At 41.6% G+C, this 44,882-nt stretch carries 38 protein-coding genes and 1 tRNA gene; 23 read left to right on the forward strand and 16 right to left on the reverse strand.

The annotated features are described in order from the left end of the window. Positions 1-61: 61 nt before the first annotated feature. The 4 genes from K1F36_RS17575 to K1F36_RS17590 form a co-directional block, all read right to left on the reverse strand. On the reverse strand, positions 62-367 hold the full coding sequence (locus tag K1F36_RS17575; RefSeq protein WP_220114943.1) for a hypothetical protein: 306 nt from the start codon (positions 365-367) through the stop codon (positions 62-64). Positions 368-386: 19 nt separating this feature from the next. Continuing rightward, entirely contained in the window at positions 387-869 is a 483-nt protein-coding gene (locus K1F36_RS17580; protein ID WP_220114944.1) for a hypothetical protein, read from the reverse strand. Between the two features lie 45 nt (positions 870-914). Continuing rightward, a complete protein-coding gene (locus K1F36_RS17585) occupies positions 915-1,487 on the reverse strand; it encodes a DUF3885 domain-containing protein (RefSeq protein ID WP_220114945.1) in 573 nt (190 codons plus the stop codon). A gap of 354 nt (positions 1,488-1,841) precedes the next feature. Continuing rightward, a complete protein-coding gene (locus K1F36_RS17590) occupies positions 1,842-2,228 on the reverse strand; it encodes a helix-turn-helix domain-containing protein (protein ID WP_220114946.1) in 387 nt (128 codons plus the stop codon). Positions 2,229-2,372: 144 nt separating this feature from the next. Here K1F36_RS17590 and K1F36_RS17595 point away from each other — a divergent pair, with 144 nt between their 5' ends. The 10 genes from K1F36_RS17595 to K1F36_RS17640 all read left to right on the forward strand — a co-directional run bounded on the left by K1F36_RS17595 (position 2,373) and on the right by K1F36_RS17640 (position 11,706). After that, on the forward strand, positions 2,373-3,584 hold the full coding sequence (locus tag K1F36_RS17595; protein WP_220114947.1) for a HEPN domain-containing protein: 1,212 nt from the start codon (positions 2,373-2,375) through the stop codon (positions 3,582-3,584). Between the two features lie 10 nt (positions 3,585-3,594). Next, the gene (locus tag K1F36_RS17600; RefSeq protein WP_220114948.1) at positions 3,595-3,942 is read left to right on the forward strand and encodes a hypothetical protein; all 348 of its coding nucleotides are present in this window, start codon (positions 3,595-3,597) and stop codon (positions 3,940-3,942) included. Between the two features lie 30 nt (positions 3,943-3,972). Next, positions 3,973-4,320 (forward strand): hypothetical protein, encoded by a 348-nt coding sequence (locus K1F36_RS17605; protein ID WP_220114949.1) that lies wholly within the window; start codon positions 3,973-3,975, stop codon positions 4,318-4,320. Positions 4,321-4,958: 638 nt separating this feature from the next. Next, entirely contained in the window at positions 4,959-5,963 is a 1,005-nt protein-coding gene (locus K1F36_RS17610) for a type IV toxin-antitoxin system AbiEi family antitoxin (protein ID WP_220114950.1), read from the forward strand. Continuing rightward, positions 5,938-6,789 (forward strand): hypothetical protein, encoded by an 852-nt coding sequence (locus K1F36_RS17615; protein WP_220114951.1) that lies wholly within the window; start codon positions 5,938-5,940, stop codon positions 6,787-6,789. Before K1F36_RS17610 ends, K1F36_RS17615 begins: the two co-directional genes overlap by 26 nt. Positions 6,790-7,377: 588 nt before the next feature. Then, positions 7,378-8,256 (forward strand): HEPN domain-containing protein, encoded by an 879-nt coding sequence (locus K1F36_RS20335; RefSeq protein ID WP_220114952.1) that lies wholly within the window; start codon positions 7,378-7,380, stop codon positions 8,254-8,256. A 100-nt stretch (positions 8,257-8,356) separates the two neighbouring features. Beyond that, a complete protein-coding gene (locus K1F36_RS17625; protein WP_220114953.1) occupies positions 8,357-10,051 on the forward strand; it encodes an AIPR family protein in 1,695 nt (564 codons plus the stop codon). Between the two features lie 70 nt (positions 10,052-10,121). Next, on the forward strand, positions 10,122-10,325 hold the full coding sequence (locus K1F36_RS17630; protein ID WP_220114954.1) for a hypothetical protein: 204 nt from the start codon (positions 10,122-10,124) through the stop codon (positions 10,323-10,325). A gap of 120 nt (positions 10,326-10,445) precedes the next feature. After that, positions 10,446-11,051: a hypothetical protein gene (locus tag K1F36_RS17635; protein WP_220114955.1), complete on the forward strand. Its 606-nt coding sequence runs from the start codon at positions 10,446-10,448 to the stop codon at positions 11,049-11,051. A 145-nt stretch (positions 11,052-11,196) separates the two neighbouring features. Continuing rightward, positions 11,197-11,706, forward strand: a complete 510-nt coding sequence (locus K1F36_RS17640) for a hypothetical protein (RefSeq protein WP_220114956.1) — start codon at positions 11,197-11,199, stop codon at positions 11,704-11,706. A 182-nt stretch (positions 11,707-11,888) separates the two neighbouring features. On the opposite strand, the gene K1F36_RS17645 is transcribed toward K1F36_RS17640, so the two are convergent. Next, positions 11,889-11,961, reverse strand: a tRNA-Met gene (locus tag K1F36_RS17645). Positions 11,962-12,075: 114 nt separating this feature from the next. Between K1F36_RS17645 and K1F36_RS17650 the strand changes: the two genes are divergently transcribed. Then, positions 12,076-13,440: an alanine/glycine:cation symporter family protein gene (locus tag K1F36_RS17650; protein WP_220114957.1), complete on the forward strand. Its 1,365-nt coding sequence runs from the start codon at positions 12,076-12,078 to the stop codon at positions 13,438-13,440. Beyond that, positions 13,430-14,311, forward strand: coding sequence for a GTPase Era (era, locus tag K1F36_RS17655; RefSeq protein WP_220114976.1), 882 nt, complete (start codon positions 13,430-13,432; stop codon positions 14,309-14,311). Before K1F36_RS17650 ends, era begins: the two co-directional genes overlap by 11 nt. Here era and K1F36_RS17660 read toward each other — a convergent pair. Continuing rightward, positions 14,308-14,823, reverse strand: coding sequence for a GTP-binding protein (locus K1F36_RS17660; RefSeq protein WP_220114958.1), 516 nt, complete (start codon positions 14,821-14,823; stop codon positions 14,308-14,310). The genes era and K1F36_RS17660 overlap by 4 nt on opposite strands. 76 nt (positions 14,824-14,899) lie before the next feature. Between K1F36_RS17660 and der the strand changes: the two genes are divergently transcribed. Next, a complete protein-coding gene (gene der, locus K1F36_RS17665; RefSeq protein WP_220114959.1) occupies positions 14,900-16,201 on the forward strand; it encodes a ribosome biogenesis GTPase Der in 1,302 nt (433 codons plus the stop codon). On the opposite strand, the gene pbpC is transcribed toward der, so the two are convergent. Together pbpC and K1F36_RS17675 are read right to left on the reverse strand one after the other, a co-directional pair. Further along, positions 16,202-18,574: a penicillin-binding protein 1C gene (gene pbpC, locus K1F36_RS17670; RefSeq protein ID WP_220114960.1), complete on the reverse strand. Its 2,373-nt coding sequence runs from the start codon at positions 18,572-18,574 to the stop codon at positions 16,202-16,204. A 9-nt stretch (positions 18,575-18,583) separates the two neighbouring features. Next, positions 18,584-24,142 carry an alpha-2-macroglobulin family protein gene (locus K1F36_RS17675; protein WP_220114961.1) on the reverse strand — a complete coding sequence of 1,853 codons (5,559 nt, stop codon included), beginning with the start codon at positions 24,140-24,142 and terminating at the stop codon, positions 18,584-18,586. Between the two features lie 293 nt (positions 24,143-24,435). Here K1F36_RS17675 and K1F36_RS17680 point away from each other — a divergent pair, with 293 nt between their 5' ends. After that, positions 24,436-27,147, forward strand: coding sequence for an outer membrane beta-barrel protein (locus tag K1F36_RS17680; RefSeq protein WP_258539132.1), 2,712 nt, complete (start codon positions 24,436-24,438; stop codon positions 27,145-27,147). A gap of 16 nt (positions 27,148-27,163) precedes the next feature. Here the strand turns inward: K1F36_RS17680 and K1F36_RS17685 are convergent, their stop codons facing one another. From K1F36_RS17685 to K1F36_RS17705, 5 genes are read right to left on the reverse strand one after another with little or no spacing between them, the layout of a single operon-like run. Beyond that, complete coding sequence (locus K1F36_RS17685; RefSeq protein ID WP_417944528.1) at positions 27,164-27,964, reverse strand: TPM domain-containing protein; 801 nt, start codon at positions 27,962-27,964, stop codon at positions 27,164-27,166. Continuing rightward, a complete protein-coding gene (locus K1F36_RS17690; RefSeq protein ID WP_220114962.1) occupies positions 27,933-28,370 on the reverse strand; it encodes a TPM domain-containing protein in 438 nt (145 codons plus the stop codon). Before K1F36_RS17690 ends, K1F36_RS17685 begins: the two co-directional genes overlap by 32 nt. Positions 28,371-28,373: 3 nt before the next feature. Beyond that, positions 28,374-28,973 (reverse strand): LemA family protein, encoded by a 600-nt coding sequence (locus tag K1F36_RS17695; RefSeq protein ID WP_220114963.1) that lies wholly within the window; start codon positions 28,971-28,973, stop codon positions 28,374-28,376. Between the two features lie 19 nt (positions 28,974-28,992). After that, a complete protein-coding gene (locus K1F36_RS17700; RefSeq protein WP_014032144.1) occupies positions 28,993-29,322 on the reverse strand; it encodes a MerR family transcriptional regulator in 330 nt (109 codons plus the stop codon). Next, positions 29,322-30,299 carry a M23 family metallopeptidase gene (locus K1F36_RS17705; protein ID WP_220114964.1) on the reverse strand — a complete coding sequence of 326 codons (978 nt, stop codon included), beginning with the start codon at positions 30,297-30,299 and terminating at the stop codon, positions 29,322-29,324. Before K1F36_RS17705 ends, K1F36_RS17700 begins: the two co-directional genes overlap by 1 nt. Positions 30,300-30,403: 104 nt before the next feature. Here K1F36_RS17705 and alaS point away from each other — a divergent pair, with 104 nt between their 5' ends. The 4 genes from alaS to K1F36_RS17725 all read left to right on the forward strand — a co-directional run bounded on the left by alaS (position 30,404) and on the right by K1F36_RS17725 (position 36,424). After that, a complete protein-coding gene (alaS, locus tag K1F36_RS17710; RefSeq protein ID WP_220114965.1) occupies positions 30,404-33,016 on the forward strand; it encodes an alanine--tRNA ligase in 2,613 nt (870 codons plus the stop codon). A gap of 95 nt (positions 33,017-33,111) precedes the next feature. Continuing rightward, the gene (locus K1F36_RS17715) at positions 33,112-34,071 is read left to right on the forward strand and encodes a GSCFA domain-containing protein (RefSeq protein ID WP_220114966.1); all 960 of its coding nucleotides are present in this window, start codon (positions 33,112-33,114) and stop codon (positions 34,069-34,071) included. Then, on the forward strand, positions 34,072-34,686 hold the full coding sequence (locus K1F36_RS17720; RefSeq protein WP_220114967.1) for a DUF4230 domain-containing protein: 615 nt from the start codon (positions 34,072-34,074) through the stop codon (positions 34,684-34,686). Positions 34,687-34,741: 55 nt separating this feature from the next. Beyond that, complete coding sequence (locus K1F36_RS17725) at positions 34,742-36,424, forward strand: M1 family aminopeptidase (RefSeq protein WP_220114968.1); 1,683 nt, start codon at positions 34,742-34,744, stop codon at positions 36,422-36,424. On the opposite strand, the gene K1F36_RS17730 is transcribed toward K1F36_RS17725, so the two are convergent. The 3 genes from K1F36_RS17730 to K1F36_RS17740 all read right to left on the reverse strand — a co-directional run bounded on the left by K1F36_RS17730 (position 36,421) and on the right by K1F36_RS17740 (position 39,069). Continuing rightward, complete coding sequence (locus tag K1F36_RS17730) at positions 36,421-38,172, reverse strand: aromatic amino acid hydroxylase (RefSeq protein ID WP_220114969.1); 1,752 nt, start codon at positions 38,170-38,172, stop codon at positions 36,421-36,423. The genes K1F36_RS17725 and K1F36_RS17730 overlap by 4 nt on opposite strands. A 103-nt stretch (positions 38,173-38,275) precedes the next feature. Next, complete coding sequence (locus K1F36_RS17735; protein WP_220114970.1) at positions 38,276-38,845, reverse strand: DUF4136 domain-containing protein; 570 nt, start codon at positions 38,843-38,845, stop codon at positions 38,276-38,278. Positions 38,846-38,907: 62 nt separating this feature from the next. After that, a complete protein-coding gene (locus K1F36_RS17740; protein ID WP_220114971.1) occupies positions 38,908-39,069 on the reverse strand; it encodes a DUF5522 domain-containing protein in 162 nt (53 codons plus the stop codon). Positions 39,070-39,244: 175 nt separating this feature from the next. Between K1F36_RS17740 and K1F36_RS17745 the strand changes: the two genes are divergently transcribed. From K1F36_RS17745 to K1F36_RS17765, 5 genes are all read left to right on the forward strand, one after another. Continuing rightward, positions 39,245-39,574: a hypothetical protein gene (locus K1F36_RS17745; protein ID WP_220114972.1), complete on the forward strand. Its 330-nt coding sequence runs from the start codon at positions 39,245-39,247 to the stop codon at positions 39,572-39,574. Positions 39,575-39,610: 36 nt separating this feature from the next. Continuing rightward, complete coding sequence (locus tag K1F36_RS17750) at positions 39,611-40,489, forward strand: 1-aminocyclopropane-1-carboxylate deaminase/D-cysteine desulfhydrase (RefSeq protein WP_220114979.1); 879 nt, start codon at positions 39,611-39,613, stop codon at positions 40,487-40,489. After that, positions 40,486-41,334: a glucosaminidase domain-containing protein gene (locus tag K1F36_RS17755; RefSeq protein ID WP_220114973.1), complete on the forward strand. Its 849-nt coding sequence runs from the start codon at positions 40,486-40,488 to the stop codon at positions 41,332-41,334. The genes K1F36_RS17750 and K1F36_RS17755 overlap by 4 nt, the downstream gene beginning before the upstream one ends. Before the next feature lie 314 nt (positions 41,335-41,648). Then, positions 41,649-42,926, forward strand: a complete 1,278-nt coding sequence (hemL, locus tag K1F36_RS17760; RefSeq protein ID WP_220114974.1) for a glutamate-1-semialdehyde 2,1-aminomutase — start codon at positions 41,649-41,651, stop codon at positions 42,924-42,926. Between the two features lie 536 nt (positions 42,927-43,462). Further along, a complete protein-coding gene (locus K1F36_RS17765; RefSeq protein WP_220114975.1) occupies positions 43,463-43,762 on the forward strand; it encodes a GIY-YIG nuclease family protein in 300 nt (99 codons plus the stop codon). The last annotated feature ends 1,120 nt before the right edge of the window (positions 43,763-44,882 follow it).

A 44,882-nucleotide genomic window follows, 5' to 3' on the forward strand; every position in this document is an offset into this window, starting at 1 on the left:
TTTCATCCGGCGCGGGTGGCTCAGTTTACCCGGCTCATCCATATTTGAACTTTTAAGGTGATTAATTCAATTGACATTTATCGAATGTCTTATTGAAATTACGAATCCGTTTAGCCTTAAATTCTTTGTCTTTCTCTTCATATTCTGCCAAAAACATTACATCTCTTGTATCAATTATTGCAGTTCTAAGGTATTTTTCAAGCTTGTTTAAATCACCCTTAGCTAAAAATACTATACATCGAATTACCCTATCATTTTTTAGATAATCTGTCTCTGAAATGGCTTTGCTAAGTAGTTCATTTGCATTACTAGCCAAATCTTTGAAATCAAGTTTTATTCTTTGTTGAATATCCTCTTTGAAGGTCATCGTTTATTTGAACTTTTGTTTAAACATTTCTTCCAAAATCGAAATTGTCATAAATATATTTTTCCATTAATTCTTTATCTGTCCTGTTTTTCAACACTAACAGCTCATTATTTTTATGTGTTCTATAATTCATTAAGAACTTCGATTTCCCACTTCTTGATAATTCAGAAAATTCAAATCGGTTAGGGTCAAACTTGTCTGTTATCAATTCCTCCTTTTGAACTCTGTCAAGAAATTTCATCTTCCGAGTCATTTTTCCACTTTGCTCATCTATTTCCAACACAGAGTAATATATACTAGCTGCGAATCGATAAAATGTATAACCCATTAAGGTCAGAATGGCCACCCAAATTCCAACCAATAATCCTAAAAAATAAATCAAAATAAAGAACGAAGCCGAAGTCCAAATTATCAGTTCTTTCCATCTGAATGGGATTCGGTCACTCAGGGTATGAACGCTTCCATTTTTGGAAATCCTAAAGTAATCTTCGTTTTCGTTCATTGGAGTTTAACTGAATCGTTTATTTGAACTTTAGTTTGGTTTCATTTACAATCCATCTTCCCTCTCTGAAAGCCAATCTTTGTATTTGTCCCTTAGGCTATCTCTTTTCTCCATCGAATCAACAATCAAATCAACCCCACCATCATAGGGTGCAATGACACATTTCTTTGACGGACTGACAAACATTGCTCTTATCTCATCATCTGCAATTGCCGTAAGAATTTCATCTCTGTTTCCATTTTCCCATTTTACGTAAATGTCAAAATACATTTCGTCTTCATATTCTTCTGGTCTTTCCTTATGTAAGTCAATAGTCCAAACTTTAAGAAATCCTCCAAATTCAGTCAGTTCTTCGTTGTTGTCCTTAGGTTGGTCGCTCGTGTAGAGTCCGAATGAAATAAAAACATCTGATTTTTCTCCAATCAGGTCGTTAATCAATTGATTTTGTCGGTCCAGTAGAATTTTATATTCCTCCATAGAGTCTGCATACCTTTTTGATTCAGGAAGGCTATGAACTCTTAACCACCTGTCAGGATAGTTCCATTTTAATTCGTGGTTGATTGGTAACGATTCTGGATACTCCTTATTCCAATAGTGTATGAATTCGTTTTCTGTCATCTATAAAGGGTAGCTCTTCTGGATTAATCGCTTATTTGAACTTTCTTTAAATGTAGGAAATTCCCATTAATAAAAAATCGAGTTTTCGGTGAAAGGGGAGTAAAACAGTCAATCGGGCCATATAAATTTAACTTCAAAATAGGGGTAATAAAGGGTCTAATTGGGAAACCAATTAAGTGTACCGAAAAAGTAAACTATTTAGAATAAGTGAACTTGTTTTAGAGTGAAATTTCAATAAAGCGGTACCTTAAAAACACTGGTCTTGAAATGGAAGTCGGAATAAGAGCGAACGAAGCAAAGCGAAGTGCTGCAAGCCCCAAATCTTGCCAAACTAATTTACTGAGCGAGGCAATATCAGTCTTTATTTAACTGTTTCTCCAAGGAGGCTACCTTTTCCTTTTCAGCTTGGACAAGACGCTCATAAAGTTCGATTATTTTCTCAATTGGATTGATAGTGCAGAGATAATTGTTGTTATTGGAACTGTTGTCCTTAAAAGTATTGTTGATTATATTAAATACAGCTTCTTCAGAGAAATTCTCAATACCTTCTTTTGTTACTCCTAGAATAGAAGCAATCTCCTCCAACTTGATGTCATCCACCTTTTCACTATTTTCAATGTTCGAAATGGCCTGTTGACTTATACCCAATTGATCAGCAAGTGTTTCCTGCTTCATACCACGAAGTTCCCTGATCCTACTGATCTTTCTGCCTATATGATTGTTCTTGGTCTTTGTCTCCATATCTCAAATATAGGGTGTTTCCCACAATAATCCGATTGTAAAATACAAAACTGGTTCAATAAAATACAAGTGCCCATAGTGGGGTACTTGGGAATGTGGCCTTAATATGGTCAATGATTCTCGAACCTTTTAAAACACAATCCTATGACACATGGCACAAACATACCGGAAAACTTTGAAAGAGCCGAAGAGCTGTCCGAATTGCTCGACAGCATTCTTAACATCATAACCATCGACAGGGCCTTTCTATCTAAGAAACAAATCGAGGGAAACACCGAATATTTTTTCCTTACCCTTTTTGTGGATGTCAACAATGACCCCTTGCCCAATGAGATCCGATCACTGGTTGCAAAGAAAGGAAAGAAGTATCCTTACTTCAGGATTAGGGTCTACACTGAAAACCAATCCGAAACAGGTCTTGAAAGAGGATCACTCTATTTTTTGGAACATTGTTGTCTTGGGAAGACCGTCTTCGCCCATCCGGAGGGGGAGAACATCATGGACTATTCAACAATGGCATACGAGACCTTAATGAAGAGGGCCACTCGGTATCATAAATCGGAATTGGCAAAAGTAAATACCTTTGCCAATACTGCGAACATTTTGATTAAGGAAGGGGACTACTCCATTGCCGCTTTCAACATGCACCAGGCCTTTGAACTTTCGTTCCGGTTCATCGAACAGATGTGCATAGGGAGAAGTATGGTTACACACAGTATCATCAGCCATATCAACTATTGCAAACAGTTCTTTCCCACCCTGCAACCTTTTTTGGAATCTTCCGATATCAAGAACAATGAACTGTTGCTCCTTTTGGAACATGCCTACAGTGTAGCCCGTTATGGCAATGAGTTTGAGATTACAAAGGTAGAGACCAAGACCATCCAATCACAGATGAAGGAATTCATCCAAGAGGTTGAAAGCATTTTCAATAGGCACCTTGACCAGTGTAAAGAGCATATCGAAGGAATCGAAAAGGATTTTGAGAAAGCATTCCCGAAAGTAGCCGAGGAAGTAGGGAACAATAATGAGGCATCATTAGTTGACCAATTGAAGGAACTGGAAAAGGAACACTTCTTTGCGCTGAAGCCCTATATTCCTGAAAAGGGCCTGTACAGCATCGACCTAATAACCGAGGGATATGGAGAAACTTCATTTATAATCTCCGACCTTATTAAGGTCTGTATCACTGCTTTGGAAAACGAAAATTTCTCGACACGTTCCGTTCCCCAACCTCACAGCAATATTAGCGGGGTTCTCGGATATATACTTGATCTGATACCCCATGATGAAATGGCTTTCTTGGACAAAGTCAGAAAACTGCTTTCGGAACAAAATACAACCACAACCCAATAAATCCATACACATGAAATCAAAGCAACAAAGGTTAAAGACCTTGGAAGAGATACAACAGCTCAGGAACAATCTTTCTGGACTATTGGGAAACAAAAAGGCCATCGACCCCAATGGAAATTATGTGACTTTCGAGGTCAGGGACAACAACCACCTTTTGACACAGATCATTAGTCTTTTGGAGGTTTGTGTGTTTGCGCTTGATGGGGATGGGATGATGTTGTTTCCGGCCAACCAAAATGCATCAAAAGCGGACAGTGTAATCCATGTGTTGGAACTGGTATTGAGAATCCTTCCCGATAGCCAAATGTATTATTTGGACAAACTGGATGAAATACTATCGAAACTAGAAAAAAGGTAACCCTATCAATCAAGTCAAATAAAATACATCATGAATACAAACGAAGAAAAGCTCCTAAAGGATTTGAGACACCACTCGAACGACCATTCCCCTACCTTGGTTCCCCATCCTTGGTTCAAGGACAAGTTCCAACCCACATTTTTCTATGTTGACGGCCATGCTGATCTATTGTTGACCGTTCGTGCACTGTTATACCTTTCTATGAGGACAATAAATCCCGAGGTTGGCTCTTACGATGTAATGGACAGGAACGAAGAGGAATTCATTCATCAAGCATTGACCATAGCCAACCGCTTGATGCCTGTCGGGGAAGAGGCATTGATGGACTATTTGAACCTATTTTATCGGGAAGAAAAGAAAGCTAAAGGGGAGGAATGATTAAGGAGTGGTAAAAAGGTTTTTTCTTGAAATAAGCAGAGGGCTTTATGATTTTTACACTAAAAATGACATCTACACAGAAAGCTCAGGCAGTCAAAAGAATTGCTTCATAATAACATTAGATCAAAGCCTTAAACAAACATTTTTTCATAAAAAATTCATTGATTTTATTGGGTTGAGAGCATTTTTTCATCAAAAACGAAAATCAATTTATAAAATTGATTATTCAAATAATGGTCTACTTTTTCAATTCAACGAGATTTCAAAAAATCGTTTTTTAGTCAAAAATCCATTGGTTTTACAGGGCTGAAGGCCTTTTTTAGTCAAAAATGCTTTAAATGCCATTGTTCAGTATTTTTGAAAAACACCCTAAAAATGGTCTTTTCCGAAGGAAAATGAATCAATAGCACCGCGCTAGCGTGCTATCCTCTTGCTTTACATTTTTCGGCCCGCTCGCGGGACAAAATGAAAGCCTCCATTTAACCGAAAATGGTGATAGGTGTGTACTGGCCTTTCAGTATAAATATGGGATGATTGGTAATATAAACAGCTATTATTTTTCTTTCACGGATGAATGTTTTAATTTTGTTCATTATATTTGAGTGTTCATGTTTCATGAACAAATAAAAAAAGTGAACATGTCATTTGATTTTATAACATTCATGAAGTTTTTGGAGGCCCTTGATATTGAAATCGAGGCCAAATTTTTGAATGCTCAACAGACTTCAGAATTACCGGTTTATTCAATTGACGGGCATAAAGTTTCGGTGTATTTTAGAAATGAAATTCGTCAGCATAATATTCCCGCCATACTGAGAGAAAAAAAAGAACTTCCGATTCTCGTTGTGGCCAACTATTTAACACCAAAGGCCAAGGAAATGTTACGTGAATATAAGTTCAATTATTTAGACAGTTATGGTAATGCCTATTTGAACCTATCTCCGCTAAAGGTGTATTTGGAAAACAATAATGCATCGCCCTATGTGAAACCTTCTTCCAAGATATTTACCCAAGCAGGGGGACAATTAATATTTCAATTTCTACAAGACCCACAACTGGTCAATGAAACACAACGGTATTTGGCGGATAATAGCATGATATCCTTGGGTAGCGTCAGTAAGATTATACAGGGGCTCTCTGAGTATGGGTATCTAGTTTCCCAAGATGGCAAAGATAAATACCAACTTTTGGAGTATGAAGAACTTTTAGATCGATGGATTCCGTTGGTCAACGAAAAGATATTGCCCAAATACTACCTCGGCACATTTTCTTTTTCGGTGGGTATGAAAGATGAGTGGAAAAAAAAATATTTACGTCCCCAGATATTTTGGAGTGGAGAACCAGCTGCGGCTCTGCTTACGAATAATTTTTTTCCAGAAAAATTCAGCATGTTCACCACCTTTGAAAGTAATAAGGACATAATGCAAACCTTAAAGCTTGTTCCAAATCAAAATGGGAATATCAAATTATACAAACCCTTTTGGTTACAAACCAACCAAATGGATAACGTGGCAAACTATTTAAATGATATAAATGTTGTACCCCCAGTTTTGGTTTATGCCGAATTAATTTATTCCGGTGAACCAAGGAATTTGGAAATAGCACAAAAGATATTTAATGAGCATATCAAACCAAAGCTTTAAAGAATATTCCTTTGCCCACCATGGTGAGGTATACAAAATACTAGACACCGTATTTAGGGCAAATGGAATAGACTATTACCTTATTGGAGCAAACGCACGCGATGTTGCCTTTTATAAGGTAGGGGAAAAGCCGAAGCGGGCTACTGCGGATATTGATTTTGCTGTTATGGTACCCAACCATGAACAATTTGATGCCGTCAAGGAAGAATTGAAAAAGCATGGTTTTGAAAAATCCCAAGGAAATATGCCTTATAGTTTGTTCCATGCTGAATCCAAAACTACAATTGATCTATTGCCTTTTGGTGGTATTGAAGAGGAAAGAATGGTCCGATTTGCAGAAGGGAACCTTGAGCTTTCAGCTGTTGGATTGACGCAAGTATCTAAGGAGATTGAAAGTTTTGATCATCCTTATGGTATTGCATTGCCTGTTACCCCGGCCCATGGTCTGGTTATTCTAAAACTGATTGCTTGGTCCGAAAAACCAGGGGATAGGGAAAAAGACTTGGGGGATACCGCTAATATTTTACGCATTGCTTGGGCACTGTATGAACCAGAAATATTTAGGGAGAATGCGGAACATTCCGATTTGTTCGAAATGGAAAATTTCGACACCCGACTTGTTGGAGCAAGAATAATGGGGCGAAAAATGAAACGTATTTTGGTTCTTGATGCAGCATTGGAAGTGAAAATAAATAACTTATTGAATCAAGAGATACAGAATCCATCAAGTCCGCTTTCCATAGCTTTGGTCAAGGCCTTGGATTGTAGTATGAATCATGCAAAGGATATAATAAGGTCTCTGAAATTAGGTGTCACTGAAAATTAATGTCTTGAAAGTATCATTATGCCTGACACTTCTTTATTAATAAGGGAATTGACCTCTACAATATGGAGTATATCTTATTAGGGCTTTTCTTTCCCCGATTTTGAGTACTTATCAAATCCTTTTTAAAGAATTAAGTTCATTTTATGGATTTGCCGCAAATCTGCGCCTGTTTATAGGGTTTGTAATAGCATTTGCCGCAAATTTCAATCGCTAGGAGCACTTTTTCAAAAACCTTTTGAATAATAAACCTCTGTTTTACAGCAGGTTGTTTGAAAATCATTCTGCGCAACACCGGCCTGCCGTGTTGCCCTCTTGCTTTACCATACCCACTTAGCCCTGCTAATGAAAATACAATGTTATTCAAATCTGGAATCTAAGTGTATTTTTTGTCATGATCCTTAAAATGATGAAATTATTTTAACTCTTTACGGAATTTCAGATTTCTTAATCTATTGAAAATTCTTACATTTAGCTTACCTCCCCCAAAACCTAAAGAGAACTTGTAGAAAACTATACTGAACCAAAAATTACAAAACTTGGGTATAGCCAGCTATATACCTTTAAAAGTAGGGGGTATAATCAAGTTAGGTGCAATTAAGAAATACATTGGAATTCATTACAAAAGGAACATATTATATCTTAGGTAACGGAATTACGTTCGAAGATGATGAAATTGAAATACTACCATATTTAAAAGTTAGGAAAGTAAAAGAATTGTCCGTTTTTGAATTAGCAGGTTTAGGGGCCAAAGGTTTTAGCCAGTGGTCTTTGATAGAGCCGTTTTGTTATATGAAAAACAACTTTGAAATTATAAGTTCTGAAAACAAATCTACATTTGGATATGATATTCTAAACAGAGCTTGGCTCTTAAACACACTACTTGTTCTTAGAAAGAAAACAAACATTAATTCCATTGCATTGTTGAATCAATCGTGGAATGATTTAAAGAATGTAAATGACGTAAAAGCTAATCTTTGTGATTATCATATAAAAATGCTCAGAATTGGAGCCTTGAGTGAATTAAAAGTTGAAAGTGTCGATATCAAATGGATAAAAGACTATTATGAAAATGCTAATACATTGGCTTTTGAAAATGAAAAATTCAGATACTCTTTGGAAGTAATCAACTCATGGAGATATTGTGTTGATGTTAAGAGTGCAATTGCAATTTTATGGGCAGCAATTGAAAGTATAGTGGACGTTTCAATTGAAATCAGTTATAGATTATCATTAAGTATTGCATCTCTTTTATGCGAAAGAGGAGACGAACGAATTAAAAAATTTAAGGACATAAAAAAACTATATGGATTACGCTCTAAAGTGATTCATGGTTCGAATTTAAAGGAATCTGAAATTGATAAATCATTGGTTGAATCTTTCAAGTTACTTTCTGAGTTAGTAATGTATATGATTGAAAACAATAAAATGATAAAATCTTCGGATTTTGAAAATGCAATATTTAAATAAAAGAACCTAACAAGGTGTCCTATAATGGATACCCTGCGGGATACCCACCATACACAGACCGTTGGCGGTAAATGGCGAAAAGACAAAATAGGAAGACTAAATGGCAACAAATCACCAGATAATAGTCCAAACATTAGTTGAACAAAAGAAAGAAGAACTATACCCTCAAATTAGTATTAATGACTTCTTTCATATATATGCAACCGAGCAGATATTAAAGGATTACGATTTGAATTATGAAGAAATTGAGAAGGGAATTACGGAAGGTGGTGGAGATGGAGGAATTGATGGAATATATACTTTTCTCAACGGGGAATTGATTCAAAGCGTGGATGATATTGTTGATGCAAAAAAGAATGCTCTGTTAGAATTAATAGTAGTTCAATCCAAATTCACTAATAGTTTTACAGAGACAGCAATAGAAAAATGTACTTCGTCTGCTAACGATTTGTTCGACCTTTCAAAAGACATAGATGCCTTGAGGTCAGTCTACAACGAGCAACTTATTCGAAATGTAAAAATATTTAGAGAACAGTATAAAAAAATCATAAGTAAATTTCCTGACTTGAGCATACAATACAACTATTGCTCAAAAGGAATTGAGATTCACCCTAACACTACGAGGAAAGTCGATTTTTTAGAAAATACCTTTAAAGAATTGTATTCCGATTCTAAGTTTAGTTTCGAATTCATTACTGCTCAGAAACTATTGGAGATTTCAAGAAAGGAACAAACCAGAGTTAAACAACTTTCTTTGAATGACAATCCAATTTCTACGACGGATGAAGGATATATTGCAATTGCATCAATCAAATCATATTTTGATTTCATCACAAGTGAAGATAAGCGAATTTTAAAGTATTTTTTTGATGCTAATGTGAGAGATTATCAGGGAACTGTTGAGGTAAATAAGGGTATCAAAGAAACCTTAGAGAACCCAGGAGATGAAGACTTTTGGTGGCTCAATAATGGAATAACAATAACTGTAAGTAAAGCCTCTCTATCTGGAAAAACTTTAACAATTGAAGACCCACAAATAGTTAATGGACTCCAAACCTCTTTCGAAATCTTTAATTTTTTTCGAACACATCCGGAATCAGAGGATTCAAGAAATGTGCTCATTAGAGTAATCACAACTAAATCTGAAAGAAGCAGATTGAAAGTCATCCGAGCTACAAATAGCCAGACAAAAGTTCCCTTGGCATCACTTAGAGCTACTGAATCTATTCATCGCGATTTGGAAGATTATCTATTAACAGAAGGTTTTTTCTACGACAGAAGGAAGAACTACTACAAGAACAATGGAAAACCTATCAACAGCATAGTAAGTATCTCTTATTTGGGCCAAGCAATAATGGCCATTGTTTTACAGGAGCCCGATTATGCTCGAGCAAGACCTTCCTCACTTCTTAAGAATGACAACGACTATAAGCGCGTATTCACTGATGCATACCCTATCAAGCTTTATGCAAATTGCATTAAAATCCAAAAGGAAACTGAAACAAGATTGAAAACTCATCCAAACTCATTCTCAACGTCTCAATTGGGGGATATGAAATACCATGTCGCCCTATACATTACTTGTTTAGCTCTTAATAATGAATCCCCTACTCCAAAGGAAATAGAAGAACTTGATTTGTCAGCTCTTACTGACCAAGATTGGATAAATGCTATTGATGAAGTCAATGTTCTTTATGACTCACTCGGTGGTACAAATGCAGTAGCTAAAGGGAAAGAGCTGATAACTGAACTAAAGGAACTAATGAAAGAAAAAATAACTGCCGCCAATAACTAAAAAATCATAACAGCCCTTCAGGACAGAATCACTTTTTGGCCTGGCCGTTATGCCCAATTAAATACTTATAATGAAAAATCTAGAAGCTTTAAAAAAATGGACTGACACAATAATTAAGATTGGACCTTATGTTATTGTTTTTGAAGTAATTATTGGTGCAGTTATGGCTATAGCTTCAAGTCAAGTAAAGGCGGTTGATTCGTTGTGGTTCGGAATTTTAATTTTTTCTATAGTAGTTTTTGCAGCACTTAATATCCTCAAATATGTTAATTAGAAAAACTTTCCAAAACTTTTAATTGAGAATTTAGAGAATGAGATTAACAAAGAAAATATTTCGAAAAGTTTTGCTCGAAAATCATTAATAAATGATGCTATTGCTTCTACCCTAGTTGGATTGAATGACCAAACTTGTAAATTAACCAATCAGGCTGACCCATATTACGCATCGGAAGAGGTGATTACAAATCGAATGTGTGAAAAGGATATTGAAGATGGAATTTTTAATTTGTTGAGTCCATTGATAAACAATCTTCATCTTGTTTTAGAAAGCTTTGATTCAAAATATACAATTGCGACCTACTTAAAAGATATTGCTAGTGAAACTCCCGAACAAGATGAAATTGAGTATAATACTGGCATCTTTGTTTTAAAAGATGACCTAAATATCCGGGAAAGTCTGGATCAAGACCTTTTAGAAAGAAATGATTTAAAATCTGAAAAACAGGAAATACAGAATATTCTTAGGCTTTCCTTAAACAATAATCGCTTTGAAAAAGGAAAATTTCAAATAGAAGAAGAGGATTTTCATTTACTATCTTCAACAATACCGATTGTATGTGATGATGAACATCCAGATGGATTATTTATAGTAATTGGAAGAGACTTAAAAAGCATTCCAAATGATACTGAAGAAATTTTCAGAATTTTCAATAGGGTACTAGCTAATTGGATTTCTAAATATAATGAATGTGTTTATAGTCGAATTAGTAACAAAGAATAATAGGGCGAAACAATGCTAAAAAATAGGCGAATTAGTATTAAAATCAAAGAGGTTGGATCATCTCAAACTTTGTGCTTAACTGAGAGTTTAGTACTTCAAAATCGCTTACTTTTCAAATAATAAACGTTAGCAAACATTTAAACTCATGAAATATTCCTTAATAATTACCTTGTTATTTGCCTTTTTTCAATCATTCTCACAACAAGATTATTTAAACAATGACGGGACAATTTCAAATTATGCAAAAAGACAACTATTTGTGAATGCCTTAAACAATAATTCCGCAAAAAATATACGCTATGAAATCGAACAGAATGATTTATTTATTATTACGGCAAAGGATTGTGGTGAAGAAAAGTATGCTCCTGAGAAAATGCAGAAATTTGCCATGCTATCTTCATTTGATCAATTAAAAGAGATGATTTCAATTTTAGAAAACAATGGAGGATATGATATCTATAGCGAATTAGGCATTGAAAATATAGTATTCAAAACCAACACTATATGCATGCAAACCACAAGAAGATATCATTTTAAATTTAGTTTAGGAGAATTGCGAGCATTTCCAGAATATATGGACATCAAAGAGCTTTTTGAATATATTACAGTTACCAAGAAAAACGAGAATATCATTTTGGTGAAAAATGAATTATAACACTTTAAAACGTTTGCTAACAACCAGGGTTTGTATTTAATTTCTTCCTTAGAAATGCATATTGCACCAAAAAAACGTTAAATTTTTTGTGCCAAAATAAAAAAGTTTGGATTCTGTACCTATTCTGTACCCATGGCAAAAAAGAAAGGCCCCCGATTTCTCGGAGGCCTTTCCTGCTCTAGTAGCGGGGACTGGACTCGAACCAGCGACCTTCGGGTTATGAGCCCGACGAGCTACCTACTGCTCTACCCCGCGATGTGGACGGCAAATATACAACCCTTTTTTTATCATTTCCAAACTTAAACCTAATATTCCTTTTTACTTAACGTCTATCCCGCTCAAAATCCATAAATTGGCCGTTTTTACCTTATGGACGCAATCAACGATTTTATATCTTCACTTTTGCCATATACCGAGTGGCCTATGTTCATTCTGCTTATTGGTGGCGGGCTCTTTCTGGCTTTTTACTCCAAATTTGCACCCTTCCGCCATTTTGGTCATGCCATTGCCGTGGTCTCGGGAAAGTACGATGACAAGAATGCAAAAGGAGATGTAAGTTCGTTTCAAGCATTATCGGCAGCAGTAGCGGCAACGGTAGGATTGGGAAACATATCAGGAGTGGCCATTGCCATTCATGATGGTGGACCGGGCGTTGTCTTCTGGATTTGGATGACCGCACTCTTGGGCATGGGCATCAAATTTTATTCAGGGAGCTTGGCCATTATGTACCGTGGAACAGATTCTGATGGACATATGCAAGGAGGGCCCATGTTTTATATTACACAAGGAATGGGGAAATGGGCAAAACCCATGGCCATATTTTTTAGTATTTGTGGATTGTTTGGTTTTTTGGGGGTGTTTACAGCCAATCAATTTACCGAGGCCTTTATGGGGGTAGTGCAACCGCACGAGACCCTTTTGGCCACTAGTGAATACAATTGGAAATTGGGAATAGGCTTTTTTCTGGCTATCATCACATCTATCGTAATTTTTGGCGGACTGAACAAAATTGCCAAAGTAGCTTCTGCCATTGTGCCTTTTATGGTGGGAATTTATCTGTTGGCGGTCATTTTTGTGATGGCTAGCCATGCAGGGGAAGTTTGGCCTGCCCTTAAAATGATTTTGGTCGAAGCATGGAACTTCGATACCGCCGTTACCGGCGGATTCTGGGGCCTCGTAATCGTGGGAGTCCGTAGGGCCATGTTCTCCAACGAAGCTGGTCTTGGTAGTGCACCCATGTACCACGGGCAGTCCCGAAACGACGAACCCGCAAAAGAAGGCCTCGTTGCCATGTTGGGTCCATTTATAGATACCATTTTAGTATGTACCTTTACCGCGGTGGTCATTATTTTGAGTGGAGCTTATCTTGAGGATGGCAGTGGGATAACCATGACGATGTCCGCCTTTGAAACTACGTTGTACGGAATCGGGGATGTGCTCTTGATGGTTATCGTAGCAGCTTTTGCATTGTCGACCCTATTTACGTATTCGTATTATGGTGTGAAAAGTTTGTCATTTTTGACGAATGCCAAAATCGGAAAGTGGTACAATGTATTTTTTATAGTGATGATTGTTTTTGCCGCAGTGGCATCATTGAAATTGGTAAAAAACTTGATTGACCTATCATATGCATTGATGGTCATTCCAAATATGATCGCTGTGTTGTACCTTTCACCAAAGGTGAACACAGCATCCAAACAATATTTTGAAAAAAGAAAGAACGGTGACGCATAAAGCAGGATTTGTAAATATTATAGGGAATCCCAATGTGGGCAAGTCTACATTGATGAATGCCTTTGTTGGGGAGAAACTGTCCATTATCACCTCCAAGGCTCAGACCACGCGTCATCGTATTTTGGGGATTGTCAACGGAGATGATTTCCAAGTGATTTTGTCCGATACCCCAGGCATCATCAAACCGGCCTATGAGCTGCAAACCTCTATGATGGATTTCGTTAAATCCGCCTTCGAGGATGCTGATGTGCTGCTCTATATGGTTGAAATAGGAGAGAAAGCGCTCAAAGACGAAAATTTCTTCAAAAAATTGCAGAACAGCAAAATCCCAGTCTTGCTCCTTCTCAACAAAATTGATAAATCCGACCAACAAATATTGGAAGAGCAGATGCAGTATTGGCAGGAACAATTGCCCAGCGCAGAAATTCATCCCATATCCGCTTTGGAAAACTTTAATGTTACCGAAGTATTCAATCGTATTTTGGAACTTTTGCCCGAAGCACCGCCGTATTATCCCAAGGATCAAATGACGGACAAACCAGAGCGTTTTTTCGTGAACGAGACCATCCGTGAGAAAATCTTACTTCACTATAAAAAGGAGATTCCCTATTCAGTAGAGGTGGAGACCGAGGAGTTTTTGGAAGATGAAGATATTATCCGAATCCGTTCAGTAATTATGGTGGAACGCGATACCCAAAAAGGAATTATTATTGGGCATAAGGGTGCCGCCATTAAAAAAGTAGGGGTGGAAGCCAGAAAAGACCTCGAAAAGTTTTTTGCCAAACAAGTTCATATCGAACTATATGTAAAAGTGAACAAGAACTGGCGAAGCAGCTCCCAGCAGCTTAGGAGATTTGGGTACAATGGCTAGGCATCGCTATTGATTCGTTCAAAAGGGGCGATGGTATTCCGGACAAATTGTTTCAACTGCTCCATTTGGTCTTTTCCTTTCGATTTTCCCAAACGGCCGAAGGCATAGAGGGCAAACCAAATCACTACTAATAAGAACATGCCCACCAACCAGAAGGTAACATCCTTGCCCAAAGAATAATTGGAATAGGCAAAAATTCCCATGATGATAAAAATGGTGCCTACACCAAAATGCAGGAACATAAAAAAGGTCCAAAGCGTGGGATTGGGGCCAAAAACGCCACGAATATTGCTGACACCTTCCTCGAACGACGACAGTTCCAAATGAAGTTGGGGTGTCCAAAAGGTAGTTTCCGCCTTTCTGAACTTGACAAAAATATGTTCATCCAGTCTTTTGATTAATAAGGAATCAGCCGAAGCCGCATCAAAAATGGATTCCAATTGTTCTAAATTTACTCTTAGGGACACGCCAAAACGGGGCCGTAAAACTATCTCGTTGGTCAAGTCGCTCATAATCATTTGAAAATGATGAAAAAAGGTATCATTTTTTATTCATAATAAATGGTATTTTTGCCAAAAATTAAACCTAATGGGAGCTATTGTAGCCATTGTAGGAAGGCCCAATGTTGGGAAGTCCACTTTTTTCAACCGACTTATTCAGCGCCGTGAGGCGATAGTCGATGCCGTAAGCGGTGTTACGCGAGACCGTCATTACGGCAAAAGTGACTGGAACGGCAAGGAGTTTTCCTTGATCGATACCGGTGGTTACGTTTTGGGTAGCGACGATGTTTTCGAAAAAGAAATCGATAAACAAGTGGAATTGGCCATTGATGAGGCCGATGCCATCATTTTTATGGTGGATGTGGAATCCGGTGTCACAGGAATGGACGAAGATGTCGCCAAGCTTTTGCGTAGGGTCGATAAACCCACTTTTTTGGCTGTGAACAAAGTGGACAATGCCAAACGTATGGCCGATGCCGTGGAATTCTATTCCTTGGGGTTGGGCGAATATTACACCCTTTCAAGTATCAATGGCAGTGGTACTGGAGAATTGTTGGATGCCCTTGTGAAAGTGCTCCCAGAGGAAGTGGAAGAAGAAAGCGAATTGCCCCGTTTTGCCGTGGTGGGAAGGCCCAACGCGGGAAAATCGTCCTTTATCAATGCATTGATAGGAGAGGATAGATACATTGTTACCGATATCGCGGGAACTACACGCGATAGCATCGATACCAAGTATAATCGGTTTGGATTTGAATTCAATTTGGTGGACACGGCAGGAATCCGCAGAAAAGCCAAAGTGAAGGAAGATTTGGAATTTTACTCTGTAATGCGTTCGGTTCGTGCCATTGAGTATTGCGATGTATGTATCGTGATGTTGGACGCCACAAGAGGTTTTGATGGACAGGTGCAGAACATTTTTTGGCTGGCCCAGCGCAACAATAAAGGCATCGTGATTCTAGTGAACAAATGGGATTTGGTAGAGAAGGAGACCAATTCGGTAAAGGAATACACCGTAAAAATAAAAGAAGTGATTTCTCCTTTTGAAGATGTGCCGATACTTTTCATATCCGTTATGAACAAACAAAGGATTTATAAGGCCATCGAAACCGCTGTGGATGTTTATAAAAACCGTTCTAAACGTATCCCGACACGAAAGCTGAACGATATTTTGCTTCCCATCATTGAAAAAACACCGCCACCATCAACCAAAGGGAAATACGTAAAGATCAAGTTTTGCACCCAATTGCCCACGCCATACCCGCAATTTGCCTTTTTCTGCAATTTGCCACAGTATGTAAAGGATCCTTACAAACGATTCTTGGAGAACAAAATCAGGCAAAACTTTGATTTTACCGGTGTTCCGATGACCATTTTTATGCGGAAGAAATAATTATTCGCCCGAAGCTGAGCGTACTTTCACCAATTGCTGAATTCGATTGCCCTGATTGTCCACGACTGTGAGCATATACTCACCGGCTTCGATGGGTAGAATCAGCTCATGGAAATTCTCTGTCTTGCCAATAAATAATTCATCCAAATACCAATAAATGATAGCGTTGGATTGTTGGTGTGCCAGTTTTAGAATGATTTCCATACTTTTTTCGCCCAAATCCTTTGGGAGTAGCACGGTTTCATTTCTTTTAGGGTAGATGAATTCCATTAAATTATTTTCCAATGCAGAACAACCTTCCAAATAAGGCGGTAGAGGTTTGTAATTTGGATTCGAAGAAGCGTAATAATATTCCAAAATAGGAGGGAGCACCAACCAATTCTTGGCGACCATATTTTCCAGAGGGTAACATTCGGAGTTTACTCTATACTGTTCCGAAGCATCTAAAAAAACCTGCTGATGATAGGGGCACGGACCACTTCGTGTTCCGTGTGTAGGCACCCATTCTTTTTTAACATCATCACAATAAACGGACGCACGATATCCACTTTGAACACAAATCTCCAACTCCACAAGGTCATCAAATGGTTCTTTAAACCATCCGCTTTGGGGAAGTGCATCCAAGACATCAAAAAGAAGTGGGGCTGCTGCTGTGATTCCTGTAAGTCCGGGCCTGCCTTCACCATCGGCATTTCCCGCCCAAACTCCAATGGCATATTTTGGCGTGACCCCAACGGCCCAAGCATCCTTAAAACCAAAACTGGTACCAGTTTTCCATGCAATGGGCTGCGAGGAATCAAAAAACTGCCAATTTTCGTCACCTTCAGGTCTGTTGACCTCGTACATGGACTGAAATGTGCTGTAAATGGAACCTGCTCCAAAAACCAAAGGGTCAAATTGTTCGTTGCCGAAGTTCTTCGTCTCGTTTTGTAAATACGTAGCTTCTGTAAATTCTTTATTGCGGTACGTGCTGGAATGGGTCAAAAAATAATTCAGACTGGAAGCTGTAGAGGCATAGGTCGAAGTCACTTCCCAAAGGGAACTTTCCGCACCACCGAGAATCAAGGATAGCCCATAATAGGAAGCAGGCTTGTCCAACGATTCCATCTTCATTTTGTGGAGTTTGTTATAGAACTTTTGAAGTCCATATTCCCGTAGCAAGCGGACAGCAGGGACATTCAACGAGCGGGATAATGCTTTGCTGGCAGGCACGGAGCCTACGTATTTCAAATTAAAATTTTGAGGGTTGTATCCGTTGATTACCGTTGGAACATCCTCCACTAAGCTATGGGGCAGCAATTGACCTTCATCCAACAAAGAAGCGAACAGAAAGGGCTTCAAGGTGCTTCCAGTGCTTCTTTTTTTGGTAATGATGTCCACATAATTGGCGTGTGTTTCATCCGAAGGAGAATTTCCTACATATCCCAAAACTTTTCGTGTTTCCACATCAAGCACTAAAATGGCCAAGTTGTGTATTTCGTTGCTCTGCAATTGCCGATAATGTCGTTCTGCCAAAAGATTCAATCGTTGCTGTAAGGGTCTTTGAATCGAAGTGGTCACACGTTCGCCCGGATGCTCATTTCGGATACGCTCGGTAAGATGAGGTGCCACATCGGGCAGGGGAAAAGGTTTTTGCGGAAGCGGTTCTGCTATGGCCAATTCGTAGGTGGTTTCATCAATGACTCCTTTCTCCCATAATTTTTTCAATAACCGGTTTCGCTTGTCCAAAAAGGCCTGTTCGTTTCGTCCCGGGAAAATAAGTGCCGGGGCATTGGGCAAAACGGCCAAGGCAGCAGATTGCCCCCAGCTCAGTTCGTGGGCAGGAATTCCAAAGTAACGCCAAGCTGCCGTTTCCAATCCCACTACATTGCCCCCGTAAGGTGTGTGGGAGGCATAAAGTTTCAAAATTTCTTCTTTGGAGTAACGTAGCTCCAATCGAGTGGCCATAAATATTTCGATGATTTTTTCCCAATATGTTCTGCTTTGATTTTTACGGCTGAGGCGGATAACCTGTTGTGTGATGGTACTGCCGCCTCTTCGCGTTTCTTTGGTTAGATTGTGTCCGATGGCTTTAATAATGGAAATGGGGTTGAAGCCGGGGTGCTGATAAAAATACTCATCTTCAAAAAGTAAAATACTCTGTCTGAAGCGTTCGGGAACAGAATCAATCTGAGGAAACCGCCATTGGCCATCATCGGCAATACGTGCCCCGATGAGCGAACCCTCCGAACTGTCAACAACGGTTGATGTTGGGACTTCGAACAGATTTTTGGGCAGGCAAAACAACCATAAAATCAGAGTGATGAAAAATACACCAAACGTGATTTTATGGTTGGCAATATATTTTTTTACAGGCGAAAAAAACTCAAACATTCATTAACATTACTGAACTATTTTTACCCATTGGCCTTTGTTTCGGGCTAGGTAGTTGTTGTCATACATCGCTTCGACTTGGGCCCCGGGCAAATAATAATCGCCCAAGAACGATGCATTCAATTTGATGGTAAAGACTTTTGATTTTTTGGCGTCCAAATCAAAATATAGGTGCGTTCGGTCGTCCCGTGTATCCACATAATCCGCTTTGGACGCATTTTCATTGTCCCCGCTTACAAAAGAGGTGTCCACGATTTCCCATCCGCTGGGTACGATATGGGTCAGTGCCACATTGTCGATATAATCATCGGAACTGTTGAAGATGGTCACTTTTGCTTCAAATTCTGTTCCTTGTCTCAGTTCATTTATATTGACGGAATTGCCCAATGGATCTTGATAGTTCACGGACAACCTTAGGTTTTGCTGCTGTGTCAATTCCTCGCCGACCGGCAACTTTCCAGTTTGGGTAAGGGTCGCGTAAATGATGTTTCCTTGATTATTTTTCACTTCGATGTCTTCTTTGAACGAAGTGACGGAAAGTTCCCGCTGCGCTATGGCCCTGTCGGTTTTAACATTAATGTTTTTTCTATTATTGGTAAAAGTAAGGTCGATGGACCTTCCTCCATTCTTCATAACCATTTTGGACATTGCCAAGAGAGCAAAAGCTGTTTCTTGGGTGCTGTACCATTGCTGGGATGATAAATTTTTGGCCAAGGAAACGGCCAGTTCCCTTTGTTGCGTGTCGCCCAAAATCACCATAGTCTCTAAGGCCATTGCACGGTTTCGGAATACCGAACCATAGGTTCTGTAATTGTAGTTATTGGGTTTAAAGTTGATGTTTGCCTTTTGGGCGATGGCCTCAGCCACCTCTTTTTTCCCGACCAAGGCATAAGCAGCCGCCAATCTCCATTTGGCCTCGTTGCTGAGGTTTGCGGTTTCCCGTAAACGGTTCATTGCGGCCAGTTCGGGCTGTTGGGCCAAGGCCAAGGTGTACAAACGGTATGCTTGTGAAACATCGTCGTTGTAGTAAGTACTTTGGTTGCTCCATTGGCGTGCGGCATTTTTCTGGTAGCGCAGCCAATTGCTCAAGAAGGTCAACGGTAATTGATACCCCTGCTGTTTGGCTTCCAGCATAAAATGACCTGCGTAGGAGGTTCCCCAATCATCCGCATTGCCATAACCGGGCCAGTAACTCAATCCCCCATTGGGAACTTGGAAATCGCCAAGTCGTTCAATGGCAGCTTTTATGTTTTTCTCAATCTCCTTCTTTTTATCAAAAGTGATGTCCAATACATCCGCCAAGAACAATTGAGGGAATGCTGCGGAAGTGGTTTGCTCCACGCATCCATGGGGATAGCGGAGCAGGTAATCCATTCGTTTGGAGAAATCCATTGGAGGAAGCGTTGAGAATTCTATAAATGCCTCGTTGGTTCCCGAAGTGCCAAAAGTTTCCATTGAGATGGTCTGTGACGCGTTGGGGTCGAGCGTGTACAATTCACTTTTGGTGGTCACGGGATTCGGATTTTCCACATCGATTTCTGTCTCGTTGGATGCGCTTTCGCCAGCGCCCGTAGCGGTCACTTTTATGGTTTGGAAAGATGATGTTGGATTGACTTTAAAATCAAAGTTGACAATTTGTTCCCCAACTGCATTGAACGTAATGCTCTTGGAAGTTCCATTAATGGGCTCCAATGCTTTTCCTGCATCAATATTGACCTTTACATTTTTCACTTTGGGTTCCATGGCAAATACGGTAACCGGGATGGTCACGGTTTCGCCGGGTGATAATTTTCGAGGAATGGAGGTCAGTACCATCAAAGGTTTGCGTACAGGCGTAGTTTTTTCGGAATTGCCATAAGCGCTGTTCGGGTTCCCGGCAACTACCATGGTGCGTACGGAACCTACGTAGTTCGGCATATCTATGGTATGCGATACTTTTTCGCCTGCCTTTAGGGTAAACGGACCCAGATACGTAACGACGGGTTTAAAACGTTGTGCCTTTCGGTTTTTGGCGCCAGCTCCAATGCCACCACCTCCTATGGCGTAGATGTTATCCACACTTACGGAGTAGGCTCCCATCACATCATCAAAAATGTCAAAAGTCTTTACTCCCAAGGCCTGTCTGGCATAGAATGCACTGTGAATATCTGGAGTGGTAAAGCGTGTCAAGTCTAAAAGACCATCATCTACCACGGCCAACGAATAGGTCATTGGTTTTTTATTGGCCTCGGAAATGGTCACCTTGTACGATGTTTCCGGTTGCAGCACATCCGGCATGCTGATTTGCGGCTCCAAGAATGTGGCTGGATTTTCCACTAACAGCGGAACCACACCGTACAAACGAATGGGCAAATCGTTTTTAACCTGACTGTGTGGTTGCAACAAGGAAATGTTCACGTAGGCATTCGGAGCCATTTCTGCCGTAATCGGAATGGTGGCCCGAGTTTCTTTGGCTGAAGTTTCTATCCATTGTTGGGAGAGTACCTCTGTACCGTTTTCGATGCTAATTAAAGCGCGACCGCCTTTATCTGAAGGAAAAGTTACAGTCGCTTTTTCCCCAAGGGTATATTTTTCCTTATCGGTGGAGAAAATCAAAATTTTTGAGCTTTCGGCATCTGCAGATGAAGGTCTTCGCCACCAATTACGATAAAAATAAGCCGTACGTCCCGTTGCATGACCGGAAACTTCATCAATCACACGGATGAGGTAACGTCCGCCTTGCTCATCGGGAACATTGATGTTGAAATTGGCCTTGCCCTCGCTTCCCGTAGTTACATTCATTTCTTTGAACGGTCGGTGCACGGTGGCATTTTCATATCGTGATAAGTTATCGTAACCACGGTTCCACCACCAGCGCCATTCAATTTTGAACACTTGCACTTTTAATTTTCGGTTGCCCGATGGATTTCCTTGTGCATCCACGGTAACCACATCAAACGTATTGTTGTCATCCGTTAAGAAAGAACCGTACTGTTTAGCTTCCGGTGAACGAAGGCCGACAAAGTTGGAAAATGGGGCCAAATTTTTGGAGAATACATCTATTGAAAAGTCGCCGCCTCCTTCAAACACTTTTGTTGTAAAAGTTGCTTGCAGCATTCCCGGTGCGTTGCCGTTCACGTCGATTTTTTTGTTGATGTCGAGTACTCCATTAGCATCCAAGTTTGATGATATCCATTGCAATTCAGTTTGGTTGAATGTGCGTACAGGGTCTTGGAAAACATAACCTTTGTACTTAGGAAATGCTGTGGAGGTCTCGCTCAACGTAGCATTTATATCGATTTTTAAGTTACGTGCTGGAGCGCCATGCAGCCATTTTACTTCGGCTTTTCCCCTGTTGGTGGAATTGGCTTCCAGTACTTCATCATCAAAAGTAAAATCCACTTTTAATCGATTCGGTTTTACAGTGGCTACCTTTAAAGTTTTAGTGAACTGTGCCCCTCCCACAATCACTTTGGCAGACCAGTTTCCAGTGGGGGCGGTAGCTTCAGTCGGAATGGGGAAGTAGTAGAAATTCTTTTCTTTTTTTGCGTACAGACCATCGGCAACGGGAATACTGCCTTCTTTTAAAACATGACGTTGCACCAGTTTACCACGTGCATCACTGACTTCCAAAGCCACGGGGTGCCCTTTAGGCAAGGGGTTGGCATTGTCATCCAAAACAAAGGTCAAATGAATGATATCGCCGGGTCGGTGTACTCCTCTTTCGGCATACAAATAACCTTGCAATCCTTTTTGGAGCTGCTCTCCGGAAACATCAAATTTACTCAGGGACAATGCATTTCCGTCCGTAAGTTTGGCATAGGCAAAATTGTTGTTATGTTCTGCCACCGCAAAGGCAATGCCCTTGTCGCTATCGTAAACGGAAAGACCTTGTGGATCGGTTGTAACCTCGCCGATATATTGCTGTTGATAGTTGTAGAGTTTTATTCTGGCTCCTGACACGGGTTGTGTGGTGAGCAAGTTGGTTACGGCAAAATGATGGGAGCGGTTGCTTCCTTTTTTCACGATGAGCCCTAAATCGCTTCCCAATAGATTTGTTGCTGCTATCCTATCGTAGTTGTAGTAGGCGGAATGGCAAGGGTTGTCCTGCTCTTCCCAATTGTAATCATAATTTCTGTAGTTGTAGATTTCGTTGTTCCAGTAGCGCTCTTCTTCGGAGGCTTCATCCGAGCTTTGCTCTAAAGCATATTCGGTGTTGGATTCTTCGGTTTCGGCACTATCTCCACAATCGTAAGTGGTGTGTTCTTTCTTAAAACTGAACTCCACCCGATACAGTGAACCGGGATTTATTTTTATCAACTCCGACAAATCGAGACCGTGAGCCTGCCAGTAGCTGGAATTTTGGTTGCCGTCTTTTGTGAGCGGAATCACTTTGTAGGCTACCCTGCGTCCAACGGGTCTAAAATCGGGGCTGTAACTTTCGGTCAAATCATAGTTTTGGAGATACTGGAGCATATTGTCCTGATACACTTGAATTACACGAACTTCAACGGCAGCAAGGTTGACGGTTTCAAAATAAATGGGCGTGGATGACGCATTGGGGAGAATGGTTCCTTTGGAAATCAATCGAACAGCCGGTTTGAGCTGTTCAAAAGAGACCAGTTCGGAAAAGTCATTTTTCAACGTGAAACCATATTCACTTTTTATTCCTTGAAAGGCATTGATGCGCACCTCACCTAAAATGCGATTGGACGGGTAGACGCTTAAAACGTTGCCGTTGATTTCATATCGAACGCTTTCCGCATTTTCAATGGTGACCAAACCATTTAGGTTTTGATCCTGTTTTAAGGGTTCGGAGAAATTTAGGGTAAGCACAGCATTGGGTGATGATGTGGTCTTGGCATCAATAATCACAAATTTGTTTTTGCCAGGAATCGTATAATTTTCCGAGCCTTTATTGTCAATATTGAATGCATCGCCTGTCCAATTGATAATAAGTTCGCTATCGTCCGTTTTTCTGGAAATACTGTCAATTTTAAAACTGAAGTACTGTGCGTTTTCCGAAATATTGTCCCATTTCACGGGGATAGTTTTATCTCCCTGCTTTACGGAAAGTATCGTTTCTATTTTGGATGCTTCCAAAACATCCGAAGCATCCAAAGTACCCGTTAGGTATTGCCAATCTTTGCTATACGACTGTAAATCTCCTAGGTTGACCCTAAAATTAGGGGCAATGGTCTTAAAACTAAAAGTGTACGTCTTAAACTCACTTTTTATATCCTCGATGAGTTTGTTGAGTTTCAGGCTAACGGTGTATTCCGTATTTGGTTTTAAATATTCAGTGGGTTGAAAGGTGATTTCCCTTCCATTGTCAATGATCAGTTGGCCATCCACCTTGGGCGAGATGTCCAAATATTCCTTGGGAAGTTCCTGCGTCAGTTCAAACTGTTCCAACTGTTGGGCCAACGCAATGGTAATTGGAGTAGAAATACTTTGATTGCCGTTGGTGTGATAACTTATGTAATCCTTGAACTTGAAGAGATTATCGGTTTCAGAGCCACCCTTTTTTTTGCAAGATGCAACTAGAATAAGTAGGGCAATAAGAATGGTTTTGTAGGATCGAGACATGAGAAAGCTAGTGTTTTTATTCAAAAGTTAATCTGAAAGCAAGATACTTAAAATTGAAAAGCGGCATAGCATAAGTTTACGGATGGTGCTTTTGAGTTTACGTATGAAGGTCGGGGGATAATTTTCTCAAAGTTTCGTTAAAAGTGCCTTCACTTAATTTACCAATCCGATATTTAGCAGTCTAAACACCATAAGTAACCATACAAGACAGATTCAAATTGGGAAAAAATTACCTTCACTACGCTTTAATTCTATTATTTTTTTCGTTTTCCACTGCACAAAGCCAAGACTTTTTGGTCAAGGGAAAAATTGTTGATGCAGCCACAGGATTACCAATCGAAGCCGCTACCATTTACGCGGAGACCTTAAGGGACAGTACTTTAATTACCTACACGATAACCAATTCAGAAGGAATTTTTGCCTTGGAGGGAAAAACGGCTTATAAAAAAGCGAGATTGGCATTTTCCAGCAATGGCTTTACACCCCAAATACGTGAAGTGACCTTGGAACCTGTGATGGAGATTGGGACAATCAAAATGGAGGAGCGGGTGCAACAATTGGATGGGATAGATTTAATTGGTGAACGCGTTCCAATAACGGTAAAGAAGGATACGCTGGAATTTAATGCAGATTCCTTTAAGACAAGACCAGACGCAACCGTGGAAGATGTATTGAAAAAACTCCCCGGTGTGGAAGTGGCCAGTAATGGTACCATAACTGTTAACGGAAAAGAGGTTAATCAAGTGCTCGTAAACGGTCAAGTGTTTTTTAGCACCGACCCAAAAGTCGCCACAAAATCTTTGTCCAAGGATGTTATTAGCAAAATACAGATTACGGACACCAAGACCAAGGAACAGGAATTTATCGGAGAATCAGGCAACGGAGAGACCAAAACCATCAATCTTACTTTAAAGGAGGATAAGAACAAAGGATATATGGGTAGGTTGTCCGGAGGTTATGGTACGGATGATAGATACCAGGCAAACGGCCTTCTAAACTATTTCAACGATACGGAACGCATCAGTGTTCTTGGGAGTAGTAATAATATCAACAACCCTGGATTTTCATTTGATGAAATCTATGAAATGGTCGGGAATTCAAGGGGTGGAGGTATCAATTTCAATAGAAATGGTTCCTTTTCCATTGGAAACATGTCGTTCGGTTTTGGCGAAGGTATCGTTACATCTTCTACCATTGGAGGGAGTTATGCCAATCAGGATAAAGGGAAATATAAGGCTGATGGAAATTATTTTTATGCCTATAGCGATTCTTATAATGATGAGCGGACATCCAGGGAAAATATTTTGCCCGATGGAAGTTTTTTTACCGATACCGAGACCAATTTTGTGGGCGGGACCATATCCAACCAAGCTGCGGCCAATTTAGAGTTTGATGTGGACAAGACTACAAGGATTACCATACAGCCGAATTTTAGTGTGAACAATACCAACTCATCCAATCTTGAGAACACAGTTTCCACAGATGGGGATGGTAATTTGATCAACGATAATACATCTTTACAGGTAACCGATGGTTTCCAGCGAAATTTTGGCAATAGGTTGGAGATTATGAAACGCTTGGATACGTTGGGCAAATATGTGCGTGTATATTTCAACAATGATAATCGGGTAAGCGATTCTGAAACCTCACTGAATTCTGAAAGAAATATTTATGGCGACAACCCTAGTCAAGTACTTTTGGACCAAAGAACTTTGGTGGATAACTCCAATGATAATTATGAGTTGGGTGGCTCCTACCGACAGCCGCTTAACAAGGAGCTGTATTTGGATTTTAGATATAGTTACGAGAAAAACGAACAGCAGAACCAAAGAACGGTTTCTGATTTTGATGAGCTCACGGGTGAATATATTTACAACATGGAACTAAGTTCCGATTTTGATTTTAAGGTGAACAAGCATGTACCGGAGGTGGGCGTTGGCTCCAATGGTAAAAAACTAAGATTCAACCTTAGGGCGCGTTTGGAGAGCAATAGGTTGGAAAACGAGGATTTTATACAGGAAACCTCCTTTTCCAAGGATTATAACAACTTGCTTTTAAGTTCTTACGCCAACTATGACCTTGGCAATAACAAACGGATGAGTTTTAACTATCGTTCCCAATTGCAGGTACCGTCTATAAACCAAATGCAGCCAGTTCCCAATGTGAGCAATCCATTGAACATTGTTCAAGGTAACCCCAACTTGGACCCTCAGATTAACCATAATTTTTATTTGAATTTCAATAACTACAATTGGAGGGAAAGAACGGGAGTATTCTTTTGGGCCAATTTGGGTATAGATGAGGACAGGATAGTATCCAGCACTACAACGGATGAAGACTTCATCAGAACGACGACTTACCAAAATGTAAAGGGCAATTACAATGCGGCGATGGGCATCAATTACTCAAAACAGATTAAAAAGGATAGTCTTTATACCTTAAAATTCACCCTGAGGCCCAATGCGAGCATTAACAAGCAGGTGGGTTTCACCAATGGGTCCCAACTAGAATCCAACACTTTTGCGATCAGGCCCAGCGCGGGACTTTTGTTCAACTATAAGGAAATGCTGGAGATTGAACCCGAGTACACTTTGGCCGTAAATGCTACGCGATATAATTTGGACAATGTGGAAGATGTTGATTTTACGACACACAATCTATCTTTTAAGCTCACCTCTTATTGGCCAGAAAACTTGGTGTGGGGCAATGACATCACCTATAGTTACAATGGTAACCTTGGTGCGGGGTTTGATAAGGACGCCATATTTTGGAACATGAGTTTAGGCGTGCAAATGTTCAAAAAGAAAGCAACGTTAAAGGTGTTGGCCTACGACCTTCTCAATCAGAACATCAACACCAGAAGGACCACTGGACAGGATTTTATCCAGGATTTTCAGGGTACCGCACTTAAACGTTACTTTATGGGCAGCTTGACCATAAAATTTGATTCTTTTGGTGGTGGGGGAGCACCGGAAAAAAGAGGTGGACGGTTTATCAGATTGTAAAAAAAAAGGAGTTTGGTTACCATCCGCCGGAGGCACCGCCCCCGCCAAATCCACCTCCTCCGAAGCCTCCACTGAATCCACCGCCGCTGAATCCTCCTCCGCTACCAAATCCTCCTGAAGATCCAGAGCTACGTCCCATGTTGCTCAGAATGATCATATCCCAAATGCTTGGGCCTCGACCTCCACGGCCACCATTGCCACCTCCACCTTTATTTTTTCGGCTCCAAAGAATAATGATGATGACAAAAAAGATGATTATCGGAAAAAGTGCATCTATCGGGAATTTTTTACCGTTGCCAAAAGTCCGGTCCTCGGTAAACTCGCCCGTCAATACTTTAAAAATTGCATCAGAACCTTTGTCAAGACCACTATAATAATCTCCTTTCTTAAATTCGGGAATGATCACTGTTTCTATAATACGTCTCGACATTAGGTCGGTGAGTCTGCCTTCTACACCATATCCCGTGTTGATGGCAATTCTGCGGTCGTCCCTTGCCAGCAGTACCAATACACCATTGTCCTTGTCCGCTTGCCCGATGCCCCATTTTTGGCCCCATTGCGCTCCCAAAAAGTTGATTTCCTCACCTTCTGTGGAACTGATTATGGCCACAACGATCTGTGTGGAGGTGCTGTCCGAATACCGAACGAGCTTTTGTTCCAATGCACTATACTGAGCGGGGGACAATAGGTCCACGTAGTCGTAAACGCTCGTCTGTTTTTTGGGTTTAGCTGGTATGGTGAACTGCCCCCAAGTTAGGGAAACACATAAAAAAGCCAGTAAAAAACTACCCTTTGGATATCGCATCGTTGAGTTCATTGATATCATTTTGATTCCATGGAAAATGGGCCTGCAATTCTTTGCCGGCTATCAATATTCCATCAATGATACCTTGTTTAAAATTTCCTTTTTTAAAGTGCGAAGCGATCACATCCTTGGTAGTATCCCAAAATCCTTTGGGAACCGCCCTGTCAATGCCCTCACCGCCATAGATTACAAATTTTCTATCGTCCACGGCCACATATAAAAGCACCCCATTGCCCTCCTTGGTATTGTCCATTTTCAGGAAATGAAATATTTGCTGGGCCCTGCTAAAGTGGTCTATTTTGGAAGTGGATTCAATATGTACGCGGATTTCTCCGGAAGTATTTTTTTCGGCTTCTACAATGGCGTTTACAATATCGTTCTCTTCCTCGGCAGTTAAAAATTCTTCTACGTGCGACATTGGCTAGTTGAATTCAAAGTTCACATCGGGGGCTTTTTCGGAACCCGCATCAGATTTAAACAATGGCATGGAGTCAAAGTTTCCGATACTGGCAACAATATTGGTTGGAATTTGTTGAATTTTGATGTTGTACTCACCGGCAAGATCATTGAAACGGTTACGTTCCACATTGATTCTGTTCTCGGTGCCTTCCAACTGCGATTGAAGCTCCAAAAAATTCTGGCTTGCTTTCAGGTCGGGATAGCGTTCCACTGTTACCAATAATCTGGAAAGTGCAGAGGATAATCCCGTTTGGGCCTGTTGGAACTCAGCCAACTGTTCCGGTGTAAGGTTGTTTGCATCAATATTGGTGGATGTGGCCTTTGCCCTTGCTTCGATTACGTCCGAAAGGGTTTCACGTTCAAAATCCGCGGCACCCTGAACTGTTTTTACAAGGTTTCCGATCAAGTCGCTTCTGCGCTGGTACGAGCTCTCCACATTGGCCCACTGTTTCGTGGCCTGTCCTTTCATGTTGATGAGGTTGTTGTTGGTCCTAACGTACCAACCCACGACGATTACGCCAAGCAACCCGAGGACAATAATGGCTATGATACCTTTTTTCATTTTTTATTGGTTAAAGTGTTTATAGTTGTTCTTTGATCTTTAGCAGTTCCGCTTTTACCTTTTGTAGTTTTTGAATCACTTCAAAATTGGAAAGCGCCTTTTGCTTTTCTTCCTTCAAATGCGTTTTGGCCCCTTCCAAGGTAAACCCACGTTCCTTGACCAAATGATAGATCAGTTGAAGGTTTTGGATATCCTGTGGCGTGAATTTGCGATTGCCCTTGGCATTCTTTTTGGGTTGCAATACGTCGAACTCTTTCTCCCAAAAACGGATTAGAGAGGTGTTTACCCCAAAGGCCTTGGCCACTTCGCCAATGCCATAATATCGTTTTTCGGGTAGATCTACGTGCATTAATCCAGCGATTGGTTTTCTTGGTTCGCCAATCGGAGCATGTTATCAAACTCTTCGGCAGATAAACTTCCATAGTAGAAGTTGATCGGGTTGATACGCTCACCATCTTTAAATACTTCGTAATGAACGTGTGGTGCTTCGGAACGTCCCGTGCTGCCAACAAAGCCGATAAGGTCTCCCCTTTTGACTTTTTGACCGACCGTTACATTGTATTTGCTCATGTGGCCATATAGCGAGATATAACCGTAGCCATGATCGATACGGACGTGTTTTCCATAACCTGAGGACCTGTTGTCGGCCCGAACTACTTTTCCGTCACCGGTGGCATAAATTGGCGAACCCCTGGGCGCGGTAAAATCCATTCCCCAGTGCATTTTGCGGGCTTTTGTAAACGGGTCGGAACGCCAACCGTAACCTGAGGCCATTCGTGTAAGATCTTCGTTGCTTACGGGTTGAATTGCAGGAATGGAAGCCAATAGTTTTTCTTTCTCCTCTGCCAATTTGGCTATTTCATCCAAGGATTTGGATTGTATGACCATTCCTTTTTGAATGATGTCCAACCGCTTTGTGGCATCAATAATAATCTCGGAATTGTTGAAACCTTCAAGGTCTTTATAGCGGTTTATACCACCAAAACCAGCTCTTCGCTGTTCCTCAGGTATCGGATTTGCTTCAAAATATAAACGGTAGATGTTATTGTCCCTTTCCTCGATATTACCCAAAACTTGTTCCATTTGGTCCATTTTACGGTTGAGGATATCAAATTGGAGCTCGTAGTTCCGTACTTCCCTTTCCAGAGAAAGTTCTTTGGGCGTATTTACCCATCGGGTGTTCAAAAGAATGATCAGTCCAAGGAAACCGAACAATGCTGAACCCAGCAAGAATAGGAAAATATTCCTATATTTTTTCGATTTTTTCGGCTCGATCTTTCTGTACGAAAGGGTATCCGGATCGTAATAGTACTTTACTTTAGACATGAATGGATTTTATCCTATTTTTGCTCACTCATTTTAATCAGAACAAACAAATATAAAAATTGTTTTGCTTAAACTGTTAAATTTAAGAAAACCCTAGGAATTCAATGACATCCCAAGAAGTTAGAAACCAGTTTTTAAACTTTTTCAAAGAAAAGAACCACAAGATTGTACCATCTGCACCTATGGTAATGAAGGACGACCCTACCCTGATGTTCACCAATGCCGGTATGAACCAGTTCAAGGAGTACTTTTTGGGGAATTCCGTTCCTAAGAGCAAACGATTGACAGATACCCAAAAGTGTTTGAGGGTAAGTGGGAAACACAATGATCTCGAAGAGGTCGGGAAAGATACCTATCACCATACCATGTTCGAGATGTTGGGGAACTGGAGCATCGGGGATTACTTTAAAAAGGAAGCCATTGCGTGGGCATGGGAATTGCTTACCGAGGTATATAAAATTGATAAGGACAGTCTTTACGTTTCCGTTTTTGAAGGAAGTGAGGATGATAATCTCCCGCTCGATCAAGAAGCCTATGATCTGTGGAAGGCCATTGTGCCCGAAGATCGCATCATCAAAGGGAACAAAAAGGACAACTTCTGGGAAATGGGGGATCAAGGTCCCTGCGGACCCTGTTCCGAAATCCATGTGGACATTCGTTCCAAAGAAGAAAAAGCCAAAGTTGATGGCGCTTCATTGGTAAACCAAGACCATCCACAGGTGGTAGAGATATGGAACTTGGTTTTTATGCAGTTCAACCGTAAGGCTAACGGTAGTTTGGAGCCACTTCCCGAAAAACATATTGATACCGGAATGGGCTTCGAGCGCTTGTGTATGGTGCTTCAAAACAAACAGTCCAATTACGATACAGACGTTTTTACCCCGTTGATTCGCGAGGTGGAAACCATTACAGGAAAAAAGTACGGGAAAGACGAAGAAACCGATATTGCTATCCGTGTTATTTCCGATCACGTGCGAGCAGTTGCCTTTTCCATTGCTGATGGGCAATTGCCCAGTAATACGGGGGCAGGATATGTAATCCGAAGAATTCTGCGCCGTGCCATTCGCTACGGATTTACTTTTCTGGACACTAACAAACCATTTATTTATAGACTGGTAAAGGTGTTGAGCGAACAGATGGGCAAGGCTTTTCCTGAGTTGAAAGAACAACACCAGTTGATAGAAAACGTAATCAAGGAAGAGGAAAACTCTTTCTTGAGCACCTTGGAGCAAGGTTTGGTGCTGTTGGATTCCGTGATCAAGTCTTCCAAAGACAAAACCATTGCGGGCGACAAGGCCTTTGAACTCTACGATACTTTCGGTTTCCCGATAGACTTGACCTCCTTGATTTTGGAAGAGAAGGGTTATCAATTGGATACCGAAGGATTCGAAAAAGCATTGAAAGCCCAAAAGGACCGTTCACGAGCAGCATCCGAAGTGTCCAAGGACGATTGGAACATATTGATGACCGATACCGAACAGGAGTTTATTGGTTACGATAGTTTGGAAGCGCAGGTAAAGCTGGTAAAATATCGAAAGGTGACCAGCAAAAAAGTAGGAGACCAATACCAACTGGTTTTCAATTTGACCCCGTTCTACGCCGAAGGTGGTGGACAGGTAGGGGATAAGGGCTATTTGGAAGCTCCAAATGGTGATGTTACCTATATTGTGGATACCAAAAGGGAAAACAACGAGATTGTTCACTTCGCGAAATCGTTGCCCAAAGAGGTTTCGGGAACTTTTAAAGCGGTGGTCGACGAAAAACAGCGTTGGAGAACGGAGTGCAACCATACGGCCACGCACTTGTTGCATCAGGCACTGCGTGAGGTTTTGGGCACCCACGTGGAACAGAAAGGTTCTGCGGTACATTCCAAATATTTGCGTTTTGATTTTTCCCACTTTTCAAAATTGACGACCGAGGAACTTCGGGAAGTTGAAAACTTTGTGAACGCTCGTATCGACGGACACCTTCCTTTGGAAGAAAGTCGAAATGTTCCCATGCAAGAAGCGATGGAGCAGGGTGCAATGGCACTTTTTGGAGAAAAATATGGCGATACCGTCAGAACTATTCGTTTTGGGCAATCCATTGAACTTTGTGGGGGTACCCATGTGAAGAACACGGCCGACATCTGGCACTTTAAAATTGTTTCCGAAGGAGCGGTTGCTGCTGGAATCCGCAGGATAGAGGCCATTACTTCGGATGCGGTAAAAGAATTTTATTTCAACAACAATCGAATGCTCTTCGAGATCAAGGATATGTTGAAAAACTCCCAAGATCCTGTAAAATCGGTGGCCAGTTTGCAAGAAGAAAACCTTGCCCTTAAAAAGCAGGTGGAGCAATTGTTGAAGGATAAGGCCAAAGGTCTCAAAAATGAGTTGATTGCGGAATTGGAAGATGTAAACGGAATCAAGTTTTTGGCTCAAAAAGTGGATTTGGATGCGGGCGGCATCAAGGATTTGGCCTTTGAAATGGGCGGGCAGGTAGATAACTTGTTCCTGTTGCTGGCTTCGGAAAAAGATGGGAAAGCTGTATTGTCCTGCTACATTTCCAAGGATTTGGTTGCCGAAAAAGACCTGAACGCTGGAACCATTGTCCGTGAACTTGGAAAATACATTCAAGGCGGTGGAGGCGGACAACCGTTCTTTGCTACCGCTGGTGGTAAAAAACCTGAAGGGATTCCCGAAGCCTTAGAGAAAGTAAAGGATTATCTAAAATGATTTTCTTAGATTAACATTTGTCAAATCGAGCGCAGTCGAGATGTGATGCTATGTCGTTCTCGACTGCGCTCGAACTGAATTTTCTGGCAAATAAAATGGAACTACAAACCAAGATACCTTTAACGACCAGCGATAATTCCATCGATTATCAAAGTAAGTTGGTGCTTTTGGGGTCTTGTTTTGTGGAAAATATAGGCTCGAAGCTGGATTATTTTCAGTTCCAAAAATTCCAAAATCCCTTTGGGATATTGTTCCATCCCTTGGCCATTGAAAATTTGGTACAACGAGCCATTGAAGGGAAAACCTATCGGCAAGAAGAGATTTTTGAGCAGGATGGAATTTGGCACTGTTTTGATGCGCATTCCGACTTGCGTTCAGGATCCTCAGAGAAACTTTTGCATCTTCTCAACCAAAGGTTGAAAGAAACCAAGACCAATCTAGAAGCATCTTCCCATATCATCATCACCTTGGGAACGGCTTGGGTTTACGAGGATAATTCATCAGGGAAAACTGTGGCCAATTGCCATAAGGTTCCGCAGAAGCAATTCACAAAAAAACTATTGAGCCCTACCGAAATTGAAGCGAGTCTTCAAAATGTGATGGCCTTGATTCAAAAAGTGAATCCCAATACGCAAATCATTTTCACCATTTCGCCCGTTCGCCATTTAAAAGACGGTTTTGTGGAAAATCAATGGAGCAAGGCGCATTTAATCACTGCGATACATTCCGTTTTGTCATCTCGAGCGCAGTCGAGAGAACTTGCATATTTCCCTTCGTACGAAATTATGATGGACGAGCTGCGCGATTATCGCTTTTACGGGAAAGATATGGTACACCCGAACCCATTGGCCATCGATTACATTTGGGAACGCTTCAAATCCGTTTGGATTTCGGAAAATGCTTCCGCTGTAATGGATGAAGTGGATGCCATTCAAAAAGGATTGCGGCACCGCCCGTTCAACCCCGATTCCGAAGGCCATCAAAAGTTCAAAACATCGCTCCGCGCAAAAATTACGTATCTTCAAGAAAGGTTTCCTTTTATGAAATTTGAATAAATGAAGAGAGTATTAGTTGGAGCGGTAATAGCGTTGGCGTCGGTTTTGATCTACAAATCCTGCGCAGATGACCGTGAACAAAAATCAATTTTAGAAGAAAGTTCAATGCTGATTCAGCAAGAACTACGCAACGTATCCAAATTAGTGGTCACCGAAGGGCATTTTGCGGAGGTGTACAATTATAAGGATTCCAAAGAACTCTTCGGACCTTTGGTCACGGCCCATAAAAAGGCACTGGTGGTGGTCAATGCCGACGTGACCATTGCTTACGACCTTTCCAAAATCGATTATGATGTGAACGAAGGGAACAAGGTCTTGACCATTACCCAAATTCCGGAACCTGAAATCAAGATCAGTCCCGATTTTGAATATTATGATGTTACCGCGGATTATTTGAATCCCTTCAATGCAGGGGACTACAATGCCATCAAAAGAAATGTAAACGCTTCTTTGATGAAGAAAATAGAAGCATCATCTTTACGTTCCAATGCAGAAAACCGTTTGGTGAGCGAGCTTTCCCGAATTTTGGTGCTCACCAATACCATGGGCTGGACATTGGTTTATGAAAATGTCCCCGTGGAAAATTCGGAACAGTTGAAAACTTTTTTGGATTAAGCTGTCACATTTTCCATTTTGATGCGTCTATATAGTACATCAATCAATCAATACCATGTTTAAAAGAGTACTACTGACCGCCCTTTTAGCCACTTTTCTATTTTCCTGCCAGCAACGCCCCGAATCCGATATCAGCTATGAAATTTCTGCCGTGATGGTCGATAGCGTTCCACAGCTCAAAATTAAAATGACCTTGAAGGCCAGTCCCAATGGCACCACAACACTGTCCTTTCCCAATGAGGCATGGGGTCAGGAAGGTCTTCACAAAGCGTTGGGAAAAATGCAACTGCTGAATGTGGAGGGAGCCGTTGAAAAGGACGCAGATAGTAGCCGCATAGTTCTGATGCATCCCAAGGATGTCGAGGAATTGGAGTTTGAATATTTCTTGAAACAGGATTTCGAGGGAGATGTTTCAACCAGCAAAATTTACCGCCCCATCATCAACAAAACTTATTTTCATGCATTTTCCCATAACATGTTCATGATTCCAGAAAATGCAGGGGAAAGCGAGGACATTCTTCTGGATTGGACCTCTCTTCCAGAAGAATACACCATTCATAACAGTTTTGGTAGCAAAGAAAAAATCCAATTATTGAAGGATCAAGATGTGGGTCTTTTCAGCAATGCCATATTTGTGGGGGGAGATTTTAGGGTCTTCAATGGAGAAATACAGGGGAACAAAATCAGTTTGGCCACCCGTGGCGAATGGATTCCGTTCAAGGACGAGGAAGTTTTTAAGGTTTTGGAAGAGACCCTTACGTACCAACGCAATTTTTGGAACGATCACTCCCAAGAATATTTTACGGTGACCATGCAGCCTTTTCCGCAAGAGAATGGTAGCAGTTTCCAAGGCACGGGATTGACCAATTCGTTTGCGACCTCGGTCTCCAATAACGATCAAACCGATATCGGTCAAATGGTATACCTCTTCAATCACGAACTGATGCACAATTGGATTGGGCACACCATAAAAAACGATAACGAAGAAGAGCAATATTGGTTCAGCGAAGGGTTTACCGAATATTATACTTTTAAAAACATAGCCAAGAACAACATCAATGGGTTGGGTGGTACCTTTTATATAGATGAATTGAACCGGACCATCCGCGACCTTTACGCATCATCGGTTGGAGAAGTCCCGAATTCCGAAATCAACTATGATAATTTTTGGAGCAATTACGAATTTTCCAAATTACCATATTGGCGCGGCGCAATTTTTGCCTTCTACCTAGATCAGAAGATTCAAAGGGCAAGTAACGGAACTAAAAGCTTGGATGATGTGATGCATCAAATTTATGACGATGCAACAGAGAAGGGACAAAAACTGACCCATGATTACTTTACCGGCTTGATGAAGACGTATTGGGACGGTGATTTTGATGCGGTCTTCCAAGAAAATATTGAAGAAGGTCAAAAAGTGGATTTGGTGGCGCTATTTAATGAACTCGGGTTGGAATACAGCCCTGAAAGCGATGTTTACGAGCTTGGTTTTGAATTTACTGAGGGTAGAAAAGGTATTGCATCCGTTGTAGAGGACAGTAAAGCATGGGAAGCTGGTGTCCGCCAAGGGGACGAGGTGTTTTCGCGAAGTATATGGCAAGGCAATGTTGAGCACGAAGTAGAACTTGGTCTAAAAAGAGATGGAGAGGAAATCAGGGTTTCCTACTATCCTACCAAAAAAGGAGAGGTGCCCCAATTGAAACACACTACGGAGAACATTGAAAAACTCGGTTTTTAGTTTACCAATGTGGCATCCACCAATTGCAAGCCGTCATCAATTAAATGTCCTACTTTGGGATTGTCCCTTTTGATGTGCTCCAAGTGGTTCAAAATTTCTTGTTGGAACTCCTCATTATTGTCCTGTTTGGCCAGTTCATAAAGTTCTACGGACAATAACCAGTCTTTAGGATGATTCTTTTTAAGGGCTTGGAACACTTTGTTACGGGAAACCGTGGTATTTTTCCCTTCCCTAAAATGTCTTATTTGCTCGTAGAATTGTTCCAATTGCAACCGTTTTTCATCTTTTTTGGATTTAATGGTGCTGTCCGTAATCTGATGCGTGATCAAGTCAAAGCTGTTTAAGTCTGCGGGTCCGTTGTAGGCGGAAACAATGTTTTGCCCGATTGCCATATGGTACAATCCCCATTCGGGTCGGAACAAAGTTTTATCATGGTGTGTAACCGTGCAATTCTCAAATGTGATCAAAATGATTTTTCCCATCAAATTTCTGGTGCCCGTAATTATGGTTCCCTCCACTTTGATGCCGCCCTCGAACTCCAGGGCAATTTGTTCTCCTTCATAAATTTTATAGGCTTTCAAATCACGTGGTCCCATATCTTCGATGGCAATGTTGATACCTTTTAATTTTCCGATGGGTGAACCAAAACCTTCTGAATGATGGGCGATGCTATGGCCCACCAATTCTTTTTCACGGTAGGCCAATGCCGTTCCTCCAGTAGTCTGAATATAAATGGGCTTGCCTTCGTTCTCGATCACATTGCTGAACTCTCCCGAAATTTGTAGTCCCGTGCTCAATTCGATAGTCCCCAATGCTTTGGACCCTATCAATTTCTTGATGCCTGAAAGCCCGCCCTTTCGTACCGCCATGGTGTTCGCAAAATCTTCCAATACTTGACTCAAAAAGGCAAAATCAGGCGTTACAAAAAGCTGTGGTTGCGGTTTGGTAATATCAAATTCAGTGCGTGCCGCCTCAATGGAGTACGGAATCTTTTTCACTTTGTCCGTCATGCACCACGCACTTTCCCCAATGGACGAAAGCAGTCCCGCACCATAAATTTTTGGGTTGTCCACAGTGCCTATCAAACCATATTCCACCGTCCACCAATGTAAGTTACGTATCAATGCCATCTCACTGGGTTCGCCCATGTTTTGTTGAAGTTGTTCAATGTGTTTTTCGGCCTCCTCGATTTCATTTTGAGGTGTGCCGTTCGCTTCCTTGATAATAGAAAGATGGCGTACCGCATTGTACAATTCGTAATCCTTGGCACTGGAAATGGCCTTGCAACCAATTTCCCCGAACCTGCGCAGGTATTCTGCATATTCCGGATTGGCGATAATGGGAGCGTGTCCAGCCCCTTCATGGATAATATCGGGGGCGGGAGTGTATTCAATATTTTCAAGCTGACGAATGTCCGATGCGATGACGAGCACATTGTACGCTTGGAATTCCATAAAAGCAGAGGGCGGAATAAAGCCATCCACGGCAACAGCCGCCCAACCAATTTCTTTAAGGATGCGGTTCATCCCGTACATATTGGGGATATGGTCAATGGAAATCCCTGTTTTTTTAAGTCCGTCCACATAGGAGGTATGGGCCGCTTGGCTGAGGTAATCCACATTCTTGCGCATTACATAACGCCAAACCGCTTGGTTAATGGCGGTGTACTCTTCATAATTCTGTGGTTTTATGAATTGCTTGAGGTGCTTGGGCAATTTATCAAGAATAGGATTGGATTCGTAGCTCATACGTTCAATTTTTGTGCGAATTAAAGATACGAAATAGGGAATGGAAATTATCTTAAGGAAAGTTAAGGGCAAAAAAAGACCGCCCATTGGGCGGTCTGTATGTTTAATTGGAGGCTACGGTCATTTGTGGTGGATACTCCTCTAGGATTTGTGCAACAAATTCTTTGATGCGCTGCTCCTTTTTCTCAATATTGGCGGTGTTGTTCAAGGTGCCTACACCTCTACCTTGCCAAACCAATTCTTTTTTTTCGGCATCGATAACATCGATGTACAGGGAACCTTCAGTGCGGGTGCTCACATTGTTGCCGCCCCAGCCCCAGCCCCAACCGGGACCCCAGGCCCATGGGCTATAAAAACCGCCCCAGCCCCAGCCGTAGTTGTTGTACACATCCACGCGCTCGCGCTCTTTGGTAAAAATGCTGATGAGTACATCCGGGTTGTCGGATTTTACGAATCCTCGGGAACTCAATTCGGCCTCAATGGCCCTTAAAATTCGTTTCTTGTCCAAATCCGAGATTTGAGCCTTGTCTATACCTGTTTTGTAAAAAGCATAGCTTTTATAGGTATTAAAGTTGGCTTTTTGGTCGTAATCGGAAACTACGCGTACGGAAGTACAGGAAGCCAAAAGCCCAAAGGAAAAGGCAATCAGTGCGAGATGTTTTAAACTTTTCATAGTACTTTTTTTAAATTCTTGAGATTTAATATAAAGGTCACAAATATTGTGCCGAACGTATTTTAATTCCTTTTGTTGGTGTTGCGGTCAAACCCGTACGGGCAATGGCGGCAACCACTTTCGCAGCAATAACCGCGTTTTAAATGGTATTTCTCCGTAAAAACCCGATATCCTTGTTCCGATAGGTAATAATCACCCTCTTCCAAGGGAATGTGTTCTTTCATGTACGGCAACTCATTTTGCTACTTAAATTTAAGGGTTTCATGGGAAAAAGACGAAGGTTTTAACCTTTTCCAAACAAGGTTGTTCACCGAAAATGTTAATCTTATTTTGTATTGCGTCAAATTTTCGCTGCTTTTTGCTGTTATATTTGTAGTGATAACCTAACCATTTATCAATTTGATACTAGTCTTTAAACATTTCTTCTATAAAAATTATGTGGGGCTCTCCCTATGGCCCTTCATCATCTTAAAGGAAGATTCCCTAAAGACCGATGAGGTGCTCATCAACCATGAACGCATCCACCTGAAGCAACAGCGCGAACTGCTGATCTTGCCGTTTTACATCCTCTACATTTCGGAATGGTTGTTCCGTACGGTACTTTATAGGGACAGTTACCGAGCTTACCAGAACATCAGTTTTGAACGTGAGGCCTACGCCAATGAAAGGGATATGGAGTATCTTTCCAAACGTAGATTTTTCGGATTTTTGCAATACTTGACCCGTTAATTTTCTGAATTGAACATACCCAATGAGCATATCGATATGCCCCTTCTGCACGAAAAGGGCATCGATCTTTATTTAAAAAGAGAGGATACCATCCATCCATATATATCGGGGAACAAATACAGAAAACTCAAATACAACCTGCTTGAAGCCAAAAAAGCGGGTAAACAAACATTGCTCACCTTTGGTGGGGCATTCTCCAACCATATTGCGGCCACGGCCTATGCGGGATATGAACAAGGGTTAAAAACAATCGGGGTGATTCGTGGCGAGGAACTGCAGGATAAATGGCAAAACAATCCCACCCTGAAACTGGCCTATGAGCACGGTATGCAGTTCCATTTTGTGTCCCGAACCGATTATCGTCTCAAAAATGAAGCATCATTTCTTCAAAAATTAAAAGGAACCTACGGTGATATCTACATTTTGCCCGAAGGCGGAACCAATGCATTGGCCGTTAAGGGCTGTTCGGAAATTTTGACCGAAGAAGATGCCCAATTCGACAACATTTGTTGCGCAGCCGGAACCGGCGGAACGGTAGCAGGATTGATCAATGCCGCACAGCCCCATCAAACGGTTTGGGGGTTCCCTGCGTTAAAGGGCGATTTTTTAAACGAAGAGATTCGTACATTTGCCCATACCGACCGTTGGCGACTGGTAACCGACTATCATTTTGGGGGTTACGCCAAAGTAGACCAACAGTTGATTGAATTCATCAACCTCTTTAAAAGTAAAACAGGGATACCCCTGGACCCCATTTACACGGGAAAGATGCTTTTTGGTATTTTTGACCTTGTAAAAAGGGATGTGTTTGTATCCGGAACCCGGATTTTGGCCATCCATACCGGGGGATTGCAGGGAATCGAGGGCATGAACCGGGTGTTGAAAAAGAAAAAATTACCGTTATTGGACGTATGATCAAGCGAATAGGATATGTATTGATTGTGGCACTTTTACTTTCTGGTTGTGGTGCCAAAAAGAGAAGGTCGACTCATAAAAAAGGGGCTCCTGTTGTGGTGCGGACGGAAAAACCGACCACGAGGACCACAAACGATTTGGATACCGAAGAGGCCCGTGACCTGTTCCCCATGCCCGAAGATACCGGACGATTTGAACGTTTCCCCATATCGGATACCGAGGACTATATTGACAATTTTGCCGAGATTGCCCAGTACGAAATGCGTGCCTTTGGCATTCCCGCCAGTATCACTTTGGCGCAGGGCATTTTGGAAAGTGGCTCCGGTCGCGGTGAGCTTACCTTAAAAACGAACAACCACTTTGGGATTAAATGCCACACTGGTTGGCAGGGTGAATTCGATTTTCATGATGACGATGCAAAAGGCGAATGTTTTAGAAAATACAATCACCCAATGTACTCCTTTCGGGACCACAGTATATTTTTATCCACCCGTTCGCGATATGCCTTTTTGTTCAATTACCGTCGGGACGACTATAAAAAATGGGCCCACGGTCTGCGACAGGCAGGCTACGCCACCGACCGAAAATACCCGGAAAAATTGATTGCCATTATCGAGCGTTACAACCTTCACGAGTATGACGAAGCGGTGGTGGATACCGGTCTGTCCCCGGTACGCCAACCCAAAAAGTACGATGTGTTCACCCATACCGTAGAAAAAGGCGATACGCTCTATGGCATATCCAGACGTTACGATATTTCGGTGGACGAGCTTCGCCGCCTGAATAATCTGAACGATAACATCATTTCCATAGGGCAAGTGCTCAACATAAGGGTTTCACAATAGTTTTTCTGTTGATGGTTTTCCGTGTTGTGACATCGAGCGCCTGCCTGCCGCAGCTAGGGAGTCTAAGGGTGCTGGACAAAATCCATTTCACAAAAAGTTTTATCCTCATTACCTTTGCGTAGCGCAAGTCGAATACGATTTCGTTTGTCACATCGAGCGCCTGCCTGCCGCAGGCAAGCAGGTGAGATGTGATGATGCCGTTCTCGACTGCGCTCGAACTGACATAGGATTTGTGCCCTGAGCGGAGTCGAAGGGCGCTGAACAAAATATACTAAAATAGATTCCCGTCCGCACGGGAATTACAAGATATAATTATGATCTACCAACGAAGCAGCGCCCTGTTCGCAGAGGCCAAAAAATACATTCCCGGAGGGGTAAATTCCCCAGTACGTGCATTTAAAGCGGTAGGGGGCGACCCTATTTTTATCAAGGAGGCGAAAGGCGCCTACCTGTACGATGAGGACGGCAACCAACTTATCGACTACATTGCTTCGTGGGGGCCGCTTATTTTGGGCCATGCGTACGAACCCGTGATCAATGCCGTAATCGAGAAAGCCAAAAAAGGAACTTCCTTTGGAACTCCTACCGAAATTGAGACCGAAATCGCCAAACTGGCGGTGTCGATGGTGCCGAACATTGACAAAATCCGTTTTGTGAACAGTGGGACCGAAGCCTGTATGAGTGCGGTGCGTCTCGCGCGCGGGTACACGGGCAAGGAAAAGATCATCAAATTTGCAGGTTGCTATCACGGCCACTCCGACTCCTTTTTGATACAAGCGGGGAGTGGTGCCGTTACTTTTGGTAGCCCCAACAGCCCCGGGGTAACGCAGGGCACGGCCAAGGATACGCTGTTGGCCGATTACAACGATTTGGATGGGGTAAAAGCCTTGGTGGAGGCCAATAAAGGTGAGATTGCCGCCATTATTTTGGAACCCGTAGCGGGGAACATGGGTTGCATTATCCCCAAGGATGAATTTATACAAGGCTTGCGCGACATCTGCACTCAAGAAGGTATTTTGTTGTTGTTTGATGAGGTAATGACAGGTTTTCGTTTGGGAAAAGGCGGTGCACAGGAAGCCTTGGGCATTGATGCCGATATTGTGATGTTCGGAAAAGTGATCGGGGGCGGACTGCCCGTAGGTGCGTTTGCAGCCCGGGCCGAGATCATGTCACATTTGGCGCCCGAAGGCCCCGTGTACCAAGCGGGCACCTTGAGCGGAAACCCCTTGGCGATGAGTGCCGGACTGGCCATGCTCACTGCCCTGAACGACCAACCTGAAATTTTCACCAGTTTGGCCGAAAAAACGGAGTATCTCCACAAAGGCATAGCCATGGTACTCACCAAAAAAGGCGTGATCCACCAGATTAACCGGTATGGCAGCATGATCTCCGTACATTTTACGGAAGAGCCGGTGGTGGATTTTGCCAGCTCAGCAAAAGGCAACAACGATATCTTTAAAAAATATTTCCACGGGATGTTGGAGAACGGGGTGTATTTGCCGCCCTCCGCTTTTGAAAGCTACTTTTTAAACGATGCCCTCAGCTATGCTGATTTGGATAGGACGATTGAGGCGGTGGCGAAGGTATTTTGATTTGTCATTTCGAAGAAGCGGAGCGACTGAGAAATCTGGTCGCCTTCTGGGATTTCTCACCTACGTTCGAAATGACATTGGGGTTGTCATTTCGAAGAAGCGCAGCGACCGAGAAATCTGATTGAGAATGAGATTTCTCCCATTCGGTCGAAATGACACGGTGACGAAAATGTTTTAATAGGTCATTTCGAAATGAGGAGAGAAACGACGATTGAGAAATCTGGTCGCCTTCTGGGATTTCTCACGCTCCTTCCAGTCTCTTCGAAATGACATTGGGGTTGTCATTTCGAAGAAGCGCAGCGACCGAGAAATCTGATTGAGAATGAGATTTCTCCCATTCGGTCGAAATGACACGGTGACGAAAATGTTTTAATAGGTCATTTCGAAATGAGGAGAGAAACGACGATTGAGAAATCTGGTCGCCTTCTGGGATTTCTCACGCTCCTTCCAGTCTCTTCGAAATGACATTGGGGTTGTCATTTCGAAGAAGTGCAGCAACTGAGAAATCTATTTCCTAAAAAGGAATATCTTTAAAAATGCTTTCACCCTACTACGTGTACGTTACCACCAATGAAAAGAAGACAGTGCTCTATATTGGCGTGACCAACAACATTCAAAAAAGACTTTCACAACATTACTTTGATAGCGAAAATGCCAAGAAGTCCTTTGCAGGGAAGTATAACTGTTACTATTTGGTGTACTATGAAACATTTGATTCTATTGAATCCGCCATTGCTAGAGAAAAGGAGTTAAAGAAATGGCGAAGAGAAAAGAAGGATAGATTGATTTCTTCATTTAATCCGAATTGGGAGTTTTTGAATCAACAAGTTGTTTAGTCATTTCGAAGAAGCGGAGCGACTGAGAAATCTAGATTTCTCACACTTCTTTCAGTCGGTTCGAAATGACAGTTTGTGCAGTGTGTCATTTCGAAGGAGCGAAGCGACTGAGAAATCTGTTTGAGAATGAGATTTTTCCCATTCGGTCGAAATGACGCGCTGGAGAAAATGTTTTAATGGGTCATTTCGAAATGAGGAGAGAAACGACGATTGAGAAATCTGGTTGCCTTCTGAGATTTCTCACGCTCCTTCCAGTCGGTTCGAAATGACATTGGGGTTGTCATTTCGAAGAAGCGGAGCGACTGAGAAATCTGATTGAGAATGAGATTTCTCCCATTCGGTCGAATTGACAGTTTGTGCAGTGTGTCATGTCGAAGGAGCGAAGCGACTGAGAAATCTATTCGTATTTGAGATGTCTCACACTCCTTCCAGTCGGTTCGATATGACATTGGGGTTGTCATTTCGAAGAAGCGGAGCGACTGAGAAATCTATTCGTATTTGAGATGTCTCACACTCCTTCCAGTCGGTTCGAAATGACAGTTTGTGCAGTGTGTCATTTCGAAGGAGCGAAGCGACTGAGAAATCTATTCGTATTTGAGATTTCTCACACTCCTTCCAGTCGGTTCGAAATGACATTGTGGTGATAGTAAGATTGAAGCGGTGGAGAAAATGTTTTAATGGGTCATTTCGAAATGAGGAGAGTAGCGACGATTGAGAAATCTGGTTGCCTTCTGGGAATTCTCACGTACGTTCGAAATGACATTGGGGTTGTCATTTCGAAGAAGCGTAGCGACTGAGAAATCTATTCGTATTTGAGATTTCTCACACTCCTTCCAGTCGGTTCGAAATGACATTGTGGTGATAGTAAGATTGAAGCGGTGGAGAAAATGTTTTAATGGGTCATTTCGAAATGAGGAGAGAAGCGACGATTGAGAAATCTGGTTGCCTTCTGGGATTTCTCACGTACGTTCGAAATGACATTGGGGTTGTCATTTCGAAGAAGCGTAGCGACTGAGAAATCTATTCGTATTTGAGATTTCACCCATTCGTTCGAAATGATATTTGTGTTATGATTTTGTAGACACCAACAATTCACAAACATCTACTTCTAAGATTTCAG

This window comes from Flagellimonas abyssi, from assembly GCF_019457905.1.
Classification (GTDB): domain Bacteria; phylum Bacteroidota; class Bacteroidia; order Flavobacteriales; family Flavobacteriaceae; genus Flagellimonas; species Flagellimonas abyssi.

Bases quoted from the DNA above. Each gene is read 5' to 3' on its own strand.
- K1F36_RS17715 (WP_220114966.1), top strand. From the start codon at position 33,112: ATGGAACTACAAACCAAGATACCTTTAACGACCAGCGATAATTCCATC.
- der (WP_220114959.1), top strand. From the start codon at position 14,900: ATGGGAGCTATTGTAGCCATTGTAGGAAGGCCCAATGTTGGGAAGTCC.
- K1F36_RS17750 (WP_220114979.1), top strand. From the start codon at position 39,611: ATGCCCCTTCTGCACGAAAAGGGCATCGATCTTTATTTAAAAAGAGAG.
- K1F36_RS17735 (WP_220114970.1), bottom strand. From the start codon at position 38,845: ATGAAAAGTTTAAAACATCTCGCACTGATTGCCTTTTCCTTTGGGCTT.
- K1F36_RS17755 (WP_220114973.1), top strand. From the start codon at position 40,486: ATGATCAAGCGAATAGGATATGTATTGATTGTGGCACTTTTACTTTCT.
- K1F36_RS17605 (WP_220114949.1), top strand. From the start codon at position 3,973: ATGAATACAAACGAAGAAAAGCTCCTAAAGGATTTGAGACACCACTCG.
- K1F36_RS17695 (WP_220114963.1), bottom strand. From the start codon at position 28,973: ATGAAAAAAGGTATCATAGCCATTATTGTCCTCGGGTTGCTTGGCGTA.
- K1F36_RS17615 (WP_220114951.1), top strand. From the start codon at position 5,938: ATGAGCATATCAAACCAAAGCTTTAAAGAATATTCCTTTGCCCACCAT.
- K1F36_RS17725 (WP_220114968.1), top strand. From the start codon at position 34,742: ATGTTTAAAAGAGTACTACTGACCGCCCTTTTAGCCACTTTTCTATTT.
- K1F36_RS17590 (WP_220114946.1), bottom strand. From the start codon at position 2,228: ATGGAGACAAAGACCAAGAACAATCATATAGGCAGAAAGATCAGTAGG.
- K1F36_RS17690 (WP_220114962.1), bottom strand. From the start codon at position 28,370: ATGTCGCACGTAGAAGAATTTTTAACTGCCGAGGAAGAGAACGATATT.
- K1F36_RS17625 (WP_220114953.1), top strand. From the start codon at position 8,357: ATGGCAACAAATCACCAGATAATAGTCCAAACATTAGTTGAACAAAAG.
- K1F36_RS17700 (WP_014032144.1), bottom strand. From the start codon at position 29,322: ATGCACGTAGATCTACCCGAAAAACGATATTATGGCATTGGCGAAGTG.
- K1F36_RS17585 (WP_220114945.1), bottom strand. From the start codon at position 1,487: ATGACAGAAAACGAATTCATACACTATTGGAATAAGGAGTATCCAGAA.
- K1F36_RS17675 (WP_220114961.1), bottom strand. From the start codon at position 24,142: ATGTCTCGATCCTACAAAACCATTCTTATTGCCCTACTTATTCTAGTT.
- K1F36_RS17595 (WP_220114947.1), top strand. From the start codon at position 2,373: ATGACACATGGCACAAACATACCGGAAAACTTTGAAAGAGCCGAAGAG.
- K1F36_RS17660 (WP_220114958.1), bottom strand. From the start codon at position 14,823: ATGAGCGACTTGACCAACGAGATAGTTTTACGGCCCCGTTTTGGCGTG.
- K1F36_RS17600 (WP_220114948.1), top strand. From the start codon at position 3,595: ATGAAATCAAAGCAACAAAGGTTAAAGACCTTGGAAGAGATACAACAG.
- K1F36_RS17630 (WP_220114954.1), top strand. From the start codon at position 10,122: ATGAAAAATCTAGAAGCTTTAAAAAAATGGACTGACACAATAATTAAG.
- K1F36_RS17685 (WP_417944528.1), bottom strand. From the start codon at position 27,964: ATGAACTCAACGATGCGATATCCAAAGGGTAGTTTTTTACTGGCTTTT.
- K1F36_RS17730 (WP_220114969.1), bottom strand. From the start codon at position 38,172: ATGAGCTACGAATCCAATCCTATTCTTGATAAATTGCCCAAGCACCTC.
- K1F36_RS17765 (WP_220114975.1), top strand. From the start codon at position 43,463: ATGCTTTCACCCTACTACGTGTACGTTACCACCAATGAAAAGAAGACA.
- alaS (WP_220114965.1), top strand. From the start codon at position 30,404: ATGACATCCCAAGAAGTTAGAAACCAGTTTTTAAACTTTTTCAAAGAA.
- pbpC (WP_220114960.1), bottom strand. From the start codon at position 18,574: ATGTTTGAGTTTTTTTCGCCTGTAAAAAAATATATTGCCAACCATAAA.
- K1F36_RS17705 (WP_220114964.1), bottom strand. From the start codon at position 30,299: ATGTCTAAAGTAAAGTACTATTACGATCCGGATACCCTTTCGTACAGA.
- K1F36_RS17650 (WP_220114957.1), top strand. From the start codon at position 12,076: ATGGACGCAATCAACGATTTTATATCTTCACTTTTGCCATATACCGAG.
- K1F36_RS17640 (WP_220114956.1), top strand. From the start codon at position 11,197: ATGAAATATTCCTTAATAATTACCTTGTTATTTGCCTTTTTTCAATCA.
- K1F36_RS17580 (WP_220114944.1), bottom strand. From the start codon at position 869: ATGAACGAAAACGAAGATTACTTTAGGATTTCCAAAAATGGAAGCGTT.
- hemL (WP_220114974.1), top strand. From the start codon at position 41,649: ATGATCTACCAACGAAGCAGCGCCCTGTTCGCAGAGGCCAAAAAATAC.
- K1F36_RS17610 (WP_220114950.1), top strand. From the start codon at position 4,959: ATGTCATTTGATTTTATAACATTCATGAAGTTTTTGGAGGCCCTTGAT.
- K1F36_RS17575 (WP_220114943.1), bottom strand. From the start codon at position 367: ATGACCTTCAAAGAGGATATTCAACAAAGAATAAAACTTGATTTCAAA.
- K1F36_RS17720 (WP_220114967.1), top strand. From the start codon at position 34,072: ATGAAGAGAGTATTAGTTGGAGCGGTAATAGCGTTGGCGTCGGTTTTG.
- K1F36_RS17740 (WP_220114971.1), bottom strand. From the start codon at position 39,069: ATGAAAGAACACATTCCCTTGGAAGAGGGTGATTATTACCTATCGGAA.